Origin of the sequence: Ruegeria sp. HKCCD7296 (genome assembly GCF_013110775.1) — a bacterium.
In the GTDB taxonomy this organism is placed as follows: domain Bacteria; phylum Pseudomonadota; class Alphaproteobacteria; order Rhodobacterales; family Rhodobacteraceae; genus Ruegeria.
This window is the reverse complement of record NZ_WVRF01000017.1, coordinates 1-57671: the sequence shown is the minus strand read 5'-3', so window position 1 is coordinate 57671 and position 57671 is coordinate 1. Positions and strand designations below refer to the sequence as shown.

The following is a 57671-nucleotide window of genomic DNA, read 5'->3' as shown; positions in this document are numbered from 1 at the left end:
TCATCAGCTGCGGATCGCGGGGGTTCTGGCGAAGCGCCTCGCGCAAATGCAAGATGGCATCGCCGGTATTGTCTTCTTCAAGCAGCCAGGACGCTTTGAATTTGAGCGCTTCGACCTGGGTGGGATCTTCGGACAACACTTTTTCGATCAGTGCACGGGCTTCACCGACTCTATCCGTCTGAAACAGCACCCGCGCGAATTCTACCTCGCTTTCGCGGGTCTGTGTGGTGCGTTGCGCACCTTCAAGCAATTCCTGCATCTCGGCGATTGCAGTCTGTTCGTCGCCAGACCGGAACTTTAAAGAGGCACGTATTGTTCTGAAGCGGGATGTATTGGGCCCGTTTTGCGCGATGATCGTATCCAATTCCGAGATCGCGGCTGGAATGCCTCGGCTCTCGCTTAAAAACGCAATCAACCTTTGGGCTGGCATAAAATCTTCAGCCAAGGGGTTCACCTCGGCGCGCAACATTTTTTCCGCAGCATCCAGATCGTTCTGATCAATATAATGCTGGATCAATAACTGTTCGACGCCTTCATCGTCAGGGAAAACCACCGCCATCTGCTGGAGCAGCGTCTCAACTTCGGCAGCTCTGTCCAGCTCCTGCAAGGCGCGCAGACGGAGTTCGTAGAGAGTTTCTTTCTTCGGATCGACTGCAATGGCCGCTCCGGTTTCGGTCAACACACCGGTCCAGTCCTGATTACGAACCAGGTGGTCAATCACAACCTGACGCGCGGTCATCACCTCGGGATTGCTGTCGATCATCGTTCGGGCGGTATGAACGGTAAAGTCTACGCCAGCGGCGTCGCCATCCCGAACCGCATCAGTATAGGCCAGCGTATTGTTGATGGACTTGAGCTCGATATCGTCCGGGGCCAGCGCGGCCGCTGCGGCGCCATAACGCCTGACATCGTCCCAGTTGCCGACGTCCAGCGCCATTTCGGCAAGGCTGCGCTGCCCTTCGAGGTTGTCTGGATATTGCTCGACCAGCCGGAGATACTGGCTATAGGCACCACGGATATTGCCGCGTTCACGTTCCATCCTGGCAAAGGTCAAACGGGCCTCTTTGTGCTTCCCGTTCAATTTGAAGACGTTTCGGAACTCGACCAATGCACGCTCGACATCGCCGGACTCCAAGTGTGCCAGTCCCGCCTGAAAATGTGCTTCTGCCCGCTCTTCCGCCGAGTCGCAGGAGCTCAGCAGCAGGGTTGCAGCGAAAAAGGCTGGGGCCAACCATTTGTTCATAGGGGTTCCGCTTCTGCTCAATGCTACACTCCCGCACAAATTTCACGCGCGGCCAGCAGTTTCATTCGGCCGCGTGCTCCGGGTTTAACACCCGGTGCCGCGCAGAACGACTGAGATCGTCCGGATCAGGGTGGAAACATCTGTTCTGAACGAAATTCTCTTCCAGTATTCCGTGTCGTGATATGCCCGCTCGGCAAAGGAGGACTGATTGCGCTCGGAAACCTGCCAAAGCCCTGAAATTCCCGGGCGCATCGCCGTATAGAACTTGCCGGGATATAAATCCTGCTGGTTCAGCATCATGGGGCGAGGGCCGACCAGAGACATTTCGCCCACAAAGACGTTCCAGAACTGCGGCAGTTCATCCATGGAAGATTTACGCAGGAATGTACCGAACTTGATGATACGCGGGTCGTTGTGCAGCTTTTGATTACGGTTCCATTCGTCTCGGGCTTCGGGGTTTGCGGCCAGATGTTCTTTCAGCACGGATTCGGCGTCGTGCACCATGGTGCGCAGCTTGAGCAGCTTGAAGGTTTTTCCGTTTTTGCCGACCCGGTCCTGTCGATAAAACGGCGTCACGCCCTGACAGACCAGAAAGACGGCCAGAAAGGCAATCATCGGAACGACAAACGGCGTCACAAGCAATGTGACCGCGATATCAAAGACGCGTTTCCCGACGCCTCTGTAGAACCCCGGATGCTGTACGGAGGTCGGCATAACAGAGATGCTAGAGTAGCCAGCGTTGGCCACTTCTTTGGAATGAATTGTCACTATTTAAACCCCCAACACACACGGATACTCAACCACCACCTAACCAAACTTAGGAACTCACTGCGTTCAACCTCAACTTCTATACAAAATATTCTATATTTTTATCTAACTTGGCAATCTACCAACGTTCGTTCAGATTGCAGATTTCTGTGGCCAATTATTAACAAATTCCGTACCGGTTGCCAAACATTATTCCAGACGTGCAAGCCCCGGATTTCCGGAAAACGCAATTCTTATAGGGCTGTGGCGGCCTGCACGACCCTTTTGATCTCGTCGGATTTATTGGTCAGTTGTAGTGGAATTCGAGACAATAAATCGGTTTTTGAGCCTTTGGTCTCTAAAGGGGCCGGATTTTGAGAGTTCAACAGTTTCCTCCGATGCCTGCCTCAGGTCACGTCTGCTGCATTTCCGGGCATTTCTCGTGAGGCCCGATGCGGAAACAATTGCCCAAAACCCCTTCTATTAGGTGGCGCAAAGGGTCAATTCCTCGCATGTAGCACGCGCAATCTTGATTTTATGGCACAGTACTAGCCAATTATATTTGGTTCATGTGATATAAGTACATTGGATTGCGATCTATGCGCATTATGTGAGGAATTTCTGGTGGTTCAGGGTTTAGGTGATCTCCGGAGGGCCAGCATTAGGTTTGACAAAGCGGAAGGTAACCGGGGAGCGATGGCGTCAAGCGACGGGTTCTACTTGGATTTCTTCGGGCTCGACCGCCGGCCCTTCACGCTGCTTCCGGATCCCGGATTCATGTACTGGTCGCCGCTACACAAGCGCGGTTATTCGGTCCTGCAATTCGGCATCATGAGTTGTGCGCCCATCACGGTGCTGACCGGAGAAATCGGAGCCGGGAAAACCACCCTGATACAGCATCTCCTCAGCGAGATGGAGCAATCGATCACGGTTGGGCTGATTTCGAATGCGCAGGGCGGTCGCGGAGAGTTGCTGCAATGGGTTCTGCACGCGTTGGGTTTGCCAATCGAAAATGACGCAAGCTATGTGCAGATATTCCGGGCGCTGCAGGATTTCCTCGTCTCGGAATACGCCGAAGGCCGGCGGGTGGTTCTGATCTTTGACGAAGCGCAGAACCTGACCGTCGAAGGGTTGGAAGAAATTCGGATGCTGACCAATATCAATTCGAACACGGATGAACTGATCCAGCTTGTTCTGGTTGGTCAGCCAGAATTGCGCGACATGGTCTTGGATCCCAAAATGCGGCAGCTGACGCAGCGCGTGGCTGCAAGCTTTCACTTGGAACGGATGGATGAATCATCCGTGGAAGCCTATATCCGGCATAGGATGAAAACGGCTGGCGGGTCAGGGGACGAGTTTTCCGAAGACGCCTGCAAGCTGATTTTTCAGCAGACCCGCGGGGTGCCGCGTCTGGTTAATCAGTTCTGCGATTTTGCCCTGCTTTATGCCTGGACGAATGAAGCGGATAAGGTCGATGAATCCATCGTCAATCAGGTGATCGATGATGGTGTTTTCTTTGGCGGAAACTCACTTGAGAAGGAGCTGACAGTCTAAGATGGGTCCTGTACGCTACTATTTCTCCATTTTTCTGAGGCGACTGCCCTATTTCCTCGTGGTTGCTACGATCGTCTCTGCGATTTCGGTCACAGTGGCGATGACATTGCCACCAACCTATTTGTCGACGATGCGGTTGATCGTTGAATCTCCGCAAATTCCAGGAAGCCTTGCGGCCAGTACAGTCACCGCAACTGCGGGGGAGCAGCTCCAAATTGTTGAGCAGCGTTTGCTGACACGCCCGGTTCTTCTTGATATTTCTCGTAAATTCGAGATTTTGCCCGATCAAGCAAATGCAAGTCCAGATCAAATAGTGAATGAGCTACGCACGAAGACCAACATACGTATCTCAGCCGGGCGCAATCAAGCAAATCTGATGACGATTACATTCGAAGGCCGCTCTGGTCTGATTGCTGCGGGGGTTTTAAACGAATACCTAACAGAAATTCAGAAACTTGACGTTGAATATCGCAAGGAACGAGCTTCAGATACGCTGACGTTTTTCGAGGTAGAGGTAGACCGTTTAGGCGGTGAGCTCGACGAGCTCAGTGCACGTATTTTACAGTTTCAAAATGAAAATGCCGGGGCCCTGCCGGCCAGCTTACAATTCCGGATGGCACGGCAAGGTTCTTTGCAGGCCACTCTTCAGCAGACAGATCAACAGATTTTTTCTCTTCAGAATCAACGCGAAAAGCTGTTGGAAATCTACAGTGCGACTGGTCAGATTACGACCGTCGGACAACAACCACAAACACAGGCACAGCAGCAGTTGAGCCAGTTACGTAACCAACTAGACAACCAATTGGGGGTTTACTCTGAAAGTAGTCCTCAGATCAGAATTCTACGGGCCAGAGTGAATCGCTTAGAAGAAGTTGTTGCAGCTGAACAGACCGCTGCCTCGCCTCAATCCGCTCCACAAACAGGAAATTCATCGCTAAATCTTCAACTGGCTCAACTGGATTCACAAATAGCCGCACTTGAAGATCAGAGGGCAGTTACGCAAGAAAACCTCGACCAAGTGACGCTTTCAATTGATCAGACGCCAGCGAATGCGATTGCACTGGCCGAGTTGCAGCGCGACCATGGTAATATACAACTCCAATACAATACAGCAGTTGCACGTTTAGCTTCGGCATCGACAGGCGAACGGATCGAAGTTACGTCACAGGGACAACGGATTTCGGTGATTGAACATCCGGCTGTGCCGAGTTCCCCGGCAAAGCCTAACCGCGTTGTCCTGGCAGGCGGAGGAACCTTTGCCGGAATCGCGATGGGCTTGGCTTTTATTGTTTTGTTGGAACTTCTGAACCGTGCTGTGCGAAGGCCGGAAGATTTGATCAGCAAGCTGGATGTCTGGCCTATCGCGACGATCCCTTATGTGCGGTCGCGCGGAGAGATTATGAGGCAGCGCCTAACTTGGGCAGCAATTATTCTGGTAATTATGGTTGGTGTACCTGCGAGCATATGGGCGGTGCACACCTACTATCTGCCACTGGATCTGCTCACAGAAAGAGTGATCGACAAGCTTGGAGTATTTTAGATGATTTCTGTTCTTTTTGAAGTAAGGAAGGTGTAATGGACCGTCTTCAGCAGGCGATTCAGAAGGCCCGTGAGGAACGTAGTAGTCGCCAGCCATCCCAACCGCCGCCGTTGACTGAAGAGCAGAGGCATATTCCTCCGGACAGTGTCGATGACGACGCCTGGCAGGCGGTGCCTGAAATTGAAATCGATCCACGCCTCATCTCCCGCAAGCGCCTGATGTCCTTTCGTGGCGGCGCAGATGCCACGCCTTATGACATGCTGCGCACCAAGATGCTGCAGCAGGCCCTGACCAACGGTTGGCGCCGGGTGGCATTGACGTCTCCTTACAGTGGGTGTGGTAAAAGCACTTCAGCCGCCAATCTGGCCTTCAGTTTGGGGCGGCAGGAAGACTTGCGGACGATCGTGATCGATTTCGACATGCGGCGCAGAGGTCTGGCTGAGATTCTGAAACAGACCGGTGAATATAGTATGGCCGATGTCATTCGGGGCAATGTGCCATTTCAAGAACATGCCTTGCGCCATGGAAACAACGTAATCTTCGGGCTGAACTTTTCCTCGACACGCAACCCGGCTGAAATTCTGCAAAGTCGCCAGACAATCGAGTTTTTGGAGCGGCTCGAGGCGGAATACAAACCCGACGTCATTCTGTTCGACACGCCTCCGCTGATGGCCAGCGATGACAGCCACGGGTTTCTCAGAAATGTCGACTGCGCTCTGCTTTTGGTGGCAGCTGAGGAGACCAGTATCGATCATATTGATGTCGCCGAGCAACAACTGGCGGAGCTTACGAACGTCATGGGGATTGTTTTGAACAAGTGCCGGTATATCAGCGGGGCCTTCGGAAATGAGTACGGTTCCTACTGATATGCCTCCTACCGATGCGGTCATTATCCCTCATTACAATGATCTGTCACGGTTGGAGAGATGTCTGCATGCGCTATGCGAGAATGATCTGGAGGACACCGAGGTCGTTGTCGTCGACAACAACTCCCCGGTTTCGCTGGATGGCATCCGACAGGCCTTCCCCGAAATACGCTTTCTGGTAGAGCTGCAAAAGGGTGCGGCGCATGCGCGCAATCGTGGAGTTGCGGAAACCACAGCGCCGCGAATATTCTTTATCGATGCCGATTGCGTTCCCGCGCCGGATTGGCTGTCAGTCGGGCGCCAGATCGCGGATCAGGCGGATTTAATCGGTGGCCGGGTTGATGTTTTTGACGAAACTCCGCCTCCGCGCAGCGGGGCTGAAGCCTTCGAGGCTGTCTTTGCCTTCAACTTCCGAAGATATATCGAAGTTCAGGGATGCTCCGGCGCCGGTAATCTGCTGACCAGGCGGGATGTATTTGACAAAATCGGTGGGTTTATCAATGGTGTCTCCGAGGACCGGGAATGGACCATGCGTGCCGTTGCCCATGGCTATAGCTTGATCTACCGGGACACGCTTTGCGTTAGCCATCCATCCCGACAAGACTGGTCTGCGCTCAAAGCCAAGTGGCGACGGACGACGCAAGAGGGGTATCAACTGAACGGAACAGATGCCCCGGCACGTCTTCGATGGGCAATCCGTGCGCTTGCAATGCCGGCAAGCGCGGTTGTGCATACCCCGAGAGTTGTTTCCAGCAATAGGCTAGCCTCAAGAGGTGAGGCTTTGCGCGCCATCTCGACCCTGTTTCGGCTCAGATGCCAGAGGATGGTCTGGATGCTGCGTCAGGCATCGGGCGGTAGTATCTGATACATCACAACTGAAAAGGGACCGAAATGCGGCCCCTCGTCGTTGTACCGTTGTAGGTCAGATATGCGCGCTTTGCTCAAGCAGCGGCCTTGCGGCGGCGAACCAAAACCATACCACCAAGCGCACTCAGAAGCAGAAGACCACCAGCTGGTAACGGAACTGCAGCCACATCAAAGTCAAAAGTCACGTCCGGTTGGGAAGCCGCCCAACTGAATTGGAGATTCTGGCTCAGAGTATTTGGGCTCACGCTACTGAAGAGCGTCCTGAGTATTGTTACACCACCCAGCACAGGCGTCGTGGCTAGTACGTTGGTGGAATCGTTTGCATCGACCCAGCTTACCGTCAGACCCATAGGGAAAGCGCTGGTCAGCAAGCGAATGCCGATGGTTGCTTCTGTCGATGCCCCCAGCGGGTCAACCGGCGAGGTGAAGTTGACGGAGTAGGATCCGCCGCCACCTGCGCCTGTATTTACTGCGCCATTAAAAAGATTGTCGGACGTGATGTCATAGCTGCCACCTGCAACTACATTTGTTAGCGCACTGGCCGAGCCAGTCATAAGGACGGCGGCGATAAGCCCCACAGCCGTCATTTTTAAAGTTCTAAACATAAAAGGACCCACCCTTAATTCTCACACCACGGATTACGAGCGCACCAAGAGTGCGGCACCTACCAGAAACATTGGTAAACCATTTCCGTGTGATTGTTAAAGGTTTTTGAGGAATTGTGGCTTTTCTTGGGCGAATCCGCGCGGATGATGGCATAATATAGATTTAATTTTTGCTTTGTTTCCCAATTGCGAACATATCCCGCCGAACCTGGGAGCGAATCAGCTTCCGGTGGTGTTGTGTATGGCCAGGCGTCCTCAGACAGGTATCCTGAAACAGGAACATCTGTCACGGCGGCGTGCAATTATGCAGAGAGGCACGTCTCGCAAATGATGGCATCTAGACTGAATGGCAACGCTTTTCTCGTCGGCTTCCTAGTGCCGGGCGTCTCCTTACGCTGAAATGCGGGAAACAATCAGGGAAAACGGCACCTACTATCCGCATTGTAAAAGAATCACGTGATCTGTGGGCCTTGATTGACAACAAAAACGGGCGAAACCCGGTGCGCCCCCGTATTTCTGCTTAGACGCGCCCACAGTTTCGTGTAGCGTTGGGTTGTTGTACCAAGTACAGGCGCTTATTTTCGATCGGAATTTATAGTTTGACCGTTTGTTTAAAGTTCCCGCCTATGAGCATGGAGATGCGAATGGGTGTTGTGCCAGAGATGGTGAGAGTTACCGAGGCCGCTGATGAACGCAGCTGATTTTGATCCCAATGACATGAATCTGAACGCCAAACGGGTCAGCGCGCGAATCCTGCAGGCCTCGATCTCCGGGGTTTATGGCGACCCGCAGATCCATCCGCAGACCGAAGATTACGTGGGCCACGTCAACCCGATCGGACCGCGCTCATTTTATGATGAGCGCAAGCGCTGCGCCGAGACGCTGTTCTTTGACTACTATCGCCAGCACAACCTGCCGATCAAAGTGGTGCGGATTTTCAACACCTATGGGCCGAACATGCACGCCGATGACGGGCGCGTGGTGTCCAATTTCATCATGCAGGCTCTGGCGGGCGAGCCGATCACGATCTACGGCGATGGCAGCCAGACCCGGTCGTTCTGCTTCGTATCCGATCTGATCGATGGGCTGATCCGTCTGATGGAGTCGCCCGAGGACGTGACCGGGCCGATCAATCTGGGCAACCCGGTCGCGATGAGCATCCGGGAGCTGGCTGAGGCCGTAATCCGCCTGACCGGATCGAAATCCGAACTGATGATGCACCCGCTGCCCCAAGATGACCCGATTCAGCGCCAACCGGACATCACCCGCGCAAGAGAACAGCTGGGCTGGACACCAAAGGTTGTGCTTGAGGGCGGGCTGAAGGCGGCGATTGCGTATTTTCCACGTACCGCAATGGCGATGAAGGAGCTGTAGGACGGTAATGACCTTGCAGACCGCCTCTGGAAGAGCACCCCGATGGTTCAGGGGCGTTTTGCTGTTTGCAGCAACGGTTATTGTCTGTCTGCTGGTTTTGATCATTAACCGCGGGCCGCTCTATTATTTCGATACTGGCAGCTATTTCAGACAGGGCGATACGGCGCTGTCCCTTATTCTGCCTTCACCAGAATCGAGTGGTGCCCAAAGTGGCGCGAGCAACGCGCAGCCAGAACAGGCCCTTAAAGAAGATGAGACAACCGGCGGGTCGCGTTCGATGGCCTATGCGCTGCTGGTTGCGGTTTTCTGGCGGGCTGATGCGCTGGGGGCTGTTGCGGTCGTTCATCTGGCCGCGCTATTGCTTGCGGTCTGGCTGACAATGCGCGTGTTGCAGCGAGTTGTTTCAATTGGATGCAGTACACTTGAGCTGGTGACAATTCCCTTATTGGCCGGGGCTTTGACCTCCCTGCCCTTTTATATCGCTTATGTGATGCCGGATATTTTTGCATCGATCATGCTGATCATGACCGCGGCGGTTGTTGTGGCTGGGCGTTATATGACGGTGGCGGAATGGCTGGGCGCGCTGGCTCTGGCTACGTTTGCGGCGGTCCTGCACCCTTCGCATCTGGGGGTTGCGGCGCTGATGGTGCCTTTTGTCATACTGGCGGCTCTGTTGCGCCTTGGCTATGGGCGATGGCTTGCGGCAGGGTTTGCCGTCTGTCTTGTTGCCCTAGCTATTGCCGAGCGCAAAGCCTTTGAATTCGCAACAGAAACCGTTGCGCAGAAAGAGGTGATATATACACCCTATATCACGGCACGCTTGATCGTTGACGGCCCCGGCCTAGATTATTTGAGCGATGTCTGCCCACAACCCGGCCTGGCCACCTGCGCGCTGCATGAGGCCCTATCCTGGTCCAATGATCCGTATCGGCTGACCGCCACGCACATCATCTTTGAACAATCTGAACGGCTGGGATCCTTCCGCCTGATGCCAATTGAGGATCAGCAGGCCGTGGCGGCCGAACAACGGGCTTTTTTTCTGAAGGTTTTGATGGCCCGTCCGTTCGGGACGGTCTTTGCGTTTGGCAAAAATGCATCCACACAGCTTGGCATGAACAGCGTAAAGATGACCATCCCGAACGAGGCAGTTATTCGTAATACGAAATCGCTTTCCGGGTTACCTGACTCGCAACTTGGTGTTCTCGACAGCGTTATTCTGACACGCGATCAATCCTGGCTTGGCCCGGCAAATACCATCCACTCCGCCATCTATCTGATCTCGCTGTTCGTCGTGGTTAGACTGTTGCTGTGGCCGGGGCGCGTTGCGCCACCCTTGAAACTGTTCACACTGTTCATCTTGATCGGCATTGCCGTCAATGCACTGGTCTGTGGCGGTGTGTCCCAACCCGCAGATCGCTATGGCGCGCGCGTGATGTGGCTGCTGCCTTTTACGGCCGCTTTCCTTCTTCTTGTTCAGCGGTCCCGGATACCGCGCACTGCTTCCGGAGATATCTCGTGAGTTCAGATAAACCTCTTACCATCAGCGTGGTCATGCCCGCCTATAACGCCGAACATCTGCTGCCCCGGGTGCTGCCGCCATTGATCGACATGCTCAACGCCGGTCAGGTGCAGGAGGTTCTGGTGGTGGATGACCAATCCCCAGACGGCACCGCCGCCCTTGCGCAAAAGATGGGCGCGACGGTTTTGACCACGCCGGTCAATGGCGGGCCGGGCGCGGCGCGCAATCTGGCGGCGGAACAGGTCACGGGCGATATCCTGTGGTTTGTGGATTCCGATGTTATCGTCTGGCCTGACGGCCCCGACCATATCCGCCGCGCCATGTCCGAGGATAATGTCGGGGCGGTATTTGGCTCATATGATGATGAGCCGGACGGACAGGCATGGTTCTCGCGCTACAAGAACCTTCTGCACCGCTATCACCACCAACGTGCCCGGCGCGAGGCGCGGACCTTCTGGGCCGGATGCGGTGCCATCCGGTGCGATGTGTTTCGCGAGGTCGGGGGGTTCGATGTCAAAACCTATGAGGTCCCGTCGATTGAAGATATCGAGCTCGGCTACCGGATTGCCAATACCGGCCGCCGCATCCTTGTCGAGCCCCAGTTGCAAGGTAAACATCTGAAGGTCTGGACCATCCGAAACAGTCTGAGCACCGATATCTATTGCCGCGCCCTGCCCTGGGCCCGGCTGATGATCTCGCGCGAGGGGCTGTCGGATAATCTCAACACATCAATGGCAGAACGTGCACGGGCCGGAATTGCGGGGCTGTTGCTGTTATCGATACTAGCCCTACCCTTCTGGCCGGGTGCATGGCCCCTGCCCTTGCTGCTGCTGGCAGCAGCCCTGATCGCCAATTTTGATCTGGTCCGCACGATGGCCGGGCATGGCGGACCCTGGTTTGCCTTCAAATGCCTGCTGTATCATCAGGTCTATTACGTCTATTCGGCCACCATCTATGTCTGGTGCCTGTTCGAATATCACGTGCTGGGACAAAAGCAGAAGCTCCGCGTCACGCGAAACTAACCGTTCACGCGATACAGAAAGGCATCAAGGGCTGTTTCAGAACTGTTTCGCAGGCAATTGCTCGAACGGCAATTTCTCAACCTGATCGAAACGTGGATTGCTTTCGTGCACATAGAAGGTGTCGTAAAGCGAATTTCGTACGAAGTGATAGCCATTGGCAAACAACAACTCGTTCAGTTCGGGCGTTGGGCGTTCAATCGTCATGGCATGAAAGCGATACAGGTCGAACGGGAAATTCCGCAGAATCCGGGTTTCCGACCCTTCCACATCCAGGCTGAAATAGTCTATATCCCTAGGTGCGTTGTAGCGATCCAGAACTTCCTCCAGCGGCACGGCCTCAACCGTGACGACCATGCCCTTTTCACGAAACCGGGCCAGTTTTGAGGCACGGCGCTCGGTCATGTTATCGGCCTCGTCCACCAGCAGGCTGCTGCGCTGACCATCAATCATGAACTCCAGACTTCCCGGCTCAGGATCAACTGCCAGCGGAACTTTGGTTGATGTGCGGTGATGCCAATTGGTTATCCGATTATAGTTGATCGGGTTAGGTTCGATCAGCAGCCCGGTCCAGCCATAGTGCTTTTCCAAAATGAACGTGTTTGAATCCGAAAACCCGTCGGCGGCCCCAAGTTCCACAAAGAACCCGTTGCGTTTGCCGTTATAGACCTCGTTGATCACCCAGACATCCTGCCCCCGATCCGAGACCCGTTTTGGCAGATAGCCGAGATTGTTCATGGCGAAACGGCGGCTGACATTTTTGGCACTAACCACGCCAATATACGCGAAATAGGCAGGCTTCTGGAGGACCGGGTATGATTCAACCAGTTTTGCAAGATTCTGCTTCATAAAGTTCTCCTTTTAAATGCCCGCTTTTGGTCCCCGGGAAAATCTTATGTTTCCCAATCTTTGGCTATCTTAGTCCCGCTACTTTTGCGATGTCCCAGACGGGATACGGCGTATCGCGCGTTCCTTGTCCGAAAATGGTATCAAGCGGCACGCGATAGGGACGTGCAATACTAACCGGAACCCCAGTGTTCCCAAGATCCTGTTCATAGGTTGCCTGGTCGCGCGCTACTATAACCTGCCCTTCCACAGCTTCGCCAATCACGGTTTCTCCTTCCGCCAGGGGGGTTGTGGCTGTGCGAATGAAGTAATCTGTAGTTATGGTATCCGGAGCGGGCATCCTGGCATGAACATAAACCGACAATTGGCCAGCCATGTAACGGTTTTCCAGATCGGCCTGTGTCCATACGGGTGGGAAGGCTTGTGCTATCAGTTCTGGTACGACACGTATCTCGTTCAGGTCGGGAAACGGGGCTGCACCCGTGTCGATCGAGATGCGATAGCCAAGATCCCGGGTTTGGGTAAACGGGCGCAACGTCTCGGGCCAGCTGATCCAGGCGCTAATCGCAAGCCCGGCCAGAGCGCAAACCAACGCGGATACTGGAGCCACCTGCACCGGGCGCAGCCGCCAGAAGACGATCAGCGGTATCACTGCGGCCGGGGCAAAATGGTGCGGCAGGATGCGATAAGCCTGAACATAGAAAAACAGAACATACGCTACGACCATCAGCGTCAGCGTTCTGGACAGTTTGTCTTGCCAGGGCCAGGCCAACAGCGCCAAACCGGGCAGAATACCGCAAGGCAACAGCCAGAACAGGAATCGCCCGGTATCGAAGACCGTCACAAAGCGCAGGCGGCGCAGGATACCGTCAGCCCCGAATTCGTCAGCCACACCCATCAAATCCGATCGGGTCAGTATCATTTCAACCAGTGATGCCAGCACTAAGATGGAAAGGGCTATCAGCCCCGCGATAAATACCTGCCGGAACGGAAATGGTCGGGTTAAAAGGAAATGGGAAATAAGAAAGAATCCAATAAGCAGAGTGCCATTCGGCGCGGTCAGTAGGGCCAGGATGGAGACGATCGCCATCCAGCCAAACCTTTGTTCGTTGAAAAACAGGATATACCCCAGCACCCCTAACAGAATCATCGGTTCGCGTGCCATGGGCAAGGCGATATCGGCGAAATAAGGGTTGTAGGACGGGTTGAACGCCATCACGAAGGAAAACAGAAACAGCGCGCCGCCCAGCCCCAAAACGGTACGGGGATCGGTCTGGCCGTCCGCATTGCGGACAAAGGACAGCATCACCCCGAACAGAACCGAAATCCCCGGCAGGTATGCGAATCGGATAGAAACCTCATAGGGCCCAAAGAGCCGCATGAACCCAGTCTGCAGGAAGGTTTCAGACACCATTTTCGGGGTCGGATATCCTCCGATCCCGCCCGCATCCGGTGGCCAGAATGGCAATCCACGAGTCATGAACAGCATCGCGTTCAGAAAGCTGTGCGCCCCGTCATCGTTCAGCGACTCCCAGTAAAATTTGGGTGCCAGAAACATCAGAACTGCAAGCGGCAAGACGATCATGCCCGCCACATCCCAGCCTCTGTTCTGCAAGATCTCCGGGTCGGGTCGGCGCATAATCAAGCCGATACCGGGCAGGCAGAGCAAAACGAGAAGCAGAGTGAACGACGCCCCCGTCATCGGAACGCCGCTGATCGCTTGCAGCACTGCGGCGCTTGCAGGCACGCCGAACAAAGAAAAGGTGAAGCCCTTGAGCAACCAATGTTCAAAACGGTCTTCGGGCGCAGCTATTCCAAGGGCAAGCAGAAAACCCGGGGCGACAAACAACGCCGAAGCTGCCAACGCGACAAGAGGAACCCAGAGATACGAGAACAAAATGCCGCTAACCGCAAAATAAGCCGATGTGCCATTTAAAAGCGCCGCATCAGCGGCCAGTGTTGCCGCAACATCCTGACCGGCTAGTGCAATGCCAGCCAAAACAATGAGTAAAAGAAGAAGGCGTAATATCATCACGTCTTATACAATCTCATCAAAATACAGCAGTCGACGATTACCCAATGAAGGACATACTAGATTTCAGCTGAATGTATCTGTCTTCAATCAACCAATTTACTGATAACATGTAATTCTCTTCAGGTTGCGTATTTTGTGCCTATCAGAGGGATTGCATGCGGAATGCGACATCAATACCGCAAACATATCCGTATTGATGATTTTGGGGAAACAAAGAGTCAGTGCCAATGTTTTTTTGGGCGTTTCAGTTCGCCTAGGCAGCATGACCGATACTTTGGACCATAATTCAGGAGCAAACCCGCAAGCACCATAGTTCCTGGCTAGGTGTTTGATCCCAGGGTTTGATGGTGTGATTCATTTGATGGAATGGAAAGAAGCACTATGAGATAAATTCGTCACGGCAGCGCCACTATCACGCGCGCTGTCCGAACAGCGATACAGCGATCGCGGAATAGAGCCGGGAGCTTGGCATCAACCCCAAGACGGTCGCCAAGTGGCGGAAACGGTAGACTGTTGAGGATCAGAAGACCGACCCCAATGAGCCTCGTTCAACCGTTCTTTATGAAGAAGAGGAGGCCATGATTATTGCTTTCGGGCGGCACAGGTTCCTACCGCAGGATGGCTGCCTTTACGCTTTGCAGCCAACGATCCCGCATCCACTGACCGACAGGGTATTTCCGAAGGAAATATCCCGACAGGTTGACGCGTTCTTCTTTGCATCGTTGCTTACAGCAGCATGGGATATCTCGGCTGCCGGAAGTTGAGGATGGCAAACTTCATCTCTTTGTTGCCACTCGCTATGATAGGTGCCCGACGTCTTTTTCTCAGCCATAGCACTCGCTACTACCGTCTTGTTCTGACTGTAAATCAATGAGTCTGGAACCTAAGGATCAGAGTGCCGTGCTTTTAAGGGAGTTTTTGGGTGCTCGACATTGTTCTTGGATTTCGTTTCGAATTCCTCGTGATACGAGCGTTCTACATTTACATCCCAGATATCGTTGTTCTCACCCATAATATTGCGGGCGGCATACATCGCCGACAACATTGAATGATCCTGGTTGTTGTATCGGTGCAAACCATTACGCCCGACGGTCTGGAAATTCTCGAGTGTTTTCAGCCAATCACTGACAGTATCCAGAGCATCTTTGTATTCAGTGTCATAAACTGGATATGCTTTGGGCTGTCGAATCACAGCAAAATCAATAACATCAGTGGCCTTGGCCAACCCAAGCTGCTCTAGCTCTTCGCTGGCAAGCTTTCTAAGTTCTTCATCAGAAGAAGACCATAGCCCATCACCCTTCTGGCAAAAATACTCCATCCCGATTGAGGCGGTATTCTGATTGGGCAGCATTTCCTTAGACCAGGCGCGGAAATTCTGAATGCGGCCTACCTTTACCTTTGGGCTATGAATGTAAATCCAGTTGTCCGGGAATGGATCCGCATGATCAAGGACCAGAGTTACAATCAGAAAATCCCGATATTTCAGACGATCTGCAGCCTCGACAACCTCGGGCGGCGGCGGCGGGTCAAAGGTATGGATCAGATCACGCACGGCCATAGAGTTGATGAATTCTTCCCCTTCAACTTGTTTGATTCTTATCTCACCATCTTCATTCCAAGTTTTCACCTCAACTGAAATAACGCGATTACCGTCACGGTGCACTTTCACTACTTCGGAATGAGTTTGAACGCTGCCGCCGTTTTCTTTTATCAGGTCGCGGGTCTTTTCCCACATCATGCCGGGGCCCAAACGAGGGTACTGGAATTCCTCGATAAGGCTAGCCGTGTCATTGGCACCGGAGATCGCATTCCAGACCGCCTTTGGCAAAGACAGGTTCTTGATCCGCTGCGCGGCCCAGTCAGCTCGGATCTGCGACGGCGGAATACCCCATACCTTCCTAGTGTAACTACGGAAAAAGTGCATGTAGAGCCGCCCGCCGAAGCGGTTGATCACCCATTCTTCAAAGGTGTCTTCCTGAGGCTTGGGGCGCAGCTTCCATTTGATGAAGCTGCCGATGATCTTGTAGGTCTCATAGGGGCCGATATTGCCAAGTGCGTTAAATATCCGCAGCGGATAATCGTAGAATTTGCCACGATAAAAAATGCGGCTCAGGCGCTGCACGGTGATGAAATCGTCACCCATCACTTCGTGCCACATGTCCTCGACTTCACCTACCTTGGTGAAGAACCGGTGCCCGCCAATATCGAAACGATAGCCCTTATGGGTCTCGGTTCGAGAGATGCCGCCAACCATGTCGGAGGCCTCATAGACCTGAGGCACATGCGTATCGCTTAGTTTCTGAAGCTCATAGGCAGCGGTCAGACCGGCCGGTCCGCCCCCAATGACAACAACTGGAACAATTTCTTTTTTCAAATCACTAAAACCTACACCAAGTCTCTAATGTCAGGCTACAGGAGGTTATCATCGATTCACAACAAATTCCTATTGGCCCTCGAAACAGTAGCCGTGTTCCTTACAAGACACTCGCATCAGGTTTGAATGAACCTGACGAAGATCGGGATGCCGCGCCTGGAGCTCGTATTCCAGTCCTCTGGAAACACTAAACTTATCCATAAGAACTCGGCAGAGAAATTCCAACAGAGGATTGAATAAAAACAGTTTTATCTCTCTGAGGCAGATGCCTTGGGGTGCGCTGCATTACCATGGGCAGCACCACGAAGATGTTGCAAAATGCGCGACCTGCAGCACCCCGGACATTTGTATTCACGATGTTATTTGCACTATGTGCCAAACGCCAACACTCTTTGGAAAATCACGTCAACAATATCGTTTCATTTCTCATATTGTATATTTTTCTTGCGCTAGAGTGCCGGGAAATTCAGTGCATCATTAAGCGTAGCTTTGTGAATCTTGACACGAACGCAACGCTCCCGTCCTACTGCGCTTGAATGTTTGTAGGAACAAGGTTGCGGCGGACCTAAGGTGAAAGTCTGTGAATTGGCGGCCAACTTCGTTTTTAACGAGGGAGCGATTTTATGAAGTGCGTTATTCTAGCCGGAGGGTTGGGCACCCGGCTCAGCGAGGAAACCGTCAAGATACCGAAGCCCATGGTCGAGATCGGCGGTAAACCGATCATCTGGCATATCATGAAAATCTATGCCGCCAACGGGGTAACCGACTTCATTGTATGCCTAGGCTACAAGGGCTACGTCATCAAGGAATACTTCGCTAATTTTTTTCTGCACAGCTCGGATGTCACAATTGACCTGGCCAGTGGCAGCCTTGAGACTGCAAACAGCAAATCCGAACCTTGGCGCGTGACGCTGGTCGATACAGGCGACAACAGCCAAACCGGCGGGCGACTGAAACGGGTTATCCCACTTGTTCAGGATGAAGAAGCCTTCTGTCTGACCTATGGGGACGGGGTCGGCGACATCAACGTCCGGGACGGGATCGATTTCCACCGGGCGCATGGCAAGCTGGCGACCGTCACGGCAGTTCCGCCGCCGCGTCGTTTCGGTCAGCTGGAGATGCAGGACAATCAGGTTCTTAACTTCAGCGAAAAACCTGTTGGGGACGGTGGCCTGATCAATGGCGGTTTTTTTGTGCTTTCGCCTGAAGTCGGGAAATACATCGAAAGTGACACGACCGCCTGGGAACGCGAACCACTGATGACGCTGACGCGCGATAGCGAGTTGATGTCTTTCGAACACAAGGGGTTCTGGCAGCCCATGGACACGATCCGCGAGCGTCAGGAGCTTGAGGAGCATTGGGCCACAGGTAGTGCACCGTGGAAAATCTGGGAATGAATGCGAGCGCATTTGCAGGTAAACGGGTTCTTGTAACCGGGCATACCGGCTTTAAGGGTGCCTGGCTGGCTGTGTGGCTGGCCGAAGTCGGTGCAGATGTGACTGGATATGCCCTTGCGCCCGAAACGGATCCTAACCTCTGGGCTCTGCTGGATCACAGTAAGATTCGCTCGGTCACGGGGGATCTGAACGATCGGGTGGCGCTTGATCGTCTGATCGCGGATACCGATCCCGAATTTGTCTTTCACCTAGCCGCACAATCACTGGTGCGGCGGTCCTATCGCACACCGGTCGAGACATTCGAGACCAATGTGTTAGGCACGGTTCAGTTGCTGGATGCCCTGCGGGCAGCGCCCAGCTTGCGGGCGGTGGTGGTTGCCACCTCGGACAAAGCCTATGAAAATGTCGAACAGGTCTGGGGTTATCGCGAAACTGACCCCATGGGCGGGCATGACCCCTATTCCGCGTCGAAAGGTGCAACCGAGATTGCAACCGCCGCGATGCGGCGCAGCTATTATTCGCCGGACGCGGCGGACCCGCACCCTGCCCGGATCGCCAGCGCGCGGGCCGGGAATGTCATCGGTGGCGGGGACTGGGCTGAAGACCGGCTAGTACCTGATATCGTGCGCGGTTGCCTGAGTGATAAAGGACGTGTTGTGTTGCGCCACCCCGGCGCAATCCGGCCCTGGCAACATGTTCTGGAACCCCTCAGGGGCTATATGATGCTGGCACAGCAGCTTGCGCAAAGCGAAGCCTTTGCACAAGGCTGGAACTTCGGTCCTGAACGCGACGATGAACGTCCGGTTCTGGATGTGGCCCAGGCCGTGATCAAGGCGCTCGGGCAGGGCCGAGTTGAGGTCAATACCCCGGCAGATACCCCGCATGAAGCCAAGATGCTGCGGCTGGATGTATCACAGGCGCGCGCCGGTCTTGGCTGGCGCCCGGTCCTGAGCTTTGAGGATACCGTCAGGCTGACGGCGGACTGGTATGCGGGCTGGGCCCGGGGCGCCTCGCCTACCGAGCTGTGCCGCACGCAGATCGCTGAATTCGAAAACATAAGCAAGAGACAGACATGATCGGCGCGACCCACCCCACCTGCCGCCAATGCGGCGCCCCCCTTGAGATGACGCTTGTCGATCTGGGACTGTCTCCTCTGGCCAATTCCTATGTCGATCCAGCCAAAGCAGATATTCCGGACTCAGTCTATCCGCTGCACGCCCGCGTCTGCACCAGTTGCTGGCTGGTCCAAGTGGACGATGTGGTTCCGGCGGAAGAGATTTTTTCCACTGACTACGCCTATTTCTCCAGCTTCTCTGACAGCTGGCTGGCCCATTGTCGAGACTATGTGGACAGCATGACGCAACGATTCGATCTTGGGTCGGGCGATCTGGTAATCGAGATCGCTTCGAATGACGGGTATTTGCTGCAATATTTCGTCGAAAAGGGCATTCCTGTTCTGGGCATCGAACCATCGGGGAATGTTGCGGCTGCCGCTGAAAAAAAAGGCGTACGCACATTGGTCGATTATTTCGGCGAGACGCTGGCGCAGAAGGTTGCCAAGACCGAACAGCCCCCGGCGCTGATCGCTTCGGCCAATGTTCTGGCACATGTGCCCGAAATCAATGATTTCGTCACCGGGATCGCCACCCTGCTGAAAGAGGATGCGGTTTATACAGTCGAGTTTCCGCACCTTCTGAACCTCATCAACAGCGTGCAATTCGACACAATCTATCACGAGCATTATTCCTATCTTTCGCTGCTGGCGGTCGAGGAGATCTTTGCCAAGGCAGGTCTGCGCGTCTTCGATGTGGAAGAACTGCCCACCCATGGCGGATCGCTGCGGGTCTATGCCTGTCTTGAAGCCGCCAGCCATCCCGAAGGTGCTGGTGTGGCCAAGGTCCGCGCCCGTGAGGCCGCTGCGCAGTTTGACCGCCCCGAGGGTTATATGAATTTCACCGGTCAGGTCGAAACCCTGCGTGACGGATTGCTGACTTTCCTGCGCGGGGCGCAGGCGAAGGGAGAAACCGTTGCAGCCTATGGCGCTGCGGCCAAAGGCAACACGCTGCTGAACTATGCCGGGATCGGTCCTGATCTGATCTCTTATTGCGTTGATCGGAACCCGGCCAAGCAAAACACCCTGCTGCCCGGCAGCCGGATCCCCGTACACGGGGTCGAAGCGCTGCGTGAAACATCGCCGGATTACGTGTTGATCCTGCCCTGGAATATCCGCGATGAAGTCATCGACCAGCTTGCCGACCTGAGGGCGCAGGGAACGCGGTTCGTAACCGCCGTGCCAGAGGTCAGGATAAGCTGATGGGACGGGTTCTGCTGACCGGGGCGACCGGATTGATCGGACGCGCCACAGTCCCGACCCTTATAGAGGCCGGGCATGAGGTCGTGACACTGGGTCGAAGCAGTACGAGCGACATCTCATGCGACCTGCTGAACCCGGAAGCCGTCACAGCGGCGCTTGAAGACGCTCGTGCCAGCCATCTGGTTCATCTGGCCTGGCATGATGGCGCGCGCGACCGATGGACTTCTGCGGCCAATCTGGACTGGATGGCAGCCACGCTGCATCTGGTGCGCGCATTCGCCCGCACCGGTGGGAAACGAGTGATCTGCGCTGGCAGCTGCGCCGAATATGACTGGGCATTGCCAGAGCTGGCCGAGACCAGTCCCTTGCGCCCCCGTACTTTGTATGGATCCGCTAAGGCTGGAACTGGAATGGCCCTGTGCGCAGGACAGGAAGCGCTTGACCTGTCGCTGGTCTGGGCGCGTATTTTCTTTGTTTACGGGCCGGGCGAGCCGCCAGGACGGTTGTTCGGTGACCTGATTTCCAACCTGAAGGCGGGTCAGCCTGTGGATTGCACTGATGGCCTGCAGGAGCGCGATTTCCTGCATGTGCAAGATCTGGCGTGCGCGTTGGCGCACTTGCTGGAAACCGATGTCACCGGCGCAGTCAATGTTGCCAGTGGCACGACAATCCAGGTCCGAAACCTTATTGAAGAAGTCGCAGAGCAAATGCACCACCCCGATCTGATCCGGCTGGGGGCCATTGCCCGCGCGGCAAACGATCCTGACCGATTGGCAGCAGATGTGACCCGCTTGCGGAACGAGGCCGGTTTTACCCCGCAACATGACATCGCCTCGGGCGTGGCGGATATTCTGCGCACAGAAGGGGCACAGGTATGAAGAAACATCTTGTTCCCCGCAAAAGATCTTTCATGCGCTTCGCGCTAGTCGGCATGCTGAATACCGCATTCGCATACGCGTTTTTCACCGGTCTCAGCCTATCAGGTCTGCCACCGCAGGCGGCGCTGGCTATCTCGTTTTCCGGCGGGGTCTTGTGGAATTTCATGACCCATGCCCGGCTTGTTTTCGACACCAAAGGCTTTGGGCGTTTACCTTATTACATACTGTCCTATCTGGTCGTCTACGCGTTCAATGCCCTATCGCTCGAGGGTCTTCTGTCCGTTGGCCTGAAACCGATCATGGCACAGGGGCTGCTTGTTTTACCCTCTGCCATTCTGGCTTTCATCATGATCTCCAGGGTGTTGACGGACCGCTTTCCCTGGCAGCAGGATGTTTGAAAATGCTTGAAAATAATACCTTGGCACATCTGCCATCGACGACCAAACCGACCGTGGAGTCAGAAGTTTGACATAGACACTGTACCGCAAGGATAATTCACAGATGCGTCTTTATCTTGCCGATCTCGGCCACAATCTTGTTACTGCAACATCGGACACCTATCCGCTAGGTGTCGGAAATCTTGCAACGTTTGCCAAAGCCTATGCCAAAAGCCGGACACCACTGGAGGTCGCCATTTTCCGCGACCCTCAGGAGCTGAAGGCAACCATTGATGCAGCGGTTCCGGATATCATCGGGTTCTCAAGTTATTCCTGGAACCACAATCTGGCCCTGTCATTCGCCAATTACGTCAAGGCGATCAATCCGAACGTGCTGACCCTGATGGGCGGCCCCAACTTCCCGCTGACCGAAGAAGAGCAGGACAGCTGGATTCGCACCATGCCGCAGATTGACATGCATGTGCGCGGTCCCACCTATGAGGGCGAACGCGCCTTTCTGAGCACGCTGCAACGGTTCATCGACCTAGGCGCTCGCCGTGAAGGCATGTGGGAAGAGGCCGTTGACGGCGCGCTGTTCGTTCACCCCCAAACCGGAGAAATCCTGCGCGGCGGCGAACCGCCCCGCATCCGCGATCTGGACGAAATTCCCTCGCCCTATCTGGCCGGGCTGATGGACAAGTTCTTTGACACCGGCCTGTTTGCATTGATGCAACTGGCCCGCGGCTGCCCGTTCACCTGCGCATTCTGCAACTCCGCGGTCAAATCGAACTCGAAAGTATTCCGCCATTCGTTCGAGCGCACCAAGGCCGATCTGGATTACATCGTGGCCCGCATCAACCATGCCAGCCCGCTCTGCTTTGCCGACGACAATTTCGGCATGTATGTGCAGGACGAAGAGGTGGCCGACTACCTGGGCCACCTGATGGAGCGGTATGACTGGCCGAAATACATCCGCACCACGACCGGCAAAAACCGAGGCGACCGGATCATCAAGGTGATGCGCAAGGCCAGGGGCCGGTTGCCGATGACCTCATCAGTGCAATCGCTGAACCCGGTTGTTCTGAAAAACATCAAGCGCGACAATATCAGTCTGGATACCTATGCCGAGGTGCAGCAGGAGCTGCATTCCAAAGGCATGCAATCCTATGGGGAGCTGATCCTGTGCATGCCGGGCGAGACTAAGGAATCCTTCATGGATGCGGTCGACAAGCTGATCGAAACCGGTGTCAGCCGGGTTGCCGCGCACCAGTTGATGCTGCTGCATGGCGCGCCGCTGGCCAATCCCGAAAGCCGCAAGGAATTCGGCTTCAAAACCCGCCATCGCGTGGTGGCGCGCTGCTTGGGTAAATACACCGGTGACACGGTGATCGAGACCGAAGAGATGGTTGTGGAATCTGAAAATTTCTCATTCCAGGACTATCTGGATACGCGGGTTTTCCATCTGCTGCTGACGATCTTTTACTACGAGAACAACTTTGAAGAGGCCTTCCGTCTGGCCCGTTCTCTGGGCATCCGACCATTTCAGATCGTCATTCATATGCAGGATATTCTGGATCAGGCCCCGCAGCCGCTCCGTGATGCAGTGTCCGGCTATCTTGAGGAAAACCAGCAGGAACTGTTCCCGACCCGCGCCGAATGCGTCGCCTGGGCCCACGAAAACTATGATGATCTAATCGGTGGAGAGCTGGGGGGCAATCTGCTCAGCAAGTATTCGATGATTGGCCGGTTCATTGTATTGGACGAGGCCTTGGAATTCCTGAAGCGGGCGATCTCGGACCTGCTGGACGAGGGTGACCACAAAGCGCATGCCATGCTTGATACGATCATCAACTATTACAGCGCCGTAATGCTGCATGTGCCCTTTTCACAGAGCTTGGAACACGAACCGGTCTGGAATTCCTCCTTCGATGTCGAGGCCTGGAGAAGCTCAGGCTATGAGGGTGCTCTGAGCGATCATCAATTCGACGACCCGCGCGAATTCAAAACACGGGTCGACCCACGTGTAAAAACGACCTTGTTATCCCGAATCGACACCTTTGGTGAACACGCCTCGGGTTTGGGCCGGTTCACGCGGACGATGTTTGCCAATGACTTCCGGCGCAGTTTCGTGGCCGCCGAAAACCAGCACGCGGCTGAGTAGTCTTCTTACCCAATAAGAGTGAAACTAATAATCGACGGACCCCCACCGACCCCTCAAACCATCATCCCGATAGAACCCAGACCAATCACGCACCAACAATCAAACCGGACCAGTCAAATGGGGCCAACCAAGAGGAGCATCAAGTTATGCGCGTAATTATATTTCTTGTTCTTAGTGTGTTTTTACCCACAGCTGCATTTGCGTATGTCGGGCCTGGGGCCGGGTTGGGGGCCATTGGAATACTCATCGCATTAATCGGTGCGATCCTACTCGCCGTCATCGGGTTTATCTGGTACCCATTGAAGCGCCTGCTAAAAAAACGCCAGACGCCGGAAGAAAACACTGACGGAAACAACGCCTCTTTGAAAGACTGACTGTTTCTCACTGAAGCCTTCTCCAATGACCGTAAGTTTTAACAGCATAGTCCAATGGAAACATTCTATGCACCCATCTATCAGATGCGGGTTCAGGTAATGTAAAGGGTATACATGTTTTCTAAATTAATTTTTTCTTTCAGTGCATTGGTGCTATCATTTTTTTACGGTTTGGCTACCGTGGAATTCCAGATTTTTCCATATGGCATACTCAAAAAAGCTAAAGCGGCATATGAAGCTCTACAGTCAATCGACAATAAGGAAGAGCCTCCGCATTTCATTCGTTACGAGCCCGACGCGGAAATGCCAGGACCGGTAAAGAGAGGAATTGCAATAGAAGCAAACGATCTTATCGTCATGACAGGAGGATTTTTTTATCGGCAGGACATATGCCCAGATTTTGGATGCATGGCTTGGATCATGTCTCGTGACGGAAACATCCTTCAGACTTGGGAATACGATCCAGAAGCTCTTTTTTCAGAAACTGACTTTGAAGCGTTTTTTGGGTATTCTGATGAACGATCAATTTACATTCAAGGCAGCGAAGTAGACAGCGAAGGCAACCTGATTGTTACTTTTCAAGGAGCTAACACATTTCCATATCATGTTGGCGTCGCCAAATTCGATAAAGAAAGCAATCTGCTGTGGAAGCATATCGACAATAGCCACCATTGGCCTACAGTTGATTCAGATGGACGAGTGTATTTACCTTCGGCGAAACTCGATCCCATAAGTGAAACCATCCTCGACCTAAATGAACCAATGAAATGCACCTATGGAGCGGTGTATCAGGAAGGCGTGCGGATTCGAGATGCAGACGGTACAAATATATTGGTCCACAGCTTAAACGCATTGGTTCGTACTTCAGACGTACGGGGACTGGCTTTTGCTGTTAGAGACGACTGTGATCCCTACCATGTCAACGGTATCGATCTTCTGAACGAGGCGGCTGCAGCCGGAATTGAAGGAGCTAACCCTGGTGATCTCGTAGTTTCGCTACGGTCAAGTAGCGCATTGATTATAATGAACTCTCAGACCGGTGAGATAATCAAAGTCTTCTTTGGACCAATGGTTGCACAGCACTCGCCTGCTGTGTTGCCAAATGGTGAGATTTTGATTTTCGACAATTTAGGTGCAGGGAGCAGCGATGGCGGTGTTGGAACACGGATTCTTGCGCTTGATCCACTGACCGAAAGCTATCGAACTATTTTCCCACTTGAAGATAAGGATGCGGTGCCGCCATTCAACAGTATTGCAGAGGGAGCGGTTAATGCGAGTGCGGATGGCTCAAGAGCTCTAGTCGCTGAGACATTGGGAGGTCGAGTATTCGAGGTAAGCATCGAAACCGGTGATATCCTGTGGCAGTATGATGAGATTAGCGACATCGCACCCTTCTTAGGTGAAAACACTCCAAAACTAGGCCGTCTCCAGACACAAGGAGCAGATTTCATAACACTTGAAGCCTTTAGACGGAGTTTCGGAAAGTAGCCACTAATCAGGCGGGAACATATTTCAGTCTGTGTCGCTTAGGTAAACTACCTCGCGTCCCGGGAATGCGGCGATGATCGCCGCGTTCTGCTCTGGCCCCAGATCGTTCAGGAATATCGGCTTGTCTAGCGGCAGGAATGGATCATTCAGGTAAAGCGCAGCCCCGACATCTCCTTTTGTCGAGACAAAGACCAACGCGTTCCCTAGATCAGCGGCTTCAACCTGCCGCCGGATGTCGCCGTTATATCCGCCATATCCGTCATATTTGGAAATGCCGCGCCAGGATGTGAAGGTGACCACCGAAATCGCGCATAGCAGCACGACAATGCAATGCAGGCGCCCGCGATATTGCTCGGCTAGCCGGTCATTGATCGCCTCGATCCCGGCAGCGGACAAAATCAGAATAGGCAGCAATGCCGTATGCCAGTAGCGCGGACCAAGATAGAAAGTACCGGTGAACCAGTAGAAGAACAAAACCCCCGCAAGAGCCGCAAAGATCACCAACATCGCCCGGTCGAAACCGGTCAGCTTTTTACGCCAGATAAAGACGATCCAGATCGGAACCAGCGATCCGAATGTCCAGCCCAGCAGCTCAAGGTTAAGCGATGCAATCGCGTTGATCAGGTTCAGTACGGCCTCGGCTGGGCTATGACCCACCCAGATATCCAACGCCCCCCAGCTTTGGGCGGGCGGGCCCACATTCTCGCCAAATCCGAACGCATTTTGCGTGTCTGGCCACAAGCGACTGAGATAGTCGGCCTGTGCAGTCAAAAGCGGATCACCCGTGATTGCGTAGTTGAAGAGAAAAACGGCAGACCCGGACAGGATGCCTCCGACACCACAGGCAAGCACCTGCCCAATCCCGCCGGGCAACCGACGCAGCAGCCACAGACCTGTCAGACCTCCGACGATCAGCCCATCCAGTGGCCGAGTGACAAACCCCCACCCCAAAGCCAGGCCAGCGACAAAAGCCAGCAGCACGGCCCTGCGGGTTGATCCCTCTCCAGCCCGCAGCAGACACCACCAGGCCAATAGAATTGTCACCAGCATAAGCGAGTGGTTCATCAGCGTGGCCCCAACCGCCAGCACCCAGGGTGAAGTTGCCATAAGAAGCGCGACCATATCCGCTCGTTCACGGCTAACCGCGCGACGAACAATGTCATGTGCCAGCCAGACCACAATCCCGGTCAGGATCGGATTGATGATCCAGGGTGCCCCGATCAACACTCCAAAGCTCAGAACAACAGCCCAGCCTTGTGCGGGAACGCCAAGCCATTTCCCCTCCGTAACATCGAACAGGTAATATTCCAATGCCGGTTGCGCTACCTCGGGTGGAGCCGGACTCCAGAGTGCACCCGCGGCAAAGGTCCGTGCCTGAAACAGGTAGGCAAGTTCATCTTCGACATGGGGCACCCGATCGAATGCAGTCCAGGTGAGAAAAGTACTGGCCAATGCCGCAAAGATCGCAAGACCGCCCACCGGGATACGCGGCCTGTGGTCAGGCCCTTCTATGGTGAACATGGCCACAATCGTTGCCATCTGAACCAGCGACAGAGCGCCACCAACCCCGATCTGCAAGCCATAGGCCACATGGTAGCCATAGGCCACATAAGGCGTTGCCGACAGGCAGAATACCGCGACCAGGACCAGCAGAAGAAACAGGCGAAACACTCCCGCCCCAGCAACAAGATTACCGATGGCAACCCGGCTTGTCGGACGCATAAGAATAAGGCCCGTTATCCCCGCCTGCGCCGCCAGTACCGCAAGCATGATCAAGTTTTCAGGCGGATCCGCAGAAATCTCGAGCCTTGGAAACCATAGCGGTTGCGTCAACCACAGTCGGGCGGTGCTGCCCAACAGAACCGTTGCGCTCAGAATACCGAACAAAATCTGCCCGCGCGTCCAGAAGACGGCCAGAAAACCCGCAGCAGCCACAACCATAACCCCGAACCATATACGCAGTTGGGACAGAGTTGCATTGGTGACCGGTGTATCATCAGCCCAGACTGCGCTGGCGCAGAAAACCAACGCCAGGACAAGACAGCACTGCCGCACCTGGCTGCATCGGAAGATCATGCCAGATGCTCTTCTCTGGTCAGGGCCAGGTCCTGCGCGGGGCCTTCAATATTAATACGCTCTTGTTCGGTGACTATGGGGCCACCACGCACCTGATTGTGGATCGAGGTAATATATTCCCCCAGCATCCCGATAAACAACATCTGGATACCAGAAAGGAAGAATAGAGAGACGATGATTGTCGTCGTCCCGCGCGGAGCCTGATCGGGGTTAAAGAAAAACAACACCGCGGAAATCAATGAAAACAGAATGCATCCAATCGCGATTACCAGTCCGCTGATCGTGCAGAACCGCATCGGAGCGCGTGTAAAGGAAAAGATTGCATTCAGCGCCTGATCGGTCAGAGCCATCAGACTATGCTTGGTCAAACCACTTTTGCGGGCCTGCCAGACATAAGGCTTGATGATCCGACGAAAGCCGCAACTGGCGATTATGCCGCGGATATAGGGATAGTGATCATTATGGGCTAACACCGCCTCAAGCACCTTGCGGTCAATCAACTGAAACTCTCCGACGGATGGCTCCAGCCATACATCTGACAGACCGTTTATAATTTTATAGAAAATCCCGCGCGCATTACGCATCACGAACCCTTCTTCGCGGGTACTGCGAGCCCCGGCAACCACGTCATAACCGCTTTCCCATAACTCGACGAATTCCGGGATCAGTTCCGGCGGGTCCTGCAAATCGACAGGCAACATGACAACAACCCCATCACCGGTTGCATAACGCAGCCCATTGAAGGTTGACCGGAACACCCCGAAATTGCGAGCATTGACCACCACTTTCACATCTGGGTCCTTGGCTGCAATCCCTCGCAGTATCTCCACCGTCTGGTCCGAAGAAGCATTGTCGATGAAAATATGCTCGCGCCTGTAGTCCGGCAATTCTTTGTCAAAAATCGCCTTAACGGTTTCATAACAATTCGCCACATTGTCTTCTTCGTTGAAGCATGGCGAAACAATAGAAATTTTTTTCATATCTTTATTTAACATTAAACAGCACCGTTTACCCCACCAATACCCGGGTACGAGCATACCATCCCGCGAAATTTGGGATTCGCACAACAGCTAACCTAAAGGAATATTTTGCAATACCGTGCGCCCTCCGCCACATAGGGGGAAATCGCCCCCATCTCGGTCACAATCCCGTCGGGCTATTGTTTCCTTTGCACTTACCGGGTTTAGTGTGCGCGAGAACTGTAAACTGGCCCCTATTCATGTAAACTGGCCCCTATTCATATGAACCGTAAAATCCGCTATTTGCTTTTTAAGCTGCACACTTGGCTAGGCCTGCATCTGTCGCTTTTTTTTGCCTTCATGTTTCTGACTGGAACATTACTGGTCGCCGCGATCGAACTTGAATCAATAGGCCGCACCGCGATCTGGACCATCGCCCCCAAAGAAGAGCGCACCGCCAGCTTCGGCACGATCTATGACGGTATCAAAAAGGCTCACCCCGAAAGCCGCATCTTTATGATACATAGGCAGCCGACCCCGTGGTTTGTAGACCGCACAGCAGCCCACACGGGCTGGGGGGAAAAAATCAGCTTCTGGACCGACCCCGCCACTGGCGCGGTTGTCGCGGTAACTCGGCCCCTTGGATTCCGTAGCATTCTGCGTGATCTGCATGACACGTTCCTGACCGGACAGCGGGTCGTATTCATGCTGATCTGTGCCACCTCAATAATATTGCTGTTCCAGATCATCAGCGGCCTCATCACCTACCGGCGCTTCTGGAAAGGTTTTTTTCGCTGGCCCAGCCGTGAAGGCGGGTTGAGGTCCTGGGCTGGCAGCACCCATCGGCTGACAGCTGTCTGGACGGTACCGCTGCTGATCGTGACTACCGTAACCAGCTTCTATTTTCTGCTGGGAAGTCTGGGGCTGGAAGGTACTCGACCTCACCCTACCCCCCCTGTTCCCCGCGATACAGCCTTGCCTGCCAATTTTGGCGCAGCCCTTATCGACCAAGCTGAAGCCCGTGCTCGTGAGGCACTGCCGGGGTTTGAGCCTTTCCTTGTTTTCCTGCCGGACAAGAAAACCGACAGCATCAACTTTTTTGGGAACACGGACGGTCATTCCGGTTTTTTCGGGCCAGGTAGCGTATTCATCGATCCCGTAACACTAGAGGTTCTGGGTGCGTTTACGCCGGACGACACAGGTGGGCTGACCTATTGGAAACCTTTGATGGACATGCTGCATTTCGGCACCTGGGGCGGTGGATTTTCGATGGCGTTGTGGATCGTCCTTGGTCTCATTGCCACCGGCCTGGCCTTTACAGGGGTTTTGATTTTCGCGGCTAGGATTGCCCCTGATGCGGCGCAATATGGACCGTTCAGACGTATCTGGCGCGGCATGGGGTGGACCCGGTGGGGCTATCTTCTGGTACTGACAGGTGTTCTGTTCACGGCGTTTTACCGTTTTGGCCCCAATTCCCATGAAAGAACCAGAGCTTTCGCGATTGACTCCCCGCCGTCGGTTGCCCGACTGATTATGGATGCTCCTTTCCGCAACGGCACACCTCTTGAAGTCCAGCTGCGGATTGGTGAACCGGATGTCCAAGCCGCAACGATCGAGGTCAACGGGGACAATGCGGCAGAGGTCAATTTCACACAGAACGGTGACAGAGCCACAGCTTATTTTCAGCTGATGCCTGTAGAGTCGGAAAACACTATCATTGCCCGTCTGCAAAAATCTGATGGCGAGGAAAAAACCGTCACTTTCCGCCTCGGCGCGCCGATTTGGTAACAACCTGCGCGACCCAGCTCTGTTCTAGGTCGCGCATCAGAACCTTTATCCTCTGGCCTCTTGCGGACCAAATTCCTCATGCGAGCGCACCATTGCGATCAGCAGGCGCAACCGGCTACGCTGAAACAGGGCGGTGAGCAGGCAATAGACCACAATCCCGGTCACGGTTCCGGTCAAGAGAACCAGAATTTGGGACGCCGCTTCCATTTTCCACACGACCCCAAGTACGACTACCGCCATTCCCGTCGATAGCAGAAGCGGTGCGAGGTGCTGCCGCATCAAAACCATACCGGACAGCCCCGCTATATGCCCCAGATTGGCAAATTTAAGCGGCCAGACCAGAAGGAAAACAACTGCAAATCCCGCTGTTACCACCGACAGGTCATAGGGTGCGGCCAGAACGATCACCACTGCAGCCAGTGCGACCTCGATCCACGAAAGCATCGCCAGACGACCGGGTTGACCCGCCGCCAAACAGAAGGTCTGCTGCACTTTTTCCGCGCACAGATACATGCCGAACACGGACATCAGGCTGAGAACCGGGGCCGCCGGAGCCCATTTCTGCCCAAAAAGTAGCACCAGCGCAGGTTCCGCTAAAACCGCCAGACCGGCAAAGGCCGGGAAGGCCAGAAACCCGGTCAGGCGCATAACATCCAAAAGCAAACCCGCCGCCTGCCCCCCATCCCGCGCCACTGCGCCAAAGGCGGGTTGTGCGACAGTACGCAGGGGTGTGATCACCAAGAACGAAGCCGTTTCGATCACCCGCCACGCAATTGCAAAGTATCCCGCCTGCACCGGCCCCAGCATAGCGCCGATGATCACTGCAGGTGATTGAACTGCGGCCAGTTCGGCCGCGCGCAGCCCCAGAATTCGATGGCTGAAATGCAAGATCGTGCGCATATGTTCGCGTGACACATTCAGCGCCGGGCGCCAGGACACCGCCCCCCAGGCCATCATGATATTGGTGGCCGTCATCGCCAACCGCTGCCCCACCAGGCTCCAGACACCATATCCCGCCAGCGCCATGCCAATGCCGACGACACCTCCGACCGCCGCGCCAAGAGCCGCGCGGATTGCCAAAACACGAAACCGCATCTCGCGCCGCAAGATCGCCACGGGCACAGCCGTCAGTGAAATCATCAGCACTGTTGGAGACAATCCGATCAACAATCCGGAGGCAGCGGGCTCATTGTAGAAATGTGCAATAGGCCCCGAGCCCAGAAAAAGCAAAACCGTCAGGAGCGCTCCTAACAGCGCCAACAGCCAAAAAACCGAGTTCAGCCGCTCGGGTGACAACGCGTCATGGGTCAGCAAGATGTCCGAAACTGTCTCGCGCACCAGGAATTCGGAAAACAGCACAAAGGCTGCAACCATCGCCAGTAGCCCAAAGGCATCCACCCCTAATATACGGGCCAGAATAGCAAAAATGATAAAATTGAATGCCTGTTCGACCCAGATCCCGGCTGACATCCAGGCCACTCCTCTGGTGAAACTCTGCCGCCCTGACATCGGTCTCCTTCCTATCATACGATCCGGCCATTTGCCGGGGCGATCATTGCCTTTAGTTGCCGCATCTACCCTATGCGGAATCAACAAATACAAAACTTGACGCTGAAACGGTCGAATTTAGTCAAATTTATTGCCTATGTTCAGCCCGAACGTATTCGAATACTATGCACAATGCAGGGAATTAACCCTGTCACGATCCATGTGTCACGCATATCATGCAGGTGCATACAGGGCAGGGATTATTGAGTGAATAAAAGGTTTTCATTTTCATGAACAAAATTGCTGAGCGGAATGACGCGGAAAGTGCCGCGACCGATGCACCAGACACGTCAGGCATGAGCCTTAGCGTTGTCATCCCCGCCTATAATGAGGAAAACGCCGTCCGCCACACGGTCGAGGATGTGCGCACTCATCTGGAACCGCTGGGCATTCCCTATGAGATCATCGTGGTGGACGATGCTAGCCAGGACAACACCCGCGCCGAGGCCGAAGCCAGCGGAGCCACCGTGACCTTCAACGATGTCAATTCCGGCTATGGTGCCAGCCTCAAACGGGGGGTGCGGATGGCGCAGCATGAATATGTTGCCATTCTGGATGCCGACAGCACTTATCCCGCGCGCTATCTGCCCGACATGCTGGCCATGTGCCGCGATCAGGACATGGTCGTGGGCGACCGGGGCGCGGCGATGAAGAACGTGCCGCTGTTGCGTCGGCCAGCCAAAAAATTCCTGTTTGCCTTTGCCTCATTCCTGGCCGAGCGCAAGATCAACGATCTGAATTCCGGTCTGCGCGTGTTCCGCAAATCCGAGCTGACCCCGTTCCTGCCGCTGCTGCCACAGAATTTCTCGTTCACTACAACGATCACGCTGTGCATGACTTCGAATGGCAAGCGGATGATCTATACGCCGATCGAATATGGTAAGCGGGTGGGCAAATCGAAAATCCGGCCGATCGATTTCCTGAACTTCATCATCCTGATCCTGCGCATCAGCACGTTGTTCAATCCGCTGCGAGTGTTCATTCCACTGGGTCTGGCGTTTTTCACGCTGGGAACGGTGAAATTCATTGTCGACATGTTCTACTGGAACCTCAGCGAAACAGCAGTGTTCTCGTTCCTGGCGGCGATCATGATCTGGTCGCTGGGGCTGATCGCCGACATGATCTCGCGGCTGCACCTGAGACCCTGACAGGAGCGGCGGCATGCTTTCCGATCCAAGTCAACGGCGCTGGCTGATCCGGGTTGCCGGATCGGTCGTGGTGCTAGCGATCCTGTTCTGGATTCTGCCTGCCGAGGCGATTTTGGCAGCCCTGAAAGCCATCCCGGTCTGGGTTTTTGCCTGCGTGCTGGTCCTGTTCCTGCTGGCCCATGTCGCGGCGGCGCTGAAATGGTGGCTGCTTCTGGGGCGCGGATTTGCGGCTCCGCTGGCCATCCGGGCGCATTTTGCCGGGTTGGCGGCCAATCTGTGCCTGCCCGGAGCAATCGGAGGTGACACGGTACGCGCCGGCCTGGCGCAAGCGGCAATGAAAGACGGTGCGCGGGTTGTTGCGGGCGCAACCGTGGATCGGCTGATCGATATGGTGGCCCTGCTGACACTCTCTTGTCTGGGGCTGGTCCTGACATGGGAAAGCGCTGCGGGCGGGCATATGATCTGGCCGGTGGCTCTGGTCTTGCTGGCGGCGCTGGTGGGCATGGTCGCTTTGCCGCGCCTGCTGCCCCTGCCCTGGCGCTATGTCCCGTCCCTGCCCGGCAAAGGCTTTGCCCATCGTCTGTCCGATGCGCTGGCTGGAATGGGCCGCAAGCCCGGCACGCTGGCCGTGGCCTTTATCGCATCTGTACTGATTCAGCTGTTGCTGGTCCTGCTGGCCTGGTGGCTGGCCATTGCGGCGGGGGTCGATGTGGCGGCGGGCCCATGGATATTCGCCTGGCCACTGGCCAAGATCATTGCCGTGCTGCCGGTATCCCTGAACGGGCTGGGCCTGCGCGAGGCGACGCTGGCCGGTTTTCTGGCCCCCTTTGGTGCCAGCGCCGCCGCAGTCGTGGCCGCCGGGCTGGTCTGGCAGGTTGTTTTGTTCGCGGCGGGCGGGTTAGGTGCGCTGGTTCTGACCATGTCCGGGATGCAGTTCAGCACCCCGGCAAGTTCCCAGAAGGAAGAGTGCAAGTGACGGATGTTTCCCGACCCAATGGCGACAAGCCTGAAATCATCATCCTCGGCGCCGGACCGGCTGGTCTGGCCGCTGCCCATGCCCTGACCGCGCAGGCCAAGGTCACCGTGATCGAACGCGCGCCTGTTGCGGGTGGTAATTCGGCCTCGTTCCCGGTCGAAGGTGTGATCTGCGACTATGGCTCGCACCGGTTTCATCCGGCGGCCGAGCCCGAGGTTCTGGCCGATGTAAAAGCCCTGCTGGGAGACGACTTGCTGCTGCGCCCGCGCCATGGGCGCATCCGGCTGGGCGGCAAATGGATTCACTTTCCGCTGAAACTGACCGATGCGCTGTTACGCCTGCCCAAACCCTTTGCCGCGTCACTGATCGGGGACATGGCGCTGAAGCCCTTCCGCAAAAAAAGCGAAGGCCCCGAAACGTTCTCGACCGTGCTCTATGACGGGCTGGGACCGACGATTTCGGACAATTTCTATTTCCCTTACGTACGCAAGCTTTGGGGTCTGGATCCGGACAAGCTGGCGGTGAAACTGGCGGAACGGCGGGTGGGCAGCGGCTCGGTCGGCAAGATCCTGATGAAGATGCTGCGCCTGCTGCCGGGGCTGCGCAGCGAAACGGCGGGTCGGTTCTTTTATCCGCGCAAAGGGTTTGGGCAGATCTCGGACGCGATGCGGAACAGTGCGGAAAGCAACGGTGCCAGCTTCCTGTTCAATACCGAGATCACCGCCATCGAACGGGACGGCAATCGTATCACCGGGTTGACGATCCGCAACGAAGATGGCGAGCGGCGCATGACCGGCGATCTAATCCTGTCGACCATCCCGCTGACCGGACTGACGCGCCTGATTGGCGATGCTCCGGCCGAGGTGGTCGAAGCCGCCCGCGCGATCCGGTTCCGGGGCATGATCCTGCTGTACCTAGTGCTTGAGACCGACCAGTTCACCGAGTTCGATGCGCATTACTTCCCCGAACTGTCGATCCCGATCAGCCGCATGTCAGAGCCCAAGAACTATAACGCCAGTGACGAGCCGAAGGGCGTCACCGTTCTGTGTGCCGAGCTGCCCTGCGACCCGGATGAAAAATGGTGGTCCATGTCCGGCGAGGAACTGGGGCAGGAATTCACCAAATGGCTGGGCCAGCTAGGCTTGCCGGTCACGGTACCGGTGCGCCGCTGCGAAACCCGACGGCTGAGCCATGCCTATCCGGTTTACGATGTGGGCTATGAAGAGCGGTTTGATACGGTGGATCAGTGGCTCTCAGATATGGACGGATTGCTCGTATTTGGACGGCAGGGCCTTTTTGCGCACGATAATACGCACCACGCTTTTGCCATGGCCTATGGCGCGGCGGATTGCATTGACGGCAAGGGCCATGTCGACCGCGCGAAATGGAACAAATACCGCGAGGTCTTTGCCACCCATGTGGTGGAAGACTGATCCATGTCCGCCTGGCAGGCCGATATCCTGATGTATCATTCGATCTCGGATGCGCCGGGACCGACCTCGATTGCGCCCGAGGTGTTCAAGGCCCAGATGCAGGCGCTTGCGGACTCGGGCCTGCCGGTGGTCACACCTGATGCGCTGGCCAGCCCGCCTGCCCCCCGCGTGGTCATCATTAGCTTCGATGACGGGTTCGAAGATTTCGCCGACACCGCCTGGCCGATCCTGCGCGATCATAATTTTACCCCGATCGTCTATCTGCCCTCGGGCCGGATGGGCGGCAGCGACAGCTGGGCCGGGGGCAACATCCCCACCCGCCCCCTGATGGATTGGGACAGGATCGAAACCCTGGCAGGGGAAGGTGTTTGTTTTGGGGCGCATAGTGTCAGCCACCCAGATCTGTCGACGCTGGATGCAGAGGCGTTGGAAGAAGAAGTCACCGGATCCGGGCAGGATATAGCTGCCCGGCTTGGCCAGCCTGTCCGGCATTTCGCACCGCCCTATGGCGCGTCGAACAACAGCGTGCTCAGGCAGATCGCGTTGCATTACGACACCTCGGTCGGCACAAGGCTGGGTGTCGCCGGACCAAAAGATGACATCCACGACCTGCCCCGGCTCGAGATGTTCTATTTCACCGACATCGCCCGCTGGCAGGCGCATCTTGCCGGGCGCGGCGGGCCCTATCTTGCGGTGCGCAAAATGATGCGTGGTTTACGGGCGGCCATTCGGGGGAAGCCTTGGTGAGCAAACCTTTTTTATCCGCGACTATAGCCGGAGGCGCGGGACAGATTGTACACTCCGGCACAGTGGTTCAGAACAAGTGATAGGTATATAGATATGCATATTCTGGTGACCGGCGGGGCCGGATTTATCGGCTCTCATCTGGCGGAAAGATTGATTGGGGACGGCCATACCGTCACGGTTCTTGATGACCTGTCGACCGGGCTCATGTCAAATCTGGCCAGCGTTGCTGATCACCCGGGGTTCACCTTCGTCAAAGGCAGTATCCTGGATCGCCAGCAGGTCGCCGATCTGGTCGGACCAGCAGATGTGGTGTTCCATCTGGCAGCGGCCGTTGGGGTCAAGCTGATCATGGATGAACCCAGCCGGTCGATCCTGACCAATGTTGCGGGCACGGAAAACGTGCTGGATGCCGCGCTGGTGGACAAGACACACACATTCATCGCTTCCAGTTCCGAGGTTTATGGCAAAAGCACCAATTTCCCCTTTCAGGAAGAAGGCGACCTGACCATCGGCGCCACGCGCAACCTGCGCTGGTCTTATGCCTGCGCCAAGACGCTGGACGAATTTCTGGCGCTGGCCCATGCGCGGGAATCCGACCTGCCTGTCACGGTGCTGCGATTCTTCAACACCACCGGCCCGCGTCAGACCGGGCGCTACGGGATGGTGCTGCCGAATTTCGTGAAATCCGCGTTGGAAGGCGCGCCGCTGATGGTGCACGGCACTGGCGAGCAATCGCGCTGCTTCGGCCATGTGGCGGATGTGGTCGAGGCCATGTGCTGTCTGATGACCCTGCCCGAGGCACGCGGTGACGTGTTCAATGTCGGCACCGATCAGGAGGTCACGATCCGTGAACTGGCCGAACAGGTCATTCGAACAACCAGCTCGACCTCGGAAATCCAATTCGTCCCCTATGACACCGTCTATCCCGAAGGGTTCGAGGACATGCAGCGCCGCCTGCCCGATGTCTCGAAACTGCAACGGGTCACCGGGTTCCGTCCGATGCGGACGCTGCAACAGATCATCGATGATATCGTTGCCGAGATGACCCGCCCGGTTCCCGCATGAGGGCGCATCTGTCGGTACAAACGGGCCGCACCCCGTGACCGATCTTGTTATCGGGTCGGGGCCAGCAGGCGTATCGGTGGCCATTGCCCTTTTGAACCGTGGCCGTCAGGTTTTGATGATTGACGGAGGGGAAGAACTTGAAGCCTCTGCACGGGAGCGTCGCGACCAGATGGCGGCCTCAGATCCTGAGGACTGGTCTGCGAGTGATATTCGGGCCTGGCAGGCCCCTCAGTTAGACACGCCGCCCGGACAGGTGCGCCGGTTCGGATCCGATTTTGCCATGGTGCCAGGTGCAGAAACACTGGTTGCGCCGGATCAGATCGGACTACGCGCCTCACATGCGGCGGGGGGGTTATCCAACCTTTGGGGATCGGCAATCCTGCCCAACCGGGATGCAGATATCACCGACTGGCCGCTGAGCGCGCAGGATCTGGCACCGCATTACCGGGCGGTTGCCAAATTTCTGCCGGTCAGCGGGCGAGAAGATGCCTTGCAGGCCCTGTTCCCCGCCTTTCCGATGCAGCACCGGGTTCCACTGACCCCATCACCACAGGCCGGGCACATTCTGCATCGTCTGGAGCACCACCAAAGCAATCTTGCCCGCTTGGGGGCCTCTGCCGGGATGGCGCGCCTGGCTGTGGATCCGGGTTGCCGCTACTGCGGCCAGTGTCTGCATGGGTGCCCTTGGGGGCATATTTATTCGGCCAGACAAACACTTGAGGATCTGCGCCACCACACGGCGTTCCGCTACCGCAGCGGCCTTGCCCATGCTTTCGAGGAGCAGGCCGATCATGTCACTGTCCGGCTGGATGGCGGCGAGAGCCTGAAGGCCGAGCGTGTTTTTGTCGCCGCAGGCGTTCTGGAAACGGCGCGTTTGCTGCTGTTGTCTTCGGCGGATCCGGCAGCACGCCTGCAATTACAGGACAGCCAGCATTTCTTTCTGCCCAGCCTGCACCGCTGGCGTGCCCCACGCCGCCCCAATCAAGCCCCCTATCACACCCTGCCGCAAATTTTCATCGAGCTGGATGACCCCGATCTCTCTCCCCGTCTGGTGCACAGCCAGATCTATACCTGGAATGAGTTCTATGCCCAGGATCTGATCCGTAGCTATGGTGCGAAACTGCTCGGTTCGGCCCCTATATGGCATATGCTGGCACGTCGGTTGATCGTGGCGCAGGCATTTCTGCATTCCGACCATTCCGCACGCGTAGATCTGACCCTGGCCCCTGACGGGCGGCTTGTGTCCACGATCCAGACCAATGAGGCCACCGAACAGATCATGGCGCGGGCCACATCCCGTCTGGCGCAGGTACTGAAGCTGGCCGGGTTGGTACCGCTCAAATTTGCCCGCCGCCCCGGCGATGTGGGGTCAAGCTTTCATGTCGGCGGCTCGGTGCCCATGGCCAAAACGCCCGGCACAGGGCAGTCGGATATCCTGGGTCGACCTGAAGGGCTGTCGCGGGTGCATCTGGTCGATGCCTCAAGCCTGCCCAGCATTCCGGCCACAACCATCACCTTCTCGGTCATGGCCAACGCGCATCGGATTGGTACGCTGGCTCCCTGATTGGCCTAATTCAACTCTCGAACAAGACGAATGGCATGACCGTGGCCACGATTGTAGTAATGTGGTCCAACCCGAAATCCGGACCGGTTCTGCCAGGCCGGAGAGGACGGACCGCCCCCGCGAATTGTTCGAAACTCGCAAGCCTCCTGCACAAAGGCCGAACCATCGATCATCACCGGGTCAAGATAAGCCTCGTAACAATCCTCGACCCATTCAAAACCGTTGCCGTGCATATCATAAAGGCCGAAATCATTGGGCGGGTGCAGTCCAACGGGACCTGGTTTGCGCTCGGGCCACAAGGATGAACAGTTGATGCAGTTCGCGTTGTTTTTCCCGATATCGTTCCCCCATGAGAACCGCGTTACGGTTCCCGCCCGGGCGGCATATTCCCACTCAGCATCCGTGGGCAGGCGGTAGGTCTGCCCCGTCTTGGAGCTCAGATAGGTCGCGTAAGCGTTTGCATCGCTCCAATCGATCAAGGTCATAGGCTGATCATCGCGATAATCTTCCCCCAAGTCTGGAAGGTATGGTTCTTGTCCGGTGATCACCTGCCAGTCCGGATCTTCCTGTGCCCGCCTCCACTGTTCATACGTGATCTCATAGCGGGAAAAAGCCAGCGCGCGTGGAATGCGTGCCAAACGCCGGGGACCCTCGCGATTGGCCAATTTGAACTGAGCCCGAAGAGGTGTGTGGCTAAACAGATGCGCATACCGCCCCTCTTCAAAGATTGGAGACCCAAGCAGGAAATACCCTTTGGGAACTTCGATCATTTCCGGACAATCGGCACAGTCGCGGAAAACCCGGCCGAGCGTAAACATTTGATATCCAGGCTGATGCAGAGGAAGCACCTGTGCTGTGGCCGACAGTGCGACCAGCTGCAGGCCTGACAAACCGGGCTCGGGCAATTGTTCCTGCTCTACGGTTTTACGCATTGTGATCTCAAGATCGCGCAGTGCGGTGTTGGCAACCACAACCAACAGAAGGAAACCCACAAATAGCGCGAAGACCACCAGCACCCCGGACAATATGACCCAAAGCAGGTGCAGTGCCCATCGAAACACGCCTCCGACAAAGGACCCTTTCTCTGGTCTGGCTGAAGCTCTACTGAACGCCATTTGGAAATCCTTCCTGCTTGTCCACAAGCCCGGCGGGTATTTGGTTGACCGCCCCGGTCTCAAACGCCCCGGCCTCCAGCACTTTGGCCAACGCGCGATCGCCTTTGTCATGCGCCGCACGGGCCAGAGCGACCCCATAAGCCTCAAGCACCGAGGTTTCGTGCCAGATATCCAGAAACGCAGAGCGTGCGGCCGTGCCCTGCCCTTCGCGCCGGTCGGGCTGATGCTGCAGATCACGCATCGCGGCGATCAGGTCGTCTTTGGTCTCGAACAACGATCCACCGCCTGCCCGCTCGACGATCTCGGGGAAGGGTCCCAACCGCCGGGCGATCACCGGCGTACCCAGCCGGAAGCTTTCGATCAGGATGATGCCAAAAGTCTCGTAGCATACGGACGGCACGATCAGACCGATGGCACCGCGGTAATAGGCGTTGAGTTCCTCAAGTGTTTTGCGGCCCAGAAATTTGATCCGGTCATTGCCTGCGGCCTGTGCTTTCAGCTCATCCGCATAGTCCCCGTCCCCAAGGATCAGCAAATCCGCATCCGGATAGCGGTCAAAGGCCGGAAATACATCCTGCAACCCTTTGATCTTTTCCAGCCGCCCGACAAACAGGAAATAGGGGCGGTTGTGTGCCGCCGGTTCCGGCAGAGCGTCTTGATCCAGATCGGGCAAGAAATAGGGCAGCACCTGCATATCCTGACGCAGCCCGAATTCACGATGTTTGGCGCGGCTGAATTCGCTTTTGGCGATGATCAGATCCATCTGATCCAGCGCCCGGTCCAGCGCCCCGGTATAACGCCAGAGCTGCGGTGGGCGTCTGTAGTTCAGCACACAGCGCAGGCATTGGCGGGCATCACAGATCTCACGCCCATGCCGCCATAGCACATGGGTGGGGCAAACCAGCCAGTGCTCATGCGCCTCGTAGGCTTTAAGTCCCTCGCCCATCGGCAAAAGGCCGGGGCCGCCAATCAGAGAGGTATTGTTGTGCCAGATGATATCCGGCTGCCGCTCGGCCATAATCTCGCGGATTCGCCCCGCGTGCACCACCGGACGACCCAACTGCTGGGTCAGCAGGTTCGAAATCATGCCATTGCGGCTGCGCAGCCCGATCCGTCGCACCCCGTCGGGGTCGCCCTCGGGCTGAGGTTTGCCGCCAAGGATCAAATAGCTGTCTTCATCATGCACCACCGTCACGTCATGACCGCGCGCCACCAGCGCCCGCGCCATGCGTTGAATGCCCACGGCATCACCACCGAAGGAATAGGGTGGGTAAAATGTGGTGAACATCAAAATGCGCAATGACTGCATGCGGATCGTACCGGGCTACTAATAACTGTCCAGTATAAGACACAATCAATATGGCAATCTAAAGTCCTAACCTGTGTAACCGGTTGGTTCTTACCTTGTGTTGCGTACATGCTGCAAATACACACGCGCTGGAAGGATTAGCCATCCTGACATGGGCAAATAATGCGCGCATGTTATGATCGCGCGATTGTTGAGAAATTTGGCCAGACCTACATCAGATGCAAACTGCACCTTCTTCAAATCCCCTTCATGTCGTCGAAATGGGTTCCCAGTTTGGCATGGGCGGCATCACCCGGCATATCCTCGGGCTGAGCGACTGGCTGGAAGCCAGAAACCATCGCATCACGCTGGCAGGCACCGCCGATATCTGGGCCGGTCCGGACCGGGGCGACGGATTTCTGGATTTGCCCACCCGCTATGTCGCAGGCGACGGCGGCAGCATCGTCAACCGGCTGCGCTATACGGCCGACGCGGCCTGGCAGTTGCGGCGCTGGCTGGCGGGAAACCCGGTCGATTTGATCCATTGTCATGAATCCGCACCTGCTCTGGTCGCCAATCTGGCCCGCACCGGACGGCGCATTCCGGTTGCTGTCACCTATCATGGGTCCGAACCCGAACGGATTTCCGCCTTTGGCCGGATTGCCGCAAAATGCGATCTGGTGATCACGCCCAGCCATCGCTCGGCCGAAGATCTGGCGACCATCGGCAATGTGCCGAAGGATAAGTTGAAGGTGATCGGCCTAGGCGTGTCTCCTCCGCCCGAAGACAGCGCCGAAGAGATCGCCGAACTACGGTCAAAATTGCTCGGGGATGGCAGGCGGGTGATTCTTACACTGGCGCGTCTGCAAACACAGAAAGGGATCGATATTCTGATCGATTGCGTCACACGGATGAAGCAGACCCATCCCGGGTACCGCTTCGTCGTTGCGGGCGACGGGCCGGATGAGGCGAAGCTGCATGCTCTGGCGCAGGAAAAGGGGGTTGGCAAGCATCTGCAATTCATCGGCCGGACAGATAAACCGATCCGTCACCTGCGCGCGGCTGATCTGTTCCTGCTGACATCACGTTGGGAAGCGCTGCCGTTTACAATCGCCGAGGCTTTTCAGGCCGGAACACCCGCCGTGGCAACCGCCTGTTCCGGCGTGGTCGAACTGATCGACAACAGCGTCGGTGCGGTGGTTCCCATCGGCGATATAGACGCAATCTGCACGGCTGTGGCAGATGTTCTGTCGGACGAAGGGCATCGGAAAACGCTTGCGGACAATGCCCTGAAACGCGGCCGCGAAGATCGCTTTGACCCGGATTGGGTGCATCACCAGTTTGAAAAAACCTACTACGATCTGGTGGCGCGGCACCGCAATTGACGTGTCATATGTCGCGCTCCCGTTCATGGGTGACCTTTTCGGCAATCCGCGCGCCTGCGCGGGCTGACAGGGCCATGATGGTCAGGCCCGGGTTTTGAAACGGATTGGTCGGGAAGGACGCCGAGTCCGTGACGTGGACATTGGGACAGTCATAGACCTCCAGATCCCCATTCAGCACATGCCGGGCTGGATCATCGCCCATACATGCCCCTCCGGTTTCGTGGATCGACGATCCCGGCTGCAAAGCGCCGTCTGGGGTATAGACCAGCGGTCCGGCAATTTTATACGCCAGTTTCGAGATCAGGCTTTCGCGCCCCAGCAGGTCATCGGGCAATCCGAAGGTTTGTGACACATCCTTCAGCGTATCTTTCATGTCCTGCACCATCGCCCGTTCATTGTCGGAATGGCGCAACGTGACCTTGGGCGCGGGGATGCCCCAAACATCGCGTTTATGCGGGTCAAGCTCGATCCGGTTTTCGGCACGCGGCAGGACCTCTCCGATCGCCATGAAAAACCAGCCCGGTTCAATCCGCCCCACAGAGCCCAGCAGAGAATAGCTGCGCAAAAAACCGCAATCGTCAAGCCCGCCACGATTGCGGAAACCGGGGATGTAGACACCGGATTGGGCCCCGAAATCATACGGGTCGTGATCAGGTCCCAGCCCTTCGACCTCTGGCAGGGTGCCTGCGCGAAAGACCATCAGGTGATCCGACAGGTAGCGCCCCAGATTGCCCGATGAATTGCCCAGCCCCTGGGTATGCTGCGGCCCGTGGGAATTCAGCAGAAGCCGCACGGATTCAATGGTCGAGGCGCAAACCGCAATCACTTGCGCCGTCACCGTGTGCTCCTGCCCGCTGGCCGTGTCGATATAACGAACACCAGTCGCCAGACCAGTCTGTGCATCGGTTTCGATCTTTGACACCACCGCCCCGCTGCGCAGCTCGAAATTCCCGCTGGCCTGCGCGGCGGTCAGGGGCAGAGGTGTCCGCGCGGGCACATGACGGATGATCCGGCAGGTGGTGGCGGGGCGATCAGGCCATTTCTGCGCCAGTTCGTCCATGAGCGCGCGTTCAGCCTTGGTCAGCGGGTGCGGAGCGTCGTAGATGCCATCGGGCAGGTTTTCGATCTGCGCGGCCTCGCCCGCGACGCCCAGAAACTGTTCAACCCGATCATACCAGGGATCGAGATCAGCATAGGAAATCGGCCAGTTGTCGCCAAACCCATCCTGTTCGGCTGCCCTGAATTCCTGATCCGAAAGGCGCAGCGCATTGCGCCCCCACAAATGCAGCCGCCCGCCGACCTGACGGGACCGGAACCAGTTGAAATGGATCCCGCTCGGCGTGGTGTAGGGGTTCTTCCGGTCATTGACGAACAGATGCCCGGTCAACGGCGTGAAAGACATGCAGCGCGCCTGCACATGCTGGCCGCGCAGGATCGCCATGACGCGGTTGAGGATGCTGACACGGGATCCGCCCGCGCGATCGCTGTCGGGGAAATCATCCTTGGGGTCCAGTGTGCGACCGGCTTCCAGCATCAGCGTCCGGCAGCCGCGCTCGCTTGTTTCTTTCGCAACCCATCCCCCGGCGGCGCCGGAGCCAATGACGATGACGTCGTATTCTGGTCCGGTCGCCCGCATCGCTCAGGGCCTGCGCGTTATGTAGCCCCAGACCTCGCCACAGGTCCAGGCGGTGGTCAGGATGATGATGTAAGGCAGTGCTGCCAGGTAACGCAGAAGCCGCTCCTTGCCCGCCTGTGTCAGGCCATGGCGCACCCACAGAACCGGTGGGATCAGCGGGCTGGACAGGATATAGGCCAACCGCTTTGCGCCGCCCATATGCATGGCCCGGATATGACCGAACAGACGCCCCCAGTGAAACCGTTCCGGCAGCAGCCGACCCAACGTGGCCGGGGGGCGCACATGATCGACTACCAGTTCATTGGACAGCAGCAGTTCTTCGCCCTGTTCGATCAGGAACCAATGCACGACCGGCTCGCGAAAGCGGTCCTTCCACAGATGGCGGGTCGCCTCCAACGCCTTCCGACTGTAGGTGACGTTCACGTCCGAGACCCATTCGGCAGGGCCACTGTCAAAAGGCAGGCCATAGCGCCCGAAATCGGTCACGTAGAACGCCCAGTTCAGCAGCGAGACCGGTTCCTTACAGTCAATGGCACCGCCGATGACATTCTTGCCGGTTTCCGCATGCAGGCGCATGACGGTACGCGCCCAACCCGGGCGTGGATGCCCGCGATCTTCGAGGATTGCGATCACATCGCCGGTGGCGGCCGCCAGCCCTGCGGCCCGTCTGCGGTCAAATAGCTCATGCTGGCCTGCCTCGGATGTAATGGGGCGGGCGAGCGTGATGGGCCCCAGGTCCAGAAAGTTCACATCCGGGAATTCTGCCGCGTAATCAGCAGCGTCCGAGACGCTTGCATCATAGGGTACGATGATTTCCAGCGGTGGCGGGTCATCGAATGCAACGACCGACACCAGAAAGTCGCGCAGGTAGATGCCGCCATCGACAATGGTCACGACAATGGAAAGCATTGGATGATCTGTCATCTCAAGCTCCTGCAACTGGAAAAACCCTGCTTCTTCAAGGCAGATACTGACGCGGCGCGGTCGGGATGCCAAGCGCCGTCTGGGAACCGATCCGATGTCATGCGGCCATGTCCCCCAGCGCCTCAAGCGTGACCGGCTGGCCTGATGCATTGCTTGCGCGCACCGCATCCGCAACCTCGATCGCGCGCAAGGCGGCGTGGCCATCGGAAATACGCAATCCGGTCTGCCCTGCACAAAGACCGACAAATTCCTGCAGCTCATCGGCAAATGACAACAGAGCCGTGGTTTTCCACGATTTCAGCTTTTCCCGCAGCATGATCCCGGGATAACGGCGATGCTGACGGGTGGGCTTGCCGCCCGGGCGGTCCATGGTGATCAGCAGTGTTTCCATTGGTGCATAAGCCCCGCGCACCATACCTTTGCTGCCATAGACCTCGATCTGGCTTTTGTAGCCTTTCCAATCTGTCCAGGTTGCCTGATACATCGCCGAGATGCCGTCAGGGTTTTTGAAGATCGCCATGGCATTGTCTTCAGAGCCCGGCTCTTTCCAGACCTTTTCGGTAGCGACGCCGTAAACGCTGGTGATCTCCCCTAGCATATGACGGGCCATGTCGGTCATGTGAATCCCCACGTCCCATAGCGCCCCGCCGCCAGAAATATCGGACTTGTATTCCCAGTCATGCACGAATTTCGTCAGACCCTCGTGCCCGCCATAGATGCGCACATGATCGACCTCTCCGATCTGGCCCGACCCGATGACGTCCTTCACATAGGAAAAGGCCGGGTAATAGCGCATGTTGAACCCGCCGCCCAAAGCCCTACCCGCCACCCGAGCTGCGGCAACGATCCTGCGGCTGGCCTCGGCCGTGTTGGCCAGCGGCTTTTCCGCCAGCACATGCAGCCCGCGATCAAAGGCTGTCAGGCACAAAGGTTCACGCACATGCGCCGGGGTCGAAATAACGACCGCGTCCATGCCGACGTCAAAAAACCTGTCCGCATCGGTAAAGGCTGGTGCGCCATTGGCCACGGCTTCGGCCCGGTGCATGTCCATATCCACAACTGCGGCAAGTGTCGTGTCAGGGTTGTCGATAATGGTCTGCACGCGCATCTGCCCGATCTTGCCGGCTGCGCCGATCACACCGATCCTCATAAAATTCCTCACTCAAAACCATGGGGTGTTACACCCCGGACATCTATAACAGCAGATCATCTGTTAACGGAGTAGCATGCGCAACCACCCTGCGCTAGGCTTCTGAGGTGCAACGATTTCATGCCTCGATTTGAATTGAATAAGGATTGGCAACAGTGAACTTCACCGGCTCGGAAAAACTGCAGGGGCAGACGGTCTTTGTCACCGGCGCAACGGGATTCCTTGGGGCGCGTCTGATTCCGGCCCTTCTGAAAAACGGCGCGCGGGTCACGGCCCTGTTGCGCAGCCGTCACGGCGCGAACGATCTGGAGGCGAAGGGCGTCACCGTCGTCACCGCAGCCCTGGGCGACCGGGCGGCAATCACAGAGGCCCTGCGCGGTCACGATATACTGGTCCATCTGGCCTATGACGTGCGCGCCACGTCCAAAAAGAACTTGTCGGATTTCAACGCGCTTGCTGGCGCGGCACAGGATGCTGGCATCGGGCGGATCGTCCATACCAGCTCTATCGTGGTTTATGATATCTGGCCCAGCGAGGATCTGGATGAAACCAGCCCCATGCAACGCCCCGGCGGCAGCCCCTACCGCCAAGCCAAGATCGAGATGGAAAAACAACTGATGGCCGGGCCGATCCCGGCGGCCATACTGCAACCGACCTTGATTTACGGGCCCGGCAGCGCCCTGTGGACCAATCAGCTGACAGAAAACCTTGCCGCTGGCGCACAGATTCTGCCGCAACCCGAGGGCCTGTGTAATGCCGTGTTCGTCGACGATGTGGTGCAGGCTATCCTCAGGGCGGCCGTGCTGGAGGATCTGGGCCAGGAACGCTTTGTCATCTCGGGGCCTGAGCCGGTGGCCTGGTCGGACCTGCTGTCGGGCTATTCCCGGATCATCGGCAAGGGCGAGCTGCAGTTTGAACCGTATCAGAACCTTTCAGACCGATTGGGCCCCGAGCCGGATCATGACGCGGGTCCCGAGACCCTCTCGGTTGCGGCCCGGATCAGTGCGCTTGGCCGCACGCTGCTGGGGCGCGAGCGGTTTGAAGCATTGGTGCGTGCCATCAAAAGGCGCGTGTCTTCGGGCGATGGCGCAGCCTATCCCGACCGGCATCTGCTGGACCTTTTTGCCGCCAAGGGCAGGTGCAGCATCGCGCAGGCGCAGGCGCGGCTGGGCTATCAGCCCGACTATCCGCTTGAAAAAGGATTGGCGGCGACAGCAGACTATTTGAGGGGCCGGTTTGGCTGACGCCATGCCCATCATTTGAAACGCAACCGTATGGTCCGGATTTCAGGGCCGCTATCAAGGCAAAAGCATGCTGCATATCGGCGTAGACGCCAGTTCCTGGGAAAACGAACGTGGCTTTGGGCGGTTCACCCGCAATCTGATCCCCGCTCTGGCCGCCCGGCAATCGAAGTTCCGTTATACGCTGCTGTTCGATCAGGAACCCACGCGCCCTGTGCCCGAAGGCGTCGACATCCGGATCGCCGGGTCTGACAGGTCAATGTCCGAGGCCTCCTCGGGCGCTTCGGCGCGCGGCGGGGCGGATCTGATGACCATGGCCAAATCCGCGCGGCAGATGGACTGCGATCTATTCTTCTACCCGGCAGTCTATTCCTATTTCCCGCAACTGGCCCGGCGGCCTTCGGTCGTGTGTTTTCATGACACCATTCCCGAGCGCTTTCCCGATCTCATCTTCCCCAAAAAGCTGAACTTCCGCCTGTGGCAGGCGAAATGCTGGTTAGCCAAGAAACAGGCGACGCGGATCATGACCATCTCGCAAGCGTCCGCCGATGATCTGGAACGCATCCTGCGCATTCCCGCCGCGCGCACCGACATCATCACCGAAGGGGCCGAGCCAGTCTTTCAGCAAATCCACGACACACAGCTTCTGGCCCAGACGCGCCAGGCTTATGGCGTTCCGTCCGACGCCCCTTTGCTGGTCTATGTGGGCGGGTTCAACCGGCACAAGAACGTGCTGCGGCTGATCGAGGCGATGCCCGAAATCCTGGCAAAAGTGCCGGACACACGTCTGGCCATTGTCGGACGCACCACCGGTGCACGGTTCTGGGACAACATCGAAGACCTCAAGGCCAGTGCCGCCGCCGATGCGGCCCGGTCTGAAAGCATCGTCTTCACCGGCGAGATCGATGACCCCGAACTGGCCGCCTTGCTGAACGCTGCCGATGCGCTGGTCTTCCCGTCGCTGTGGGAGGGGTTCGGCCTGCCCGCGCTCGAAGCAATGTCCTGCGGCACGCCGGTTCTGTCCTCGGATCGCGGCAGCCTGCCGGAAGTGGTGGGCGATGGCGGGCTGTATTTCGACCCTCTGTCCAGCCAGGCCCTGGCCGATCAGGCCATCCGCCTGCTGCGCGAGCCGGGCCTGCAAACCGATCTGTCGCAAAAGGCGCTGGCACAGGCCGCAGGCTTTAGCTGGGATAAGGGCGCGGAACTGGCCGAGGCATCGTTTCGGCAGGCGTTGCGCCCGAAATGAGAAAAATTTGTCCGGTTTCGGTTTGTCAGAAAATCCTCAACAATGTCGCCATGACCCAAAAATTAAGCCCTTTCTGGAAACACGGTACTGCAGTCTCGAACCGGGCAGACAAATATATTGGATTCGCACCCATTCCACCCTATCCGTGAAGAGGGGTGGAATTTTCGGCACCCAGGATGCCAATTGATTTCAGTGTGACTTTGTACGATCAGGATAGATTATGAATTACGAAACCTCGCACCATCAGCCCCTAAAACAGCTTATTGCGGCGCGCGATGCGCGGGTTGCCGTGGTGGGGCTGGGCTATGTCGGCCTGCCCCTGGCTCTGACCGCTTATGACAAAGGTTTCGACACCACCGGTGTTGACCTCAACCCCGACCGGGTGGCGCGGATCAATCAGGGCGATCAGGTCATATCGTATCTGGCGCAGGACCGGATTGCGCAGGCCGTCAGCAGCGGCAAGTTCCGCGCGACGCAGGATGCCGCCGCTCTGGCCGAGGCCGATATCATCCTGATCTGTGTGCCGACTCCGCTGACCGACGCGCAGGACCCGGATATGCGCTTTGTCGCGGCGGCCGCAGAGACCATCGCACAGCATCTGCGTCCCGGTCAGATGGTGGTGCTGGAAAGCAGCGTCTGGCCCGGAGCCACGACGACTCTGGTTCAGCCTATTCTGGAAGCAGGCGGTCTGCGCGCAGGTTCCGATTTCTTCCTGGCCTTCTCGCCCGAGCGCGAAGACCCCGGCAATGACACATTCGACACACACAGCATTCCCAAGGTGGTCGGTGCCGACGATCCGCAATCGCGGCAACTGGTCGAGGATTTCTATCGCGCCATCGTCACCAGCGCCGTGCCGGTCAGTTCGGCCGCCACAGCCGAGGCGGTGAAACTGGTCGAAAACAGCTTTCGCACCGTCAATATTGCGCTGGTCAACGAATTGAAGACCGCGCTTGAAGCAATGGACGTGGATGTCTGGGAAGTGATCGCGGCTGCGGCGACCAAGCCGTTTGGCTTCATGCCCTTCTATCCCGGCCCTGGAATTGGTGGGGCCTGCATCCCGGTGTCTCCGGCCTATCTGGCCTGGCGCGCCGCGGATGCAGGATCTGATACACCGATCATCAATCTGGCACGCTCCAGCAATGATGCGGTGCCGGAAATGCTGGCGGCACGCATGGCAGTAGAACTGGCCGCACGCCACGGGTCGGCGCTGGCAGAGACCGGTCAGCCCCTGACCGGACAGCGCATCCTGCTGATGGGCATCGCCTATAAGCGCGATGTCGAGGACACCCGCCGCAGCCCGGCGCTGGTGTTGCTGGACGAGCTCGAGAAGCTGGGCGCCGAGGTCGACTATCACGACCCTTATTTCCCGCGCCTGCCCGAAGGCGGCGAATACCCGCAGCTGGCGGGCCGGACCTCGCAGCCGCTGACGGCAGACACCCTGAAACGCTATGCTGCTGTGGCCGTAATCACCGATCACAGCGCCCCGGATTACGATCTGGTTGCCCGCGAAGCAGTCTTGGTGTTCGATACGCGGAATGTTTTTGAAAAGCAGGGGATCGAAGTGACTGATGGGCGGTTGGTGAAGATGTGATCACACACCTTCTCAACAAGACTTGGAAGCGCAATTTGTGAGTCTACCCTCCAGAACCACACCATCGAAACAGTAAGGCGAAGGGTACTGTAGTATTGACACGGAGGCCAAGTTTCACCTGCTAGAAATTGGCTTACTACGCTGGGTCTGCGTATCTCATTAGTGAAGGTACCTTACATGGAGCAACGGAGAGATGTGGATGGCCGCGGACCGTGGCAGTAGGGCTCGTGAGGGCTCGTGTCATTGAGCATACCCGGCTGAATTTTTTGCCTGACGGGTTCATCGGGGTCGATATCTTCTTTGTCATTTCCGCTTTCTCTTTTCCGGGATCATTTTGAAGAGTTGAAAGCTCTGGGTTATCTTGAGCGCAGCCGTTTCAATTTCCAACTTTCTGTTTGCCCTTGGTTCGGAGTGGTTCAACAGCAAACATGCGCTCCACACTTGGTCGCTTGGGATTGTGGAACAATTCTATCTTGTCTTTCCGCTCGCCGTCATTTTGGCCGCACGCTATTCGATTGGCCTCTTCCTGACGTTTTCCATTATTGCGCTCGCATCTTTCATTTGGGCAGCAATGGCCACAGCGTATTATGAAGATTACATATTTTCATGCCTCAACTCTGGGCCTGGGAGTCGTTAATGGGAATTCTGCTTTCTGCAGCCCGGATATCCTCTACTCAACGGGTTATTGCAGAGATACTCGCCTTTGTCGGGATCGGCTTGATTTCATTTTCTCTCTATCTTTGGCATTATGTGCTGTTCGATTTTTTCGAGACTACACAGGCAAAGGGTACAACCTCGGCTCCAAAAGCAGCATTGTCATGATTGCTATTTCACCACTCGTCGCATGGGCCAGCTGGCGCTGGATCGAACAACCATTTCGGAAGCCGGGCCGTAAGAGGCAGCTGGCCGTCCACCGTACAAGATGACGTCTAAGCCGCGGTAACTAAATTTTCTGCCCATCGCGTCAGACCAGTGTCGTTTTTAAACACTGCGCGATTTTATGCCTTACTTGATGATTTCATGTGCGATGCGTTGACGATGTAAACAATTTGCGAAACTATCTGATCAGACATTTTCATGTCTCAATAATTGATAAGCAGTGCAGCACGAGTAGTGGAGCAAAGCTCCGTCAGGTCCAAATAACCAAATTTTAACCCTCAGGGGCCCATAGTTTTGCCATGATTTCGCGCCGGAATCGTATTGGGCAGATGCCCAATGGCATAGCCATGGCTCATTTGAGGATTGGCAAACACCAAAGCCAGAACCGGAGGGCTTGGAAGGCATGATGGGGATTATCGGATTAGCCGTTCTTGTTGGCCTGTGTGCTGGCGGCATAGCCCTGCTGTCCGGCTCTTCCCTTCTGATGGCATTTGGGGCCTATATTCTGTTTGGCTGGATCTTTATCTTCACCGCCGCCGCAATAATCTGCGTCATAAAACTGCTAAAGATTTGGGGCAGAAAAGAAAACCCTGCGTATTCCAACTGACCCCTTAGTCCCGCCCCGCCATTCGCTTGGCTACATATCCCAGAAAGGCGCGGCGCGGGTTTCTGATCTGCGGGCGCCCAGATGCGGCCCAATAGGCCAGCCAGTCCGCCTCCAGCGCATAGACATCGCGGCCCGGGGCCATCGCTCTGGCCTCTTCCAGCGCCTCTGAGGGCAGGATCGGCTTGTCCGGCCCTTCGACCACCTGACCCCGCCGGGTAAAACGGATCAGGTCACCGGGTTCTTCGGTCATCTCATAATCGGGCAGATGGTCGGCTGTGATCATGTCGCGGATCATCTTGCGGAATACCCGCCGGGGTGAGGCTGACCCCGATTTCTTCAGCAGCACCTCAACCGAGATCCGCCACTCGGGCTGGCGGCCACAATGTTTGCGCGCCAGTTCATAGATCCGCCGCTCGAGCGGTTTGCGCAGGCGGAAGTAATCGCGGCTGAGGGTCAGAACCGATTTCGCCAGCACCGCCCGAAACAGCCAGTCTGACAGTTTCACGCTGACGCTGACCATCCGGCCCGCCCGGGTGTGGCGGACGATCTCCCAGCTTTCGATCAGACCGAACCCAGTGGTGGTCTCTTTCTCACCGGTGACGATGTTGGTGGTGATCCTTGTACCGGCCAGCCGCTCGAACGCCTCGCGCAGACGCTTGTAACCGTCACCGCTGGTTTCGCGGTTGGTGGCCACCAGCAGATCATGCGCCTTCAGATGTAACACCCGGCTGACGGTCCGACCCGCATTGATCGCCGCCATCAGCTGACTGATACAGAAGATCAGGATGTCCTTGTCGTGGATCGTTGCCAAACCACGCACCGACGGCGTCACAGTAATCTCGACCCCGTTATGTTCGTAATTCAGAATCCGCCGGTCCGGCCGGGTCGAGAGCGAAAACATCGGATGCTCCATCGACCCCATATCTGTCTTGGGCAGCGCATCGAAGATATCGCATACAAAAAAATCGCCCGTTGGGTGCCGGTCAGGCAACAACGCCCCTGACCCGCTCATACTGCCCTGCCCATATGTCCTGCCCGAATCTTTGTTCGTGGTTTTATTGACGCTTACCGTAGAGTTATCCACAGGAGGCGTAAAGCCGCCGGAACGTGGGTTCAGAGTCACTGCAACGTGGGTTCAGAGTCACACTATCGTGGGATCAGATTCACTACTGAACTCGAAAATCACGGAAATCTGTTTTTTTTCTTATAGTTACAATAACCTAAACTCTGCTGTAACTACTAAAATAACAAAATTTTAACTGGATATTTATTTACCTCACTCTTAAAAGCAGCGTTTCAAAGGGATTTTACCCCTTATTTTTGCTCAGAAAATTCGGTTTTATGCTCACAATACTTCCACATGCTTCATTTTGTGGTATATTGTCCAAAACATAGCACATAGGCAGATTTTCAATGCGAGCAGTTCCCTCCGAAGGGCTTCCCCCCTATTTCAATATCGATCCTGATCTAGCCCATGCTGAGTTGGGCGAACCAACCGGAACCCATGAGTTCTCGCAGATTGCAGATGCCTGCGCCCGAGGGCGGGCAGATCTGGCAAACCGGGATCTGGAGGAAGATGGACAGAAAAAACTGCGCCTGTTTTCAACCTGGGAAATTACCAAATATCTGATCCCTGTTGCCCCCGCCCATTTTCGACGGGTGTTGAAGAGCAACCCAGATTTACCACAGGGACAGTCCGAGACGGAAGGTGGCGCCAAGTGGTTCACCCTGGATGAGGTTCTGCGGCTGCGCACACATTTTGCCTCAGAAGGATCCAAGGCAAAAGAATACCGTCCCTACCGACCCAAAGGGTTGCCGGCCAAGATTGTTTCGGTGGCCAATTTCAAAGGCGGCGTCGGCAAGACCTCGACCTGCGCGCATCTTGCAATGTCTGCTGCTTTGGACGGCTACAAGGTGCTGGTCATTGATCTGGACAGCCAGGGCTCGATGACGTCAATCTTCGGCGGCAAGGTCAGCGATGAATGGCAGACGGTGTTCCCCTTGCTCGCCCGCCATTACGCCACCCATCTGCGCCGCGACAATCAGGGGCGGCTTGACCGGGGTGAAGCACCGCATCCGATTGACGACACCCTGTCCGAAGCGCTGAAAACCCGCAGCAGCGATCTGATCCAGACCACCCATTGGCCGAATATCGATCTGATCGGCGCTCAGCTGAACCTCTACTGGGCCGAGTTTCAAATTCCGGTCTGGCGGATGCAGGGCCGCAGTTGGAAGCTGTGGGATGCACTGACCGACACGCTGGACGAGGATGGGGTGCTGGACGACTATGACATCATCTTCATCGATACCCCCCCTGCCCTCGGCTATCTGACGATCAACGGGCTGGCGGCCTCGGATATCCTGCTGGTGCCCATGGGGGCCTCGTTTCTGGAATTCGACTCCACCGGCCGATTCTTCGACATGTTGCATTCGACGTTCCAGTCCATTGAGGATGGAGAGAACATGGCCGCCCGCGCGCTTGGACGGCCCGAGATGGCGTTTCAGTGGGATGCGGTGCGCACAATCATCACCCGCTATGACGGCAGTCAGCAAGCCGAGCTGGCGGGGCTGATGCAAGCCTATCTGGGCCGCACCCTGTCGCCACACTGGCAGGGCTACACGGCGCTGATTGGTCAGGCCGGGGAACAGGTCAACGGCATCTATGAGGCGGATTACCGCGATTTCAACCGCGAGACCTATGTGCGCGGGCGAGAAACCTTTGATGCCACTTATGCTTCGTTCAAGAAGCTGCTGATCGGCGTTTGGCGAGGTGAAGAGCAGGCCCAGCAGGCCGAAGAGGCGGGAACACCGGAATTGTCGCTCTGAGTGCGATGTTTCGCGCGCGAAACACGTCTTCTATGACTCGAAACAGAGTCTGATCCGAGCAGGAAGAGGAAAAAGTGATGGCTAAACGCAAACGACTGACCCCAGCCCGGCCGGATTATCTGGAAGACAATCGCCCTGCCCCCGGGTTGAACCCCATGTCCCCCGCTGAGACACCCCGCGCCGCACCACCGGTTGCACAGGTGGCCGGGGCCACGGCAGCCCAGGCCGCTTTGGAAGAGCTGTCCGGAGAATTGCGTGCTGCGCGGGCCGAAGGTCGTTTGGTGCAGGGCCTGCCGCTGGACGCCATCGAGGAGACCTATCTGGTGCGTGATCGGATGGCGGCTGATGACGCGGATATGGAGGCGCTGAAGGAAAGCCTGAAGGCACGCGGGCAGCAAACACCGATCGAGGTCGTGGAATTGACCGAAGGGCGGTATGGCCTGATCTCGGGTTGGCGGCGCATGACTGCGCTGCGGGCGCTGGTACAGGAGACGGGCGAGCCCCGCTTTGAAACCGTGCGCGCTTTCCTCAGACAGCCGCAGAGCGCCTCGGACGCGTATGTGGCCATGGTCGAGGAAAACGAAATCCGTGTCGGGCTTAGCTATTACGAGCGCGCCCGGATTGTGGCCCGTGCGGCTGAGCAGGGCGTTTACCCGGACGAGGCTGCTGCCCTGCGCGGGCTGTTCGCATCGGCCAGCCGGGCCAAACGATCGAAGATTGGCTCGTTCATCGCGATCTATCACGCGTTGGATGATCATCTACAGTTCCCTTCGGACATTCCTGAACGATTGGGGCTGTCGATTGCCAAGGTCCTGAAGGACGATCCAAAGGCGGTATCTGCGCTTATCAAAACGCTGGGTAAAGCCGGGGCCGAGACATCGGAGGCAGAGTTGTCTACCCTGACACAGGCAGTGAATAGCAGCAGCTCAGAACGTGGGAATTCATCTGTATCAGACTCTAATACATCCCCTAAAGAGACAATAGGAAACATTCAGCTGAAGCCGAACCGGAACGGAACGCAGATCACTCTTTCCGGTCGGGGAATGTCAGAAGCATTCCTGGCGGACCTGCGGGCTTGGTTACAATCCCGCGACAGCTAATGTTTCGCGCGCGAAACAGGCTTCACCTCAGCAGATCAGCCGTTGGATTTTCTGCGATATCGACATCGTCATAATATTTCTGCGCCTGTGCCATCGAGCGGTGCAGGGAAAGGCGCATGGCGGCTTGGATCGGCGCACCGTCGAGTGCGGCCTGAGTCAGAAACCCCGAGCGTAACCCATGGGGTGAGGCAAAGTCGTCCGGCAGCCCGGCCAGTTTCAGCCGGTGCCGAACGATCTGTGCGATCGCATCCGGGCTCAGCCGACGCTTCAGCACCCGGTCGGCCTTGGAGATGGGGCGGAAGAGGGGCCCGTCGTCGATCCCGCCGACCTCGATCCAATGGACCAGTGCTTGCGCGGCGCGGCCCTTCAGCACCAGTCGCGGGGTTTCGCCCTTGGCTGTGGTCTTGGTCTCCAGCAGCGAGAGCCAGACCAGACCTTCCTTTTTGAACGCTTTCAGGTTGACATCCTCGCGCATCAGCGCGGTGATTTCCGACCGCCGTCGACCGCCCGAGGCCCAGCCCAGCATCAGCAAAGCCCGGTCGCGGCAATCGCGGCGCGACCCGTGGCAAGTGGTCAGCAGTTGTTCGAGAATATCGCGGGTGATGGGGTGTTGCGACTTCGGGGCAGGGGGCCGAGCTGCGGCGCGGCGCGCCTTGGCGCGGGCCTGTTTCACCTGAGGCGCATCGAACGGCGAGGCGAGGTTCTTCATCCGGTGGAAGGCAAGCCAGGAGGCGATGCGCCGGTCCAGCGTCGACGGGGCAGGGCAGGCCGGCGACCGGCGCAACCCCTGCGCAATCAGCGCCTCCGCAGTTTGTCGGGCGCGGTCATCAGATGGGGCATCCCCGAGATCGCGGGCATGATCCAGGATGAAAGCGAGCGCGGCGGTCTCCGTTTCCGGCCAGTCCAGCGCTACTCCGAAGCGCGCAGCCTTCCAGGCGGTGATGTAGAGCAGATCGCGCTCATAAGCCCGCAGCGTGTTGGTAGGGGTGCCACGCACATAAAGGTCTGTCAGGGAGTCCTGATCGGCTTGCGACAGGGCAGGGGAGGCGGCGGGAAGATATGGCGCGGGAGGCTTCATGGGGCACATTCTGCGCCAAAGCCGGTCAGATCACAATAGACATGATAAGGGATACTTATCAGGTATAAAATCAGTTTTTCAGAATTACAAAAGAAATGCGCAAAAAGACATTATATTGCATACTAATTCTATTGAGCTTTTAATATACCGAGTTTCCGGGAAACTATCACAGATATATCCGCCGTCAACTTAACTCCATGGATGCCTCCGGTCAGGTTATCTGCAAATCCGCAATGTAACATTGGAGCCGGCGGGAGGGGCCTACACCTTCAGAGCCTAAAATAGAGGTTTGCAAAACGTCAGGCGCCAAGAGCCTTACTTCCGCTCCAGCCCAAGCACCGCACGTGCGTTCTGAACAATCTGCATCCTTTTTCCAAATCGTTCTTCGCCAGCGTTGCTGAAGTGGTCGCCATCCGACTAGAAAAGAACATCACAGGATAAGAAGTCTTCCGGGAAAGACAGTTTGTGCAAGTTGTGCTGAGACATGAACTCTGCTGGCGATGCTGAAAGTGTTTCGGTGATTGTAGCTTCGAGTTTCAAAAATACCTCTTCGGTTCCAGGCCGAAGCATCTAAGGGTATTCACATTCCGCCTTCCGAATATAAGTCGGCTGAATATGTGGCTCGATCCGGGGGATAGCCAGACTGTTGGAATATGGGATGCGATGTGTTCACGCCACGGGATTTGTTGGGCAGCACCGCCTTGATGAATTCCCACTCCAGAT

General features: G+C 56.5%; 46 protein-coding genes and 1 pseudogene (1 of these 47 running past the window's edge). 31 read left to right on the top strand and 16 right to left on the bottom strand.

The window, feature by feature from the left end; genetic code table 11:
* Together GS632_RS18875 and GS632_RS18870 are read right to left on the bottom strand one after the other, a co-directional pair.
* Positions 1-1243 carry the 5' portion of a tetratricopeptide repeat protein gene (locus GS632_RS18875; RefSeq protein ID WP_171722293.1) on the bottom strand. 1187 nt of this gene lie to the left of the window's left edge, so only the first 1243 of its 2430 coding nucleotides appear in the window; its start codon is at positions 1241-1243; the stop codon falls past the left edge of the window.
* Positions 1244-1327: 84 nt separating this feature from the next.
* Positions 1328-1957, bottom strand: a complete 630-nt coding sequence (locus GS632_RS18870) for a sugar transferase (protein ID WP_171722292.1) — start codon at positions 1955-1957, stop codon at positions 1328-1330.
* A gap of 729 nt (positions 1958-2686) precedes the next feature.
* On the opposite strand from GS632_RS18870, the gene GS632_RS18865 reads away from it, so the two are divergent.
* Genes GS632_RS18865 through GS632_RS18850 form a run of 4 tightly spaced genes read left to right on the top strand, consistent with a single transcriptional unit; the run spans position 2687 to position 6815 of the window.
* A complete protein-coding gene (locus GS632_RS18865; protein ID WP_171722291.1) occupies positions 2687-3544 on the top strand; it encodes an ExeA family protein in 858 nt (285 codons plus the stop codon).
* Position 3545: 1 nt separating this feature from the next.
* The gene (locus GS632_RS18860; protein WP_171722290.1) at positions 3546-5084 is read left to right on the top strand and encodes a lipopolysaccharide biosynthesis; all 1539 of its coding nucleotides are present in this window, start codon (positions 3546-3548) and stop codon (positions 5082-5084) included.
* A gap of 35 nt (positions 5085-5119) precedes the next feature.
* Entirely contained in the window at positions 5120-5950 is an 831-nt protein-coding gene (locus tag GS632_RS18855) for a CpsD/CapB family tyrosine-protein kinase (protein WP_171722289.1), read from the top strand.
* Complete coding sequence (locus GS632_RS18850; RefSeq protein WP_253284509.1) at positions 5931-6815, top strand: glycosyltransferase family 2 protein; 885 nt, start codon at positions 5931-5933, stop codon at positions 6813-6815. The genes GS632_RS18855 and GS632_RS18850 overlap by 20 nt, the downstream gene beginning before the upstream one ends.
* Positions 6816-6891: 76 nt before the next feature.
* On the opposite strand, the gene GS632_RS18845 is transcribed toward GS632_RS18850, so the two are convergent.
* On the bottom strand, positions 6892-7422 hold the full coding sequence (locus GS632_RS18845; RefSeq protein WP_171722288.1) for a VPLPA-CTERM sorting domain-containing protein: 531 nt from the start codon (positions 7420-7422) through the stop codon (positions 6892-6894).
* A gap of 687 nt (positions 7423-8109) precedes the next feature.
* On the opposite strand from GS632_RS18845, the gene GS632_RS18840 reads away from it, so the two are divergent.
* Genes GS632_RS18840 through GS632_RS18830 form a run of 3 tightly spaced genes read left to right on the top strand, consistent with a single transcriptional unit; the run spans position 8110 to position 11337 of the window.
* Positions 8110-8796 carry an NAD-dependent epimerase/dehydratase family protein gene (locus tag GS632_RS18840; RefSeq protein ID WP_171722287.1) on the top strand — a complete coding sequence of 229 codons (687 nt, stop codon included), beginning with the start codon at positions 8110-8112 and terminating at the stop codon, positions 8794-8796.
* Positions 8797-8803: 7 nt separating this feature from the next.
* Entirely contained in the window at positions 8804-10315 is a 1512-nt protein-coding gene (locus GS632_RS18835) for a hypothetical protein (RefSeq protein WP_171722286.1), read from the top strand.
* Positions 10312-11337 (top strand): glycosyltransferase, encoded by a 1026-nt coding sequence (locus tag GS632_RS18830; protein ID WP_171722285.1) that lies wholly within the window; start codon positions 10312-10314, stop codon positions 11335-11337. Before GS632_RS18835 ends, GS632_RS18830 begins: the two co-directional genes overlap by 4 nt.
* Positions 11338-11373: 36 nt before the next feature.
* Here the strand turns inward: GS632_RS18830 and GS632_RS18825 are convergent, their stop codons facing one another.
* Entirely contained in the window at positions 11374-12183 is an 810-nt protein-coding gene (locus GS632_RS18825) for an FkbM family methyltransferase (protein WP_171722284.1), read from the bottom strand.
* A 64-nt stretch (positions 12184-12247) separates the two neighbouring features.
* Complete coding sequence (locus tag GS632_RS18820) at positions 12248-14212, bottom strand: hypothetical protein (RefSeq protein WP_171722283.1); 1965 nt, start codon at positions 14210-14212, stop codon at positions 12248-12250.
* A 393-nt stretch (positions 14213-14605) separates the two neighbouring features.
* Between GS632_RS18820 and GS632_RS18815 the strand changes: the two are divergent.
* Positions 14606-14989: pseudogene (locus GS632_RS18815) on the top strand (hypothetical protein); the annotation flags it as partial.
* A 109-nt stretch (positions 14990-15098) separates the two neighbouring features.
* Here GS632_RS18815 and GS632_RS18810 read toward each other — a convergent pair.
* Positions 15099-16589 carry an NAD(P)/FAD-dependent oxidoreductase gene (locus tag GS632_RS18810; protein ID WP_216601853.1) on the bottom strand — a complete coding sequence of 497 codons (1491 nt, stop codon included), beginning with the start codon at positions 16587-16589 and terminating at the stop codon, positions 15099-15101.
* 623 nt (positions 16590-17212) lie between these two features.
* Between GS632_RS18810 and rfbF the strand changes: the two genes are divergently transcribed.
* The 8 genes from rfbF (at position 17213) to GS632_RS18770 (ending at position 25578) form a co-directional block, all read left to right on the top strand.
* Positions 17213-17986, top strand: a complete 774-nt coding sequence (gene rfbF / locus GS632_RS18805; RefSeq protein ID WP_171722282.1) for a glucose-1-phosphate cytidylyltransferase — start codon at positions 17213-17215, stop codon at positions 17984-17986.
* Positions 17983-19062: a CDP-glucose 4,6-dehydratase gene (gene rfbG, locus GS632_RS18800; RefSeq protein ID WP_171722281.1), complete on the top strand. Its 1080-nt coding sequence runs from the start codon at positions 17983-17985 to the stop codon at positions 19060-19062. The genes rfbF and rfbG overlap by 4 nt, the downstream gene beginning before the upstream one ends.
* Positions 19059-20300, top strand: a complete 1242-nt coding sequence (locus tag GS632_RS18795) for a class I SAM-dependent methyltransferase (protein WP_171722280.1) — start codon at positions 19059-19061, stop codon at positions 20298-20300. Before rfbG ends, GS632_RS18795 begins: the two co-directional genes overlap by 4 nt.
* Positions 20300-21178, top strand: a complete 879-nt coding sequence (locus GS632_RS18790; protein WP_171722279.1) for an NAD(P)-dependent oxidoreductase — start codon at positions 20300-20302, stop codon at positions 21176-21178. Before GS632_RS18795 ends, GS632_RS18790 begins: the two co-directional genes overlap by 1 nt.
* Positions 21175-21576, top strand: coding sequence for a GtrA family protein (locus GS632_RS18785; protein ID WP_171722278.1), 402 nt, complete (start codon positions 21175-21177; stop codon positions 21574-21576). Before GS632_RS18790 ends, GS632_RS18785 begins: the two co-directional genes overlap by 4 nt.
* A 103-nt stretch (positions 21577-21679) precedes the next feature.
* On the top strand, positions 21680-23716 hold the full coding sequence (locus GS632_RS18780; protein ID WP_171722277.1) for a B12-binding domain-containing radical SAM protein: 2037 nt from the start codon (positions 21680-21682) through the stop codon (positions 23714-23716).
* A 146-nt stretch (positions 23717-23862) separates the two neighbouring features.
* Positions 23863-24090, top strand: coding sequence for a hypothetical protein (locus GS632_RS18775; RefSeq protein WP_171722276.1), 228 nt, complete (start codon positions 23863-23865; stop codon positions 24088-24090).
* Positions 24091-24204: 114 nt separating this feature from the next.
* Entirely contained in the window at positions 24205-25578 is a 1374-nt protein-coding gene (locus GS632_RS18770; RefSeq protein WP_171722275.1) for an arylsulfotransferase family protein, read from the top strand.
* 24 nt (positions 25579-25602) lie between these two features.
* Here the strand turns inward: GS632_RS18770 and GS632_RS18765 are convergent, their stop codons facing one another.
* Positions 25603-27654 carry a glycosyltransferase family 39 protein gene (locus tag GS632_RS18765; protein WP_171722274.1) on the bottom strand — a complete coding sequence of 684 codons (2052 nt, stop codon included), beginning with the start codon at positions 27652-27654 and terminating at the stop codon, positions 25603-25605.
* On the bottom strand, positions 27651-28634 hold the full coding sequence (locus GS632_RS18760) for a glycosyltransferase family 2 protein (RefSeq protein ID WP_171722273.1): 984 nt from the start codon (positions 28632-28634) through the stop codon (positions 27651-27653). Before GS632_RS18760 ends, GS632_RS18765 begins: the two co-directional genes overlap by 4 nt.
* A gap of 261 nt (positions 28635-28895) precedes the next feature.
* Between GS632_RS18760 and GS632_RS18755 the strand changes: the two genes are divergently transcribed.
* Positions 28896-30401: a PepSY domain-containing protein gene (locus tag GS632_RS18755; protein WP_171722272.1), complete on the top strand. Its 1506-nt coding sequence runs from the start codon at positions 28896-28898 to the stop codon at positions 30399-30401.
* Between the two features lie 45 nt (positions 30402-30446).
* Here the strand turns inward: GS632_RS18755 and GS632_RS18750 are convergent, their stop codons facing one another.
* Positions 30447-31910 (bottom strand): lipopolysaccharide biosynthesis protein, encoded by a 1464-nt coding sequence (locus GS632_RS18750; RefSeq protein ID WP_256368733.1) that lies wholly within the window; start codon positions 31908-31910, stop codon positions 30447-30449.
* A gap of 269 nt (positions 31911-32179) precedes the next feature.
* On the opposite strand from GS632_RS18750, the gene GS632_RS18745 reads away from it, so the two are divergent.
* The 6 genes from GS632_RS18745 to GS632_RS22410 all read left to right on the top strand — a co-directional run bounded on the left by GS632_RS18745 (position 32180) and on the right by GS632_RS22410 (position 38882).
* On the top strand, positions 32180-33097 hold the full coding sequence (locus GS632_RS18745; protein WP_171722270.1) for a glycosyltransferase family 2 protein: 918 nt from the start codon (positions 32180-32182) through the stop codon (positions 33095-33097).
* 13 nt (positions 33098-33110) lie between these two features.
* Positions 33111-34073 (top strand): lysylphosphatidylglycerol synthase transmembrane domain-containing protein, encoded by a 963-nt coding sequence (locus tag GS632_RS18740; protein ID WP_171722269.1) that lies wholly within the window; start codon positions 33111-33113, stop codon positions 34071-34073.
* On the top strand, positions 34070-35506 hold the full coding sequence (locus tag GS632_RS18735; protein WP_171722268.1) for an FAD-dependent oxidoreductase: 1437 nt from the start codon (positions 34070-34072) through the stop codon (positions 35504-35506). The genes GS632_RS18740 and GS632_RS18735 overlap by 4 nt, the downstream gene beginning before the upstream one ends.
* A gap of 3 nt (positions 35507-35509) precedes the next feature.
* Positions 35510-36253: a polysaccharide deacetylase family protein gene (locus tag GS632_RS18730; RefSeq protein WP_171722267.1), complete on the top strand. Its 744-nt coding sequence runs from the start codon at positions 35510-35512 to the stop codon at positions 36251-36253.
* A gap of 93 nt (positions 36254-36346) precedes the next feature.
* Positions 36347-37318, top strand: coding sequence for an NAD(P)-dependent oxidoreductase (locus GS632_RS18725; RefSeq protein WP_171722266.1), 972 nt, complete (start codon positions 36347-36349; stop codon positions 37316-37318).
* Positions 37319-37352: 34 nt separating this feature from the next.
* Positions 37353-38882, top strand: coding sequence for a GMC oxidoreductase (locus tag GS632_RS22410; protein WP_171722265.1), 1530 nt, complete (start codon positions 37353-37355; stop codon positions 38880-38882).
* A gap of 5 nt (positions 38883-38887) precedes the next feature.
* Here the strand turns inward: GS632_RS22410 and GS632_RS18715 are convergent, their stop codons facing one another.
* Together GS632_RS18715 and GS632_RS18710 are read right to left on the bottom strand one after the other, a co-directional pair.
* Complete coding sequence (locus tag GS632_RS18715; RefSeq protein WP_171722264.1) at positions 38888-39997, bottom strand: formylglycine-generating enzyme family protein; 1110 nt, start codon at positions 39995-39997, stop codon at positions 38888-38890.
* Positions 39984-41285, bottom strand: a complete 1302-nt coding sequence (locus GS632_RS18710; RefSeq protein WP_171722263.1) for a glycosyltransferase family 4 protein — start codon at positions 41283-41285, stop codon at positions 39984-39986. The genes GS632_RS18715 and GS632_RS18710 overlap by 14 nt, the downstream gene beginning before the upstream one ends.
* Positions 41286-41566: 281 nt before the next feature.
* Here GS632_RS18710 and GS632_RS18705 point away from each other — a divergent pair, with 281 nt between their 5' ends.
* On the top strand, positions 41567-42670 hold the full coding sequence (locus GS632_RS18705) for a glycosyltransferase family 4 protein (protein WP_171722262.1): 1104 nt from the start codon (positions 41567-41569) through the stop codon (positions 42668-42670).
* 4 nt (positions 42671-42674) lie between these two features.
* Here the strand turns inward: GS632_RS18705 and GS632_RS18700 are convergent, their stop codons facing one another.
* The 3 genes from GS632_RS18700 to GS632_RS18690 all read right to left on the bottom strand — a co-directional run bounded on the left by GS632_RS18700 (position 42675) and on the right by GS632_RS18690 (position 46380).
* The gene (locus tag GS632_RS18700) at positions 42675-44306 is read right to left on the bottom strand and encodes a GMC oxidoreductase (protein WP_171722261.1); all 1632 of its coding nucleotides are present in this window, start codon (positions 44304-44306) and stop codon (positions 42675-42677) included.
* Between the two features lie 3 nt (positions 44307-44309).
* Positions 44310-45230 (bottom strand): hypothetical protein, encoded by a 921-nt coding sequence (locus GS632_RS18695; RefSeq protein WP_171722260.1) that lies wholly within the window; start codon positions 45228-45230, stop codon positions 44310-44312.
* Positions 45231-45327: 97 nt separating this feature from the next.
* Positions 45328-46380: a Gfo/Idh/MocA family protein gene (locus GS632_RS18690; RefSeq protein WP_171722259.1), complete on the bottom strand. Its 1053-nt coding sequence runs from the start codon at positions 46378-46380 to the stop codon at positions 45328-45330.
* 155 nt (positions 46381-46535) lie between these two features.
* On the opposite strand from GS632_RS18690, the gene GS632_RS18685 reads away from it, so the two are divergent.
* The 5 genes from GS632_RS18685 (at position 46536) to GS632_RS18665 (ending at position 51944) form a co-directional block, all read left to right on the top strand.
* The gene (locus tag GS632_RS18685) at positions 46536-47624 is read left to right on the top strand and encodes an NAD-dependent epimerase/dehydratase family protein (RefSeq protein ID WP_171722258.1); all 1089 of its coding nucleotides are present in this window, start codon (positions 46536-46538) and stop codon (positions 47622-47624) included.
* A gap of 67 nt (positions 47625-47691) precedes the next feature.
* Positions 47692-48867, top strand: coding sequence for a glycosyltransferase family 1 protein (locus tag GS632_RS18680; protein ID WP_171722257.1), 1176 nt, complete (start codon positions 47692-47694; stop codon positions 48865-48867).
* A 220-nt stretch (positions 48868-49087) separates the two neighbouring features.
* On the top strand, positions 49088-50458 hold the full coding sequence (locus GS632_RS18675; RefSeq protein ID WP_171722256.1) for a nucleotide sugar dehydrogenase: 1371 nt from the start codon (positions 49088-49090) through the stop codon (positions 50456-50458).
* 636 nt (positions 50459-51094) lie between these two features.
* Complete coding sequence (locus GS632_RS18670; RefSeq protein ID WP_171722255.1) at positions 51095-51280, top strand: hypothetical protein; 186 nt, start codon at positions 51095-51097, stop codon at positions 51278-51280.
* Between the two features lie 460 nt (positions 51281-51740).
* Positions 51741-51944, top strand: a complete 204-nt coding sequence (locus tag GS632_RS18665; protein ID WP_171722254.1) for a hypothetical protein — start codon at positions 51741-51743, stop codon at positions 51942-51944.
* 4 nt (positions 51945-51948) lie between these two features.
* On the opposite strand, the gene GS632_RS18660 is transcribed toward GS632_RS18665, so the two are convergent.
* Positions 51949-52956 carry a replication initiator protein A gene (locus tag GS632_RS18660; protein ID WP_171722253.1) on the bottom strand — a complete coding sequence of 336 codons (1008 nt, stop codon included), beginning with the start codon at positions 52954-52956 and terminating at the stop codon, positions 51949-51951.
* A 401-nt stretch (positions 52957-53357) separates the two neighbouring features.
* On the opposite strand from GS632_RS18660, the gene GS632_RS18655 reads away from it, so the two are divergent.
* Both GS632_RS18655 and GS632_RS18650 read left to right on the top strand, forming a co-directional pair.
* Positions 53358-54770 carry an AAA family ATPase gene (locus GS632_RS18655; protein WP_171722252.1) on the top strand — a complete coding sequence of 471 codons (1413 nt, stop codon included), beginning with the start codon at positions 53358-53360 and terminating at the stop codon, positions 54768-54770.
* 77 nt (positions 54771-54847) lie between these two features.
* Entirely contained in the window at positions 54848-55870 is a 1023-nt protein-coding gene (locus GS632_RS18650; RefSeq protein ID WP_171722251.1) for a ParB N-terminal domain-containing protein, read from the top strand.
* Between the two features lie 22 nt (positions 55871-55892).
* On the opposite strand, the gene GS632_RS18645 is transcribed toward GS632_RS18650, so the two are convergent.
* Positions 55893-56948: a tyrosine-type recombinase/integrase gene (locus GS632_RS18645; protein WP_171722250.1), complete on the bottom strand. Its 1056-nt coding sequence runs from the start codon at positions 56946-56948 to the stop codon at positions 55893-55895.
* Between the last annotated feature and the right edge of the window lie 723 nt (positions 56949-57671).

Excerpts from the sequence above, each read along its gene's own strand:
- GS632_RS18870 (WP_171722292.1), bottom strand. The coding sequence starts at position 1,957 with ATGCCGACCTCCGTACAGCATCCGGGGTTCTACAGAGGCGTCGGGAAA.
- GS632_RS18865 (WP_171722291.1), top strand. The coding sequence starts at position 2,687 with ATGGCGTCAAGCGACGGGTTCTACTTGGATTTCTTCGGGCTCGACCGC.
- GS632_RS18860 (WP_171722290.1), top strand. The coding sequence starts at position 3,546 with ATGGGTCCTGTACGCTACTATTTCTCCATTTTTCTGAGGCGACTGCCC.
- GS632_RS18855 (WP_171722289.1), top strand. The coding sequence starts at position 5,120 with ATGGACCGTCTTCAGCAGGCGATTCAGAAGGCCCGTGAGGAACGTAGT.
- GS632_RS18850 (WP_253284509.1), top strand. The coding sequence starts at position 5,931 with ATGAGTACGGTTCCTACTGATATGCCTCCTACCGATGCGGTCATTATC.
- GS632_RS18845 (WP_171722288.1), bottom strand. The coding sequence starts at position 7,422 with ATGTTTAGAACTTTAAAAATGACGGCTGTGGGGCTTATCGCCGCCGTC.
- GS632_RS18840 (WP_171722287.1), top strand. The coding sequence starts at position 8,110 with ATGAACGCAGCTGATTTTGATCCCAATGACATGAATCTGAACGCCAAA.
- GS632_RS18835 (WP_171722286.1), top strand. The coding sequence starts at position 8,804 with ATGACCTTGCAGACCGCCTCTGGAAGAGCACCCCGATGGTTCAGGGGC.
- GS632_RS18825 (WP_171722284.1), bottom strand. The coding sequence starts at position 12,183 with ATGAAGCAGAATCTTGCAAAACTGGTTGAATCATACCCGGTCCTCCAG.
- GS632_RS18820 (WP_171722283.1), bottom strand. The coding sequence starts at position 14,212 with ATGATATTACGCCTTCTTCTTTTACTCATTGTTTTGGCTGGCATTGCA.
- rfbF (WP_171722282.1), top strand. The coding sequence starts at position 17,213 with ATGAAGTGCGTTATTCTAGCCGGAGGGTTGGGCACCCGGCTCAGCGAG.
- rfbG (WP_171722281.1), top strand. The coding sequence starts at position 17,983 with ATGAATGCGAGCGCATTTGCAGGTAAACGGGTTCTTGTAACCGGGCAT.
- GS632_RS18795 (WP_171722280.1), top strand. The coding sequence starts at position 19,059 with ATGATCGGCGCGACCCACCCCACCTGCCGCCAATGCGGCGCCCCCCTT.
- GS632_RS18790 (WP_171722279.1), top strand. The coding sequence starts at position 20,300 with ATGGGACGGGTTCTGCTGACCGGGGCGACCGGATTGATCGGACGCGCC.
- GS632_RS18785 (WP_171722278.1), top strand. The coding sequence starts at position 21,175 with ATGAAGAAACATCTTGTTCCCCGCAAAAGATCTTTCATGCGCTTCGCG.
- GS632_RS18780 (WP_171722277.1), top strand. The coding sequence starts at position 21,680 with ATGCGTCTTTATCTTGCCGATCTCGGCCACAATCTTGTTACTGCAACA.
- GS632_RS18775 (WP_171722276.1), top strand. The coding sequence starts at position 23,863 with ATGCGCGTAATTATATTTCTTGTTCTTAGTGTGTTTTTACCCACAGCT.
- GS632_RS18770 (WP_171722275.1), top strand. The coding sequence starts at position 24,205 with ATGTTTTCTAAATTAATTTTTTCTTTCAGTGCATTGGTGCTATCATTT.
- GS632_RS18765 (WP_171722274.1), bottom strand. The coding sequence starts at position 27,654 with ATGATCTTCCGATGCAGCCAGGTGCGGCAGTGCTGTCTTGTCCTGGCG.
- GS632_RS18760 (WP_171722273.1), bottom strand. The coding sequence starts at position 28,634 with ATGAAAAAAATTTCTATTGTTTCGCCATGCTTCAACGAAGAAGACAAT.
- GS632_RS18755 (WP_171722272.1), top strand. The coding sequence starts at position 28,896 with ATGAACCGTAAAATCCGCTATTTGCTTTTTAAGCTGCACACTTGGCTA.
- GS632_RS18750 (WP_256368733.1), bottom strand. The coding sequence starts at position 31,910 with ATGTCAGGGCGGCAGAGTTTCACCAGAGGAGTGGCCTGGATGTCAGCC.
- GS632_RS18745 (WP_171722270.1), top strand. The coding sequence starts at position 32,180 with ATGAACAAAATTGCTGAGCGGAATGACGCGGAAAGTGCCGCGACCGAT.
- GS632_RS18740 (WP_171722269.1), top strand. The coding sequence starts at position 33,111 with ATGCTTTCCGATCCAAGTCAACGGCGCTGGCTGATCCGGGTTGCCGGA.
- GS632_RS18730 (WP_171722267.1), top strand. The coding sequence starts at position 35,510 with ATGTCCGCCTGGCAGGCCGATATCCTGATGTATCATTCGATCTCGGAT.
- GS632_RS18725 (WP_171722266.1), top strand. The coding sequence starts at position 36,347 with ATGCATATTCTGGTGACCGGCGGGGCCGGATTTATCGGCTCTCATCTG.
- GS632_RS18715 (WP_171722264.1), bottom strand. The coding sequence starts at position 39,997 with ATGGCGTTCAGTAGAGCTTCAGCCAGACCAGAGAAAGGGTCCTTTGTC.
- GS632_RS18710 (WP_171722263.1), bottom strand. The coding sequence starts at position 41,285 with ATGTTCACCACATTTTACCCACCCTATTCCTTCGGTGGTGATGCCGTG.
- GS632_RS18705 (WP_171722262.1), top strand. The coding sequence starts at position 41,567 with ATGGGTTCCCAGTTTGGCATGGGCGGCATCACCCGGCATATCCTCGGG.
- GS632_RS18700 (WP_171722261.1), bottom strand. The coding sequence starts at position 44,306 with ATGCGGGCGACCGGACCAGAATACGACGTCATCGTCATTGGCTCCGGC.
- GS632_RS18695 (WP_171722260.1), bottom strand. The coding sequence starts at position 45,230 with ATGACAGATCATCCAATGCTTTCCATTGTCGTGACCATTGTCGATGGC.
- GS632_RS18690 (WP_171722259.1), bottom strand. The coding sequence starts at position 46,380 with ATGAGGATCGGTGTGATCGGCGCAGCCGGCAAGATCGGGCAGATGCGC.
- GS632_RS18680 (WP_171722257.1), top strand. The coding sequence starts at position 47,692 with ATGCTGCATATCGGCGTAGACGCCAGTTCCTGGGAAAACGAACGTGGC.
- GS632_RS18675 (WP_171722256.1), top strand. The coding sequence starts at position 49,088 with ATGAATTACGAAACCTCGCACCATCAGCCCCTAAAACAGCTTATTGCG.
- GS632_RS18670 (WP_171722255.1), top strand. The coding sequence starts at position 51,095 with ATGGGAATTCTGCTTTCTGCAGCCCGGATATCCTCTACTCAACGGGTT.
- GS632_RS18665 (WP_171722254.1), top strand. The coding sequence starts at position 51,741 with ATGATGGGGATTATCGGATTAGCCGTTCTTGTTGGCCTGTGTGCTGGC.
- GS632_RS18660 (WP_171722253.1), bottom strand. The coding sequence starts at position 52,956 with ATGAGCGGGTCAGGGGCGTTGTTGCCTGACCGGCACCCAACGGGCGAT.
- GS632_RS18655 (WP_171722252.1), top strand. The coding sequence starts at position 53,358 with ATGCGAGCAGTTCCCTCCGAAGGGCTTCCCCCCTATTTCAATATCGAT.
- GS632_RS18650 (WP_171722251.1), top strand. The coding sequence starts at position 54,848 with ATGGCTAAACGCAAACGACTGACCCCAGCCCGGCCGGATTATCTGGAA.
- GS632_RS18645 (WP_171722250.1), bottom strand. The coding sequence starts at position 56,948 with ATGAAGCCTCCCGCGCCATATCTTCCCGCCGCCTCCCCTGCCCTGTCG.